38 protein-coding genes, 1 tRNA gene and 2 pseudogenes are annotated in these 43,736 nt (G+C 69.6%); 15 read left to right on the forward strand and 26 right to left on the reverse strand.

Annotated features, from left to right (window positions below):
- From ABD378_RS11745 to rsmI, 10 genes and pseudogenes are all read right to left on the reverse strand, one after another.
- A pseudogene (locus tag ABD378_RS11745) lies at positions 1–264 on the reverse strand (hypothetical protein); the annotation flags it as partial.
- Positions 265–331: 67 nt separating this feature from the next.
- Positions 332–2,170, reverse strand: coding sequence for an outer membrane protein assembly factor BamB family protein (locus ABD378_RS11750; RefSeq protein WP_344520570.1), 1,839 nt, complete (start codon positions 2,168–2,170; stop codon positions 332–334).
- A gap of 146 nt (positions 2,171–2,316) precedes the next feature.
- Entirely contained in the window at positions 2,317–4,152 is a 1,836-nt protein-coding gene (locus ABD378_RS11755) for an ABC-F family ATP-binding cassette domain-containing protein (RefSeq protein ID WP_344520571.1), read from the reverse strand.
- Positions 4,153–4,337: 185 nt separating this feature from the next.
- Entirely contained in the window at positions 4,338–5,702 is a 1,365-nt protein-coding gene (locus tag ABD378_RS11760) for an acyltransferase family protein (protein WP_344520573.1), read from the reverse strand.
- A gap of 85 nt (positions 5,703–5,787) precedes the next feature.
- Positions 5,788–6,675, reverse strand: a complete 888-nt coding sequence (locus ABD378_RS11765) for a 4-(cytidine 5'-diphospho)-2-C-methyl-D-erythritol kinase (protein ID WP_344520614.1) — start codon at positions 6,673–6,675, stop codon at positions 5,788–5,790.
- A gap of 2 nt (positions 6,676–6,677) precedes the next feature.
- On the reverse strand, positions 6,678–7,547 hold the full coding sequence (rsmA, locus tag ABD378_RS11770; protein ID WP_344520574.1) for a 16S rRNA (adenine(1518)-N(6)/adenine(1519)-N(6))-dimethyltransferase RsmA: 870 nt from the start codon (positions 7,545–7,547) through the stop codon (positions 6,678–6,680).
- Positions 7,548–7,856: 309 nt separating this feature from the next.
- Positions 7,857–9,143, reverse strand: a complete 1,287-nt coding sequence (locus ABD378_RS11775) for a resuscitation-promoting factor (protein ID WP_344520576.1) — start codon at positions 9,141–9,143, stop codon at positions 7,857–7,859.
- Positions 9,144–9,291: 148 nt separating this feature from the next.
- Complete coding sequence (locus ABD378_RS11780; RefSeq protein ID WP_344520577.1) at positions 9,292–10,182, reverse strand: TatD family hydrolase; 891 nt, start codon at positions 10,180–10,182, stop codon at positions 9,292–9,294.
- 23 nt (positions 10,183–10,205) lie between these two features.
- Positions 10,206–10,640, reverse strand: a complete 435-nt coding sequence (locus ABD378_RS11785; protein WP_344520579.1) for a hypothetical protein — start codon at positions 10,638–10,640, stop codon at positions 10,206–10,208.
- Between the two features lie 194 nt (positions 10,641–10,834).
- Positions 10,835–11,776, reverse strand: a complete 942-nt coding sequence (rsmI, locus tag ABD378_RS11790; RefSeq protein WP_344520580.1) for a 16S rRNA (cytidine(1402)-2'-O)-methyltransferase — start codon at positions 11,774–11,776, stop codon at positions 10,835–10,837.
- Between the two features lie 62 nt (positions 11,777–11,838).
- Here rsmI and ABD378_RS11795 point away from each other — a divergent pair, with 62 nt between their 5' ends.
- The 5 genes from ABD378_RS11795 (at position 11,839) to ABD378_RS11815 (ending at position 18,650) form a co-directional block, all read left to right on the forward strand.
- Positions 11,839–13,587, forward strand: coding sequence for a dolichyl-phosphate-mannose--protein mannosyltransferase (locus ABD378_RS11795; protein WP_344520581.1), 1,749 nt, complete (start codon positions 11,839–11,841; stop codon positions 13,585–13,587).
- Positions 13,588–13,721: 134 nt separating this feature from the next.
- The gene (locus tag ABD378_RS11800; protein WP_344520582.1) at positions 13,722–15,353 is read left to right on the forward strand and encodes a penicillin-binding transpeptidase domain-containing protein; all 1,632 of its coding nucleotides are present in this window, start codon (positions 13,722–13,724) and stop codon (positions 15,351–15,353) included.
- A 222-nt stretch (positions 15,354–15,575) separates the two neighbouring features.
- Positions 15,576–17,225, forward strand: coding sequence for a penicillin-binding transpeptidase domain-containing protein (locus ABD378_RS11805; protein WP_344520615.1), 1,650 nt, complete (start codon positions 15,576–15,578; stop codon positions 17,223–17,225).
- Between the two features lie 79 nt (positions 17,226–17,304).
- Positions 17,305–17,802: a YbaK/EbsC family protein gene (locus ABD378_RS11810; protein WP_344520583.1), complete on the forward strand. Its 498-nt coding sequence runs from the start codon at positions 17,305–17,307 to the stop codon at positions 17,800–17,802.
- Positions 17,799–18,650: an EamA family transporter gene (locus tag ABD378_RS11815; protein WP_344520584.1), complete on the forward strand. Its 852-nt coding sequence runs from the start codon at positions 17,799–17,801 to the stop codon at positions 18,648–18,650. The genes ABD378_RS11810 and ABD378_RS11815 overlap by 4 nt, the downstream gene beginning before the upstream one ends.
- A gap of 122 nt (positions 18,651–18,772) precedes the next feature.
- Here the strand turns inward: ABD378_RS11815 and ABD378_RS11820 are convergent, their stop codons facing one another.
- Positions 18,773–19,210: an ATP-binding protein gene (locus ABD378_RS11820; RefSeq protein WP_344520585.1), complete on the reverse strand. Its 438-nt coding sequence runs from the start codon at positions 19,208–19,210 to the stop codon at positions 18,773–18,775.
- Between the two features lie 17 nt (positions 19,211–19,227).
- Here ABD378_RS11820 and ABD378_RS11825 point away from each other — a divergent pair, with 17 nt between their 5' ends.
- The 3 genes from ABD378_RS11825 to ABD378_RS11835 all read left to right on the forward strand — a co-directional run bounded on the left by ABD378_RS11825 (position 19,228) and on the right by ABD378_RS11835 (position 20,829).
- Complete coding sequence (locus ABD378_RS11825; RefSeq protein ID WP_344520586.1) at positions 19,228–19,374, forward strand: hypothetical protein; 147 nt, start codon at positions 19,228–19,230, stop codon at positions 19,372–19,374.
- A 368-nt stretch (positions 19,375–19,742) separates the two neighbouring features.
- Positions 19,743–20,594 carry a helix-turn-helix domain-containing protein gene (locus tag ABD378_RS11830; RefSeq protein WP_344520587.1) on the forward strand — a complete coding sequence of 284 codons (852 nt, stop codon included), beginning with the start codon at positions 19,743–19,745 and terminating at the stop codon, positions 20,592–20,594.
- 25 nt (positions 20,595–20,619) lie between these two features.
- Positions 20,620–20,829, forward strand: a complete 210-nt coding sequence (locus tag ABD378_RS11835; protein ID WP_344520588.1) for a DUF397 domain-containing protein — start codon at positions 20,620–20,622, stop codon at positions 20,827–20,829.
- A gap of 7 nt (positions 20,830–20,836) precedes the next feature.
- Here ABD378_RS11835 and ABD378_RS11840 read toward each other — a convergent pair whose 3' ends face one another.
- Positions 20,837–22,132, reverse strand: a complete 1,296-nt coding sequence (locus ABD378_RS11840) for a helix-turn-helix domain-containing protein (protein ID WP_344520589.1) — start codon at positions 22,130–22,132, stop codon at positions 20,837–20,839.
- A gap of 228 nt (positions 22,133–22,360) precedes the next feature.
- On the opposite strand from ABD378_RS11840, the gene ABD378_RS11845 reads away from it, so the two are divergent.
- Both ABD378_RS11845 and ABD378_RS11850 read left to right on the forward strand, forming a co-directional pair.
- Positions 22,361–22,801: a glycine-rich domain-containing protein gene (locus tag ABD378_RS11845; protein ID WP_344520591.1), complete on the forward strand. Its 441-nt coding sequence runs from the start codon at positions 22,361–22,363 to the stop codon at positions 22,799–22,801.
- A 158-nt stretch (positions 22,802–22,959) separates the two neighbouring features.
- The gene (locus ABD378_RS11850) at positions 22,960–23,634 is read left to right on the forward strand and encodes a class I SAM-dependent methyltransferase (RefSeq protein ID WP_344520592.1); all 675 of its coding nucleotides are present in this window, start codon (positions 22,960–22,962) and stop codon (positions 23,632–23,634) included.
- 104 nt (positions 23,635–23,738) lie between these two features.
- Here ABD378_RS11850 and ABD378_RS44175 read toward each other — a convergent pair whose 3' ends face one another.
- The 5 genes from ABD378_RS44175 to ABD378_RS11875 all read right to left on the reverse strand — a co-directional run bounded on the left by ABD378_RS44175 (position 23,739) and on the right by ABD378_RS11875 (position 28,653).
- Complete coding sequence (locus ABD378_RS44175; protein WP_386544788.1) at positions 23,739–24,317, reverse strand: helix-turn-helix domain-containing protein; 579 nt, start codon at positions 24,315–24,317, stop codon at positions 23,739–23,741.
- A 521-nt stretch (positions 24,318–24,838) separates the two neighbouring features.
- Positions 24,839–26,011 carry a serine hydrolase domain-containing protein gene (locus tag ABD378_RS11860; protein WP_344520593.1) on the reverse strand — a complete coding sequence of 391 codons (1,173 nt, stop codon included), beginning with the start codon at positions 26,009–26,011 and terminating at the stop codon, positions 24,839–24,841.
- A gap of 35 nt (positions 26,012–26,046) precedes the next feature.
- Positions 26,047–26,811, reverse strand: a complete 765-nt coding sequence (locus tag ABD378_RS11865) for an energy-coupling factor ABC transporter ATP-binding protein (RefSeq protein ID WP_344520594.1) — start codon at positions 26,809–26,811, stop codon at positions 26,047–26,049.
- Positions 26,812–26,822: 11 nt separating this feature from the next.
- Entirely contained in the window at positions 26,823–27,584 is a 762-nt protein-coding gene (gene cbiQ / locus ABD378_RS11870; protein ID WP_344520595.1) for a cobalt ECF transporter T component CbiQ, read from the reverse strand.
- 1 nt (position 27,585) lies between these two features.
- Positions 27,586–28,653 (reverse strand): energy-coupling factor ABC transporter permease, encoded by a 1,068-nt coding sequence (locus tag ABD378_RS11875; protein ID WP_344520596.1) that lies wholly within the window; start codon positions 28,651–28,653, stop codon positions 27,586–27,588.
- Between the two features lie 192 nt (positions 28,654–28,845).
- Here ABD378_RS11875 and ABD378_RS11880 point away from each other — a divergent pair, with 192 nt between their 5' ends.
- Positions 28,846–29,187 (forward strand): SsgA family sporulation/cell division regulator, encoded by a 342-nt coding sequence (locus tag ABD378_RS11880; protein WP_344520597.1) that lies wholly within the window; start codon positions 28,846–28,848, stop codon positions 29,185–29,187.
- Positions 29,188–29,219: 32 nt separating this feature from the next.
- Here ABD378_RS11880 and ABD378_RS11885 read toward each other — a convergent pair whose 3' ends face one another.
- A complete protein-coding gene (locus ABD378_RS11885; RefSeq protein WP_344520598.1) occupies positions 29,220–31,472 on the reverse strand; it encodes an MMPL family transporter in 2,253 nt (750 codons plus the stop codon).
- Positions 31,473–31,580: 108 nt separating this feature from the next.
- Positions 31,581–32,171 carry a TetR/AcrR family transcriptional regulator gene (locus tag ABD378_RS11890; RefSeq protein ID WP_344520599.1) on the reverse strand — a complete coding sequence of 197 codons (591 nt, stop codon included), beginning with the start codon at positions 32,169–32,171 and terminating at the stop codon, positions 31,581–31,583.
- Between the two features lie 224 nt (positions 32,172–32,395).
- Between ABD378_RS11890 and ABD378_RS11895 the strand changes: the two genes are divergently transcribed.
- Both ABD378_RS11895 and ABD378_RS11900 read left to right on the forward strand, forming a co-directional pair.
- Positions 32,396–35,674 (forward strand): S41 family peptidase, encoded by a 3,279-nt coding sequence (locus ABD378_RS11895; protein WP_344520601.1) that lies wholly within the window; start codon positions 32,396–32,398, stop codon positions 35,672–35,674.
- Positions 35,675–35,832: 158 nt separating this feature from the next.
- Positions 35,833–36,072: a hypothetical protein gene (locus tag ABD378_RS11900; RefSeq protein ID WP_344520603.1), complete on the forward strand. Its 240-nt coding sequence runs from the start codon at positions 35,833–35,835 to the stop codon at positions 36,070–36,072.
- A gap of 112 nt (positions 36,073–36,184) precedes the next feature.
- On the opposite strand, the gene ABD378_RS11905 is transcribed toward ABD378_RS11900, so the two are convergent.
- The 3 genes from ABD378_RS11905 to ABD378_RS11915 are packed head-to-tail and all read right to left on the reverse strand — an operon-like array spanning position 36,185 to position 39,602.
- Positions 36,185–37,063, reverse strand: coding sequence for an SDR family oxidoreductase (locus tag ABD378_RS11905; protein WP_344520604.1), 879 nt, complete (start codon positions 37,061–37,063; stop codon positions 36,185–36,187).
- Entirely contained in the window at positions 37,060–38,013 is a 954-nt protein-coding gene (locus ABD378_RS11910) for an alpha/beta fold hydrolase (protein WP_344520605.1), read from the reverse strand. Before ABD378_RS11910 ends, ABD378_RS11905 begins: the two co-directional genes overlap by 4 nt.
- Positions 38,010–39,602: a flavin-containing monooxygenase gene (locus ABD378_RS11915; protein WP_344520606.1), complete on the reverse strand. Its 1,593-nt coding sequence runs from the start codon at positions 39,600–39,602 to the stop codon at positions 38,010–38,012. The genes ABD378_RS11910 and ABD378_RS11915 overlap by 4 nt, the downstream gene beginning before the upstream one ends.
- A gap of 186 nt (positions 39,603–39,788) precedes the next feature.
- On the opposite strand from ABD378_RS11915, the gene ABD378_RS11920 reads away from it, so the two are divergent.
- A complete protein-coding gene (locus tag ABD378_RS11920; RefSeq protein WP_344520617.1) occupies positions 39,789–40,433 on the forward strand; it encodes a MerR family transcriptional regulator in 645 nt (214 codons plus the stop codon).
- Positions 40,434–40,497: 64 nt separating this feature from the next.
- On the opposite strand, the gene ABD378_RS11925 is transcribed toward ABD378_RS11920, so the two are convergent.
- Positions 40,498–41,532 carry a DUF6528 family protein gene (locus tag ABD378_RS11925; RefSeq protein WP_344520607.1) on the reverse strand — a complete coding sequence of 345 codons (1,035 nt, stop codon included), beginning with the start codon at positions 41,530–41,532 and terminating at the stop codon, positions 40,498–40,500.
- Positions 41,533–41,608: 76 nt separating this feature from the next.
- A complete protein-coding gene (locus ABD378_RS11930; RefSeq protein ID WP_344520608.1) occupies positions 41,609–42,409 on the reverse strand; it encodes an exodeoxyribonuclease III in 801 nt (266 codons plus the stop codon).
- An 88-nt stretch (positions 42,410–42,497) separates the two neighbouring features.
- On the opposite strand from ABD378_RS11930, the gene ABD378_RS11935 reads away from it, so the two are divergent.
- Positions 42,498–43,010 (forward strand): GNAT family N-acetyltransferase, encoded by a 513-nt coding sequence (locus ABD378_RS11935; protein ID WP_344520609.1) that lies wholly within the window; start codon positions 42,498–42,500, stop codon positions 43,008–43,010.
- 95 nt (positions 43,011–43,105) lie between these two features.
- Here the strand turns inward: ABD378_RS11935 and ABD378_RS11940 are convergent.
- Positions 43,106–43,179 (reverse strand) — tRNA-Ala (locus ABD378_RS11940).
- 79 nt (positions 43,180–43,258) lie between these two features.
- A pseudogene (locus ABD378_RS11945) lies at positions 43,259–43,736 on the reverse strand (hypothetical protein); the annotation flags it as partial.

The raw sequence follows: 43,736 nt of genomic DNA on the forward strand, positions 1-43,736 counted from the left end.
CTGACCGGGCTGCGTGGGCTGGCCGTAAGGTCCGGGCTGGTTGTACGGTCCGGGCTGGCCGGGCTGCTGCGGGTAGCCGTAACCCGGCTGGGGCGCGGGCGGAGTCTGCGGGTAGCCGTACGACGGGTTGTTCGGCTCGGGTGCCTTGCCGAAGCCCACCGGCGGGGGGTCCTGGGGGGCGCCGAAACCACCCGGCGGGGGGTCCTGAGGGGCGCCGAACCCGCCCTGCGGGGGCTCGTTGGGCGGCTGGGGCGGCTGGGTCATGACGTCGATTCCTTGGGGACGAGAGGTGAACTAGGCGACAGGGGGGCGGCTTGCCCGACGGAGAAGGTCACTTGCCGTAGGCCAGCATCAGCTTCTCCTGGCCCTTCGCGCTGCCCGAGAGCCGCGTCGTGGAGATGTAGAAGCGACCGTCCACGTAGTCGACCGCCTTCGAGTAGAAGCCGCTCTCGATCTCCGAGGTCCCCTCGGGGTTCTTCAGGAGCGTCTTCGGCTTGTGCGAGCCCGAGATCGGGATCGAGACGACCTGGCCGCCGGAGTCGTACGAGGGGTTGACGTAGGCGATGACCGAACCGCCCTCGACCTTCATCGGCAGCATCGATTCCTCTAGCGGCGACTTCGTGCGCCAGGCTTCCTTGCCGGTGGCGAGGCTGATCGCCACGACCTCGTTGGCGCCGGACGTCGCCTCGGTCGGCAGGTAGAGGTTGTTGTCGTCGGTCGTCGCACCCAGGCAGCCCTGCAGACTGCCGCCGAGGAAGGTCGAGCCGTCGCACTCCGGCGCGAACTTCTCGTCGACGGCGACCTCAGAGCGCGTGGCGCTGCTGTTGGGCTTCAGCGTGGTGATGTTCCACTGCTTCTTGTCCTCGTTGGTGAGGTAGACGATCGTCGGGCTCTCGGAGTAGATCCGGCCGACCTTCCAGCCCTTGGGGAACTTCTTCGTCCACACGGCCTTGCCGGTCTTCGGGTCGAGCTGCTGCAGCTCGTCGTGCTCGGTGGGCGAGCTCGCCCCGCACGAGAGGGCGACGAGCATCTTCTTGCCACCGGCGAAGCCGCTGGGGAAGCAGGTGCCCTCGTCCTTCTTGCCGGCCACGAAGAGCTCCTTGCCGTCGCTCATCCGCAGTGCGGTGCCCGACTGGGAGCGGCCGACCATCAGGGTGTCGCCGGTGAGGGAGAGGTCGGCGTTGGTGGCGAAGTCGAAGAGACCTTCCTCCTTGACCGGCTTCGTCCAGCCCTTGCCGCCCGTCTTCAGGTCGACGACCTGGATCTGGCTGCACTTGGCGTTGTCCTTCTGGCCGTCCTTGTACGCGACGACGATCTTGTTGTCCTTCGTGATCTGCGGGGTCGTGCCACAGATCTTCTGCGGGAACTTGATCGTCGGCCAGGCCTCGTCGCCCGTCTTGACGTTGTAGGCGGTGATCTCCTTGTACGCGGCCTTGACGGCGACATCGCCCTGGACCCACATGCCCTTGGCGTCGGCGCCGGAACCGGGCACCTTGGGCGCCTCCTTGTACCAGAGCACCTTCGACTCGCCGGGCTGGCGGCCCGCGTTGAGGTCTTCCTGCTTCTCGCCGTCACCGGAGCCGTCGCCCGGGTTGACCGGCGCGGAACCGCTGGCCTTGGGGTCGCTGCTCTTCTCGGCGCTGGGCTTCTTCTTGCCGCCGTCGTCACCGCCGACGACAGCCCAGGCGACACCGCCGATGACGAGCGCCGCGGCCGCCACGGCCGCCACGATCAGGCCGGGCTTGCCCTTGAAGGGGTTCTTGCCGCCACCGCCGGGCGGGGTGCCGGGCACGCCGGGGCCGCCGGGGAACTGCTGCTGCGGGTACCCGTACTGGGGCTGCTGGGCGTAGGGGCCCGGCTGCGTGGGCTGGCCGTAGGGACCCGGCTGACCGGGCTGCGTGGGCTGGCCGTAAGGTCCGGGCTGGTTGTACGGTCCGGGCTGGCCGGGCTGCTGCGGGTAGCCGTAACCCGGCTGGGGCGCGGGCGGAGTCTGCGGGTAGCCGTAGCCGGGCTGCGGCGCGGGCGGGGTCTGCGGGGCCCCCGACGGCGGGGTCGGCGGCTGACCGGGCATCTGCGGTGGCTGGCCCGGTGGCTGCGGAGCGGCTCCCTGCTGCGGATCCTGCGGAGCTCCGAAACCGCCGGACGGCGGCTGGTTGGGCGGCTGAGTCATCAGCGCTTCCCCCTTCACTGATTTTTCGGCACGCCAAGTGGTGCTCAGGCCGACCTTTCTATCACCCTGAGGCACTAGCACAACTGACCGGTCCGTCCCCTGTACCCAAGGGAGGACCGGCCCGTGATGCGTCTGTTACGAGACCTCTACGCGCTCTCCGCGAGCTCCAGCCAGCGCATCTCCAACTCGTCGCGCTCACTGACGAGTTCACGCAACTCAGCGTCCAGTTTGGCCACCTTTTCGAAGTCGGTGGCGTTATCGGCGATTTGGGCGTGCAGCCACGTTTCCTTCGTGGACATCTTGTCCAGCTGCCGCTCGATCTTCTGGAGTTCCTTCTTCGCGGCGCGGGCGTCGGCGGAGGAGACGGCCTTCTGCGGGGCGGCCGGTGCGGCGGACCCGGAGGAGCCAGAGGTCGCGGCGAGGGGAGCCGCGGGGGCACCGGCGGCGGCCATCCGCTTGCGGCGCTCCAGGTACTCGTCGATGCCGCGCGGCAACATCCGCATCGTCGCGTCACCGAGCAGCGCGAAAACCTTGTCGGTGGTGCGCTCCAGGAAGAACCGGTCGTGGGAGATCACGACCATCGAACCGGGCCACCCGTCGAGCACGTCTTCGAGCTGCGTCAGCGTCTCGATGTCGAGGTCGTTGGTGGGCTCGTCGAGGAAGAGGACGTTCGGCTCGTCCATGAGCAGCCGGAGCAGCTGAAGCCGCCGCCGCTCACCACCGGACAGGTCACCGACGGGCGTCCACTGCTTCTCCTTGTTGAACCCGAACGTCTCGCAGAGCTGCCCCGCGGTCATCTCCCGGCCCTTGCCGAGGTCGACCCGCTCGCGCACCTGCTGCACCGCCTGCAACACCCGCAGCGTCGGGGAGAGTTCGGCGACTTCCTGGGACAGGTAGGCCAGCTTCACGGTCTTGCCGACGACCACGCGCCCCGCCTCGGGCTGTACGTCGCCGTCGGAGCGCTGCGCCTCGGCCATCGCCCGCAGGAGCGAGGTCTTGCCCGCGCCGTTGACACCCACGAGGCCGATGCGGTCACCGGGGCCGAGCTGCCAGGTCAGGTGCTTGAGGAGCAGCTTGGGTCCGGCCTGGACGGTCACGTCCTCAAGATCGAAGACGGTCTTGCCGAGCCGGCTCGTCGCGAACTTCATCAGCTCGCTGCTGTCGCGGGGCGGCGGCACGTCGGCGATGAGCTCGTTGGCGGCCTCGATGCGGTACCGGGGCTTGCTGGTGCGGGCGGGGGCGCCGCGCCGCAGCCAGGCCAGCTCCTTGCGCATCAGGTTCTTGCGCTTGGTCTCCTCGGTGGCCGCGATGCGCTCACGCTCGGCACGGGCGAAGACGTAGTCGGAGTACCCGCCCTCGTACTCGTAGACGGACCCGCTCTGTACGTCCCACATGCGCGTGCACACCTGGTCCAGGAACCAGCGGTCGTGCGTGACGCAGACGAGCGCCGAGCGCCGCGTGCGCAGGTGCTCGGCGAGCCAGGCGATGCCCTCGACGTCGAGGTGGTTGGTCGGCTCGTCGAGCACGATCAGGTCGGGCTCGCCGATGAGCAGCTGCGCGAGCGCGATACGGCGCCGCTCGCCACCGGAGAGCGGCCCGATGACGGTGTCGAGCCCCTGCGGGAAGCCCGGCATGTCAAGGCCGCCGAAGAGCCCGGTCAGCACGTCCCGGATCTTGGCGCTGCCCGCCCACTCATGGTCGGCGAGGTCACCGATGACCTCGTGCCGCACGGTGGCCTCGGGGTCGAGCGAGTCGTGCTGGGTCAGCACGCCGAGCTGAAGACCGCCGTTGTGCGTGACCCGCCCGGTGTCCGCGTCCTCCAGCTTGGCGAGCATCCGGATGAGGGTCGTCTTCCCGTCTCCGTTGCGCCCCACGACGCCGATCCGGTCCCCCTCGGACACGCCGAGGGAGACACCGTCGAGCAGGGCACGCGTGCCGTACACCTTGCTGACTGCCTCGACATTGACCAGGTTGACGGCCATTAACGCTCCAGGGAAGGGGATCGATCGACCTCCAGCGTAGTCGGAGACTGCGGCTACTGGCCCGGCGGCCATGGCGAGGTACCAGCAGGCCGGGGGCCCCGCCCCTGGACCCCGCCCCGGCCGCGTCCCTGCCCCGCCCCGGACCCCGCAAGGTGGCCTTTCGCCGACGGCCGACGGCCGACGGATCAGCCCGCCCGGCGTTCGGGGAAGGAGAAGCTGCCCGCCCGCTCCACAAGGAACCAGCCCACCAACGCCATCCCCACAGCCACCGGCGCCGTCACCCGCACAGCGATCAACATCGCCGTACGCCCCTCGAGCAGCCCTCCGAACCCGACCATGGAGAGCCCGAGCACCCCGAACAGACACAGCACGACCCCCACCGCGGCCGCAGGACCCGAGGCCGGTCCCGATGCGGGAGCCACCAACCCCCTCGGCGCCCCCGGCCGTTCGAAGCGGCGGAACGCGGCGACCAGTACGCCGGTGACCACCACCGCGGCCGCCATCCGCAGCGGAACCTGCGCCCACCACGCCCCGGTGGCGGGCTCCGGCAGCGGCACGTCCGCGGCGATCAGCACCCCGTACACCCCGAGCATCGCCGTCAGGTGCCACAGGAACGCCGTCATCGAGACCCCGTTCGCCGCCACCACGCCCCGCCACACCCGAGGCCGCGCGAGCCACCGCGCCGCGGGCCCCCGCAGCAGCTCCACCGCGCCCACCAGCCACATCCCGTGGCAGAGCAGGGCGAAGGTCGGCGGGGCCATGTTCGAGACACGCTCGCCGGGCATGCCGACCATGGAGAGGGGATACGGCCCGAAGGCCACCAGGGCCGAGGCCCCCGCGAGCCCCACCGCTGCCATGGCCGCAGGCACCCGCACCCGCAGCCTGCCGTCCGCCCGCAGGAACCCGAGCTGATGCACGGCGAGCCATACGAAGGCGAAGTTCAGGAACTCCACGTACGGCACGCCGAAGGCGAAGCGCGCCACGTCCACCGCCCCCGCGGCGAGCACGAGACCGCCGAACGCGCCCCACCCGTACCGCTCGTGCAGCCCGAGCAGCAGCGGCGTGAAGGCGACCATCGCCAGGTAGATGCCGATGAACCACAGCGGCTGGGCGACGAGCCGAAGCGTGACGTCGAGCAACGCACTGCCCTGGCCGAGCAGTTGAACCACCAGGGCGGCGAGGCCCCACACCCCGATGAAGACCATCGTCGGCCGCAGCAGCCGCTGGAGCCGTGCCCGCAGGAACGCCGAGTAGACGGCGGACCCCTCAGGGGCCTTCCGGCTCAGGGAGCGGTACGACAGCGCGTGCGAGAAGCCGCCGACGAAGAAGAACACCGGCATGATCTGCAACACCCAGGTGAGCAACTGCAGTTCGGGCACGACGGCGAGAAGATTGCCGACCTCGGTACGCCCGTCGTCGCCGACCGTCACCGCCGCCATCAGCCAGTGCCCGATGACGACCGTGCCGAGCGAGGCGACCCGCAACAGGTCGATGTACCGGTCACGCCCGGTGGGCGTCTTCTCGGCCAGTTCGCGAACGCTTGATCCCATGTACGTACGGTCGCGCGCACCGCATGCCTCGCATCAGCGCGTACGTACTCAGATCCAGGCCTGAGTACGTACACCCGCTGGGCCTCTAGAGCAGCGTCGCGCCGGGCGCCGGTGAGGCCGCCACCCGTGCCGTGCGGCAGGTGCCGGAGGCCGAAAGGGCGTCGGCGACCCGCCGCGCGGACTCGGCGTCCGCGGCCAGGAACGCCGTAGTCGGCCCGGATCCGGAGACCAGCGCGGCCAGGGCGCCCGCCTCGGTGCCGACGGCGAGGGTGCCGGCGAGCGAGGGGAAGAGAGACAGAGCCGCGGGCTGCAGATCATTGGCAACGGCTGCGGCGAGAGCTCCGGCATCTCCCTTGCGCAGGGCATCGAGGAGTGCCGGGGACGCCTCCGGAGCGGGGGCATCGGGGGTCAACCGGTCGAACTCTCGATAGACCGCGGGCGTGGAGAGCCCGCCGTCGGCCGTCGCGAACACCCAGTGGAAGTCCCCGCCGACCTCAAGGACCTCAAGCTTCTCGCCCCGCCCTGTGCCCAGCGCGGCCCCGCCCACCAGGCTGAACGGCACGTCGCTGCCCAACTCGGCGCAGATGTCGAGCAGTTCGTCCCGCGACGCCCCGGTCCCCCACAGCGCGTCGCAGGCCACGAGCGCGCCCGCGCCGTCCGCGCTGCCGCCCGCCATGCCACCCGCGACGGGGATGTCCTTGGCGATGTGGATGTGCACATCGGCCGTACGTCCATGGCGCGCGGCAAGCAGCTCCGCGGCTCTGGCGGCCAAGTTCGTACGATCCAGGGGTACTTGCGCGGCATCGGGCCCGGAACAGGTGACGCGCAGCTGCTCGGCGGGCGTCACGGTGACGTCGTCGTACAGCCCGACCGCGAGAAAGACATTGGCAAGATCATGGAACCCGTCCGCGCGCGCGGCGCCCACGGCGAGCTGGACGTTCACCTTGGCAGGAACCCGCACGGTCACGCTCAGGCTCACGCGCCCGCTCCCTTGTGCTCGGCGATCCGCGCGAACTCCTCCACCGTCAGCGCCTCGCCGCGCGCCTGCGGGGAGACTCCGGCGGCGACGAGCGCGGCCTCGGCGGCCGGCGCCGAGCCCGCCCATCCGGCGAGCGCGGCCCGCAGGGTCTTGCGGCGCTGGGCGAAGGCGGCGTCGACGACGGCGAAGACCTCACGCTTCGACGCGGTGGTCTTGACCGGCTCGGACCGCCGCACAAGCGACACCAGACCGGAGTCGACGTTCGGAGCAGGCCAGAACACATTGCGCCCGATGGAACCTGCGCGCTTCACGTCGGCGTACCAGTTCGCCTTCACCGAGGGCACGCCGTACACCTTCGAGCCCGGAGCGGCGGCGAGGCGGTCGGCGACCTCGGCCTGCACCATCACGAGCGTGCGCTCGATGCTGGGGAAGGTGTCGAGCATGTGCAACAGCACGGGCACGGCCACGTTGTACGGAAGGTTGGCGACCAGCGCGGTCGGGGCGGGGCCCGGCAGCTCGCGCACGAGCATGGCGTCGCTGTGCACGAGCGCGAAGGATCCGGCCTTCGCGGGGAGCCGCGCCTCGACGGTCGCCGGCAGCGCCCCCGCGAGGACATCATCGATCTCGACCGCGACGACGCGGTCCGCGGTGTCGAGCAGGGCGAGGGTCAGCGAGCCGAGCCCCGGCCCGACCTCGACGACCACGTCCTCGGGGCCGACTTCCGCGGTGCGGACGATGCGGCGGACGGTGTTGGCGTCGATGACGAAATTCTGGCCGCGCTGCTTCGTTGGGCGTACGCCCAAGGCAGCGGCCAGCTCGCGGATGTCGGCGGCACCAAGCAGGGCCCCGGGCTCACTGTTACTCACCCCCCCAGATTACGGCGCCCACCCCCTACCCCCCTACCAGCAGCCCACCCCGAACAGCCCCCTCCGGAGNNNACCCACCCGATTGCCCCGCGGCACCGCGCCGCAGCCACAGGCGCCCGGGACCCACGCACCCGCAGTCGGCAGCGCTCGTGAGGGGACGTGCCGGTATGTCCGCCCGGAGCACGGCTCCCGACACTCCGGACCCGAAGCACCAAAGCGGCCACCGGACGATAGCGAGGACGGACATACCGGCGCGGCCCCGCCCCCACAGACAGACCAGCCCCGCGGTCAGACGAACGAGGACCCGCCCTACAGCCGCCCCCCGCAGTGCGGCCAAGGACTGGCCCCCCGCTGTACGTACAGCTTTTTCGCGCGGAACGTCTGTTCCTCCGCCGGAGCGTCCTGGGGGCGGCCCGTCCCGCCCAGCCCCTGCCACGTCCGCGTATCGAACTGGTACAGCCCCCCGTACGTCCCCGACGCGTCCACCGCGTTCGGGCGGCCGCCCGACTCGCAGTGCGCCAGCGAGCCCCAGTTCAGGCCGTCCGCCCCCGCCACTGAATTCGGCAGCTGCTTCGTACCCACCTTCACGATCTGCGTCTGCGGCTCCCGTACCACCTCCGACCGCACCCGCCGCGGCTTCTGCTTGACGCCGTTCACCGTTCGCAGCGCGTACGTGACCCGCCGGGTCCCCTGGTGCCCCTGCCGCTCCACGACCTCCGTACCGGCGAACAGCGACGGATCGTCCGTCCGCCGCACATCGAACGGAATCGGCTCCTCCCGCACCTCCTTCCGCCCGGAGATCCGCATGACGGTGACCGTCTGCCCGTCGCGCGGAAAGCTGCCGGGCGCGACGGAGGTCGTGTCCTGGCCGTTCAGGGTGATCCCGGACTCCTCGACCGCTTCCCGCACCGTCGCCGCGTTCGTACGGATGGTCCGCTCACGCCCGTCCGCCATGATCGTCACGGTGCGCTCGGTCCGTACGTCCAGATCAAGGCCGTCCCGCTCGATCCGCTTGCTCCGCGAGGCCGACAGATAGGCACCCTCGGCCCGCACCCCGAGCTGCCGCAGCGCGCCGTCCACCGTGCGCGCCGTCGTCCACACCTCGCGCCGCTGCCCGTCGAGGGTGAGCTTGACCGGCCGGCCGTAGCGGACGGCGATCTCGTCACCGCTGGCCAGGGCAGTGCTCGCGGTCGGCGCCACGATGTCGTGCGTACCGAAGTCCACGCCCTCGTCCTCGAGCAGCTCGCCCACGTCGTCCGCGAAGGTGTGCAGGGTCCGCGACTCGCCGTCGACGCTCAGCCGCACGGCCTTGTCGTTGGCGACGAAGGCCGAGGTGCCGCCCGCGAGAAAGGCGACGACCAGCGCCTGCGGCAACAGCCGCCGCAACGACTCGGGCCGCTCCGACGAAGCCTTCGGCCACGGCTTCGGCTTTGCCCTCTTCCGCCGAGCGGCCCGCCGCGCCTCGGCCCGCCCCCCGTCAGGGACGCCCCCGGTGGCCTGCCGAGGGAAGAACTCTTGCGCAGGCCCAGGCTCCGGCTCCGGCTCATAGGTCGTGCCGCCCCCATAAGACGTCTCGTACTGCGGCGCATGACTCACGACGGCGCTCCAGCGTTCTCGTTCTCGTTCTGGTCCGGATCGGGCGAGGCGGACCAGAACCTAGCGGAGCGACCGTCACTCTCCAAAGCAGCACGACTACGCAGTGTCGTGGCACTGCCCTGAACCGCAGGGCCACAGGCGTTATCGGTCAGTAATCAAATGCGCGCGCCGTATTGACCGAGATCGCCTCGGCCATGGCGTCCTCGCCGATACCGCGCACCTCGGCCATGGCCCGCAATGTGACCGGAATGAGATACGGCGCGTTAGGCCGTCCGCGGTAGGGAGCGGGCGTGAGGAAGGGCGCGTCCGTCTCGACGAGCACCAGTTCAAGAGGGGCGACGGCCAGCGCGTCCCGCAGCCCCTGCGCGTTCTTGAACGTCATGTTGCCCGCGAAGGACATGAAGTACCCGTGCTCCGCGCACACTTGGGCCATCGCCGCGTCGCCCGAGTAGCAGTGGAAGACGGTGCGCTCCGGAGCCCCCTCCTCCTTCAGGACCCGCAGCACATCCTCGTGCGCCTCGCGATCGTGGATGACCAGGGCCTTGCCGTGCCGCTTGGCGATCTCGATGTGGGCGCGGAAGGACCGCTCCTGGGCGGCCTTGCCCTCGGGCCCGGTGCGGAAGTAGTCGAGCCCGGTCTCGCCCACGCCCTTGACGTGCGCCAGCGCCGCGAGCCGGTCGATCTCGGCGAGCGCGGCGTCGAGCGCACCCTCGCCGCCCGCCTCGCGCGCGCCCTGCCGGGACCAGCCGTCGGGATCGCCGAGCACGATGCGCGGCGCCTCGTTGGGATGCAGGGCGACGGTGGCGTGCACGCTCCCGTACGCGGCGGCCGTCTCCGCGGCCCAGCGCGAGCCCGCCACGTCACAGCCCACCTGGACGACCGTCGTCACGCCCACCGCCGCGGCCTTGGCGAGCCCCTCGTCCACCGTCCCCGACTGCATGTCGAGGTGGGTGTGGGAGTCGGCGACCGGAACCCGCAGGGGTTCGGGCAGCGGCGGCGCGGCGTTCTTGGCGTCGGCGTTATCGGAAGTGGAAGGCATGCCCCGATCCTACGAAGGGGACGTCATCCCGCCTTGCGGTGGTGGAAGGGATGGAGCAGCGCCGACAGGTGCCAGTGGTGATGCTTGGGCTCACGGGGCTGGGCCGCCTCCGCCCCGGAGTCCTCCGCTACCGCCGCCCGGGGCGCATGCCGCTGCATCAGATCGAGCACCGACGACACCTGCCCGGCCCGCATGATCCGTACGACATGTCCGCCGCAGTTCAGGCACGTCGGCCGGGTCAGGGGCGACGGCACATGCCGGCCGTCGGCCACGTACATCACGAATTCCTTGCCCTGGCCGTCCACGTGATGCTCGATCTCGTACGACTGTTCCCAGCCGTGTCCGCACCGCATACAGGCGAAGGCGTACGACTCGTGAACGGTGTTCGTCGCGGTGTTTGTCGCAGGTATCGCGTTGGACGCCGTGGTGTGGTGACCGGTGTCGGCGATCTCACTCATGCCAGCTCCTCTTGTCCGCTGGACAAGCGCTGCCGGACCGGGGTTTCCCTCCGGCCGGAAGCGTGGGGACGGGTGCGTCCCCTTTGACCAGTGGACGCCTTTCCCGAGGCGAAAGCATCAGACCTGTCGACTGTTGAAGGCGATTTGGTCTTTCCTTAGCCTTCAGGCCCGGTGCGCGGCCCGCACTTTGCTTTTCACGATAGTCCTTTGCCGTCCGATGGGGTGCCCCGAGCCGCATTCTTTGCCGCCACGACCGCATCGAACACGTCGCGCTTGGGCAGCCCCGCGTCGGCCGCGACGGCGGCGATCGCCTCCTTGCGCCGCTCCCCCGCCTCCTCGCGCACCCGCACCCTGCGCACCAGCTCCTCCGGGCCCAGGTCACCGGCGCTTTTCTCCGGTGCGCCCTCGACGACGACGGTGATCTCACCGCGTACGCCGTCGGCCGCCCACTCGGCGAGTTCCTTCAGCGAACCGCGCTTGACCTCTTCGTACGTCTTGGTCAGCTCGCGGCAGACAGCCGCCCTGCGCTCGTCGCCGAACGCCTCCGCCATCGCGACGAGGGTGTCGTCGATCCGGTGCGGTGCCTCGAAGTAGACGAGAGTGCGACGGTCATCGGCCACCTCGCGCAGCCGCGAGAGCCGCTCGCCCGCCTTGCGCGGCAGGAAGCCCTCGAAGCAGAAGCGGTCCACCGGAAGGCCCGACAGCGCGAGCGCGGTGAGCACGGCGGAAGGCCCCGGCACGGCGGTGACCCGGATGTCCTTCTCCACGGCCGCGGCGACGAGCCGGTACCCGGGGTCGGACACCGACGGCATCCCGGCATCCGTCACGAGCAGCACCCGCGCACCGCCGACAAGGGCCTCGACGAGATCGGGCGTACGCGCGCTCTCGTTGCCCTCGAAGTACGAGACGACCCGCCCACCCACCTGCACGCCGAGCGCCTGGGTGAGCCTGCGGAGCCGCCGGGTGTCCTCGGCGGCCACCACATCGGCGGACTCCAGCTCGGCGGCGAGTCGCGGCGGAGCGTCCGCGACATCGCCGATGGGCGTGCCCGCGAGGACGAGGGTTCCGGGGGACGGGTTTCCGGTGGACGGGTTTCCGGAGGGCTGGTTGTTGGGAGAATCTGCGCTTCCTGTCACGGTTCCATCCTCGCAGGGGCCGGGAGCGGGACTCACACAGTCGGGTTCCCTACGATGGCGCGGTGACCAGTACCGCGTCTTCCCCGGACACCCGCCAGGGCCAGGCACCCGAGGAGCAGCAGCCGTCGTGGCAGCACAGGCTGCGCCGCTTCGGCTACGTGGCGCGAACCACCGAGCCCGGCGCCGGTGTCCGGGCCCGGCTCGTGCCCGCGTACACCGAACCGAGCCCACGGCTGTGGGCGACGATCGGCATGCCGAAGCAGTACGCCGATCAACTGGTCCGGTGGTCGGGCTGGATCGGCCCGCTGCTGATCACGCTCGTCGCGGGGCTCACCCGGTTCTGGAATCTCGGCAGCCCGAAGGCCGTGATATTCGACGAGACGTACTACGCCAAGGACGCCTGGGCGCTGATCCACCGGGGCTTCGAGGTCAACTGGCCCGAGAAGGTCAACGACTCCGTCCTGGAGCAGGGGTCGAGCATCACGATCCCCACGGACGCCGCGTACGTCGTGCATCCGCCGGTCGGCAAGTACATCATCGGCATCGGCGAGTGGATCTTCGGCTTCGACCCCTTCGGCTGGCGCTTCATGACGGCGGTGCTCGGCACCCTGTCGGTCCTGATGCTGTGCCGGATCGGGCGGCGCCTCTTCCGCTCGACGTTCCTCGGCTGTCTGGCGGGCGGGCTGCTCGCGGTGGACGGGCTGCACTTCGTGATGAGCCGCACCGCGCTGCTCGACCAGGTCCTGATGTTCTTCGTGCTCGCCGCGTTCGGCTGCTTCCTGATCGACAGGGACAAGGCGCGGGAGAGGCTCGCGGCCGGGCTGCCGAAGGACGAGGACGGGATCGTGCGCCCTGACGCGTATGTCGCCGAGACCCTGCGCCTCGGCTGGCGGCCCTGGCGCTGGGCGGCCGGTCTCTGCCTGGGGCTCGCCTTCGGTACCAAGTGGAACGGCCTGTACATCATGGTCTTCTTCTGCTTGATGACCGTCCTGTGGGACGTGGGCAGCCGCCGCGTCGCCGGGGCCGAGCGCCCCTACCGCGCGGTCCTGAAGCGGGACGTGTTCCCGGCGTTCGTCTCGACGGTGCCGGTCGCGATCGGCACGTACGTCCTGTCCTGGCTCGGCTGGATCCTCTCCCCGACGGACGGCTCGGGCGGCTACTACCGCAACTGGGCCGCCACGGACGGCAAGGGCGGCTCCTGGACGTTCCTGCCGGACTGGCTGCGCAGCCTGTGGCACTACGAACACGCGGTCTACGACTTCCATGTGGGCCTCTCCTCGCCGCACACGTACCAGTCCAACCCATGGAGCTGGATCGTCGACGGCCGCCCGGTCTCGTACTTCTACGAGTCGCCGCTGCCCGGCAAGGACGGCTGCCCGTCGGGCACCGCCGAGAAGTGCGCCCGCGAGGTCCTCGCGCTCGGCACTCCGATGCTGTGGTGGGCGGGGGCGTTCGCCCTGCTGTACGTGCTGTGGCGGTGGGTCTTCCGCAGGGACTGGCGGGCGGGCGCGATCGTGTGCGGAATCGCGGCGGGTTATCTGCCGTGGTTCATGTACCAGGAGCGGACGATCTTCTTCTTCTACGCCGTCGTCTTCGTGCCGTTCCTGTGTCTGGCGGTGGCGATGATGATCGGCGCGATTCTCGGTCCGCCCGGGTCCAATGAGCGCCGGAGGGTCGTGGGGGCCGCGGCATCAGGCGTACTGGTGCTGCTGATCCTCTGGAACTTCATCTGGTTCTGGCCGATTTACACCGGGCAGGCCATTCCCATCGATTCCTGGCGGGCCCGAATGCTCCTCGACACCTGGGTCTAGAAACGTCCATGTAGTGAGCACCTTGGACACCTTCGGATAACAGCCCTCTCGTACGTCACCTCCTCCCCTTAGGGTTCTGGGCGAACCACCCTCCCGAACGCATTCGGGAGGGCTCCTGGGGAGGGGGCGCGGGTATGCGCAAAGGGGTAAAGGTCACTCTGGTCGGCGGGGTGTTCGCCGTCATGGTGGGGGGCGCGGGATACGGCGCGTACAACTTGGTGAACGGCGTGACCGGGGGCGGGGGTTCACCGGCAGCGGGCCCGGAGGCCATAAGGACAGGGCCGCCGACGAGCGGCGAGATCGGCGAGACGACTCAGAAGTTCTTCACCGCGTGGGCCGAGGGCGACGCCGAGCAGGCCGGGTCGTACACGAACAACGCGGAAGTGGCATCGAAGATCCTGACCGGCTACCGCGAGGACGCCCACCTGACGAAGGTGAAGCTCACGCCGGGCAAGGCCACCGGCACGATCGTGCCGTTCTCGGTCGAGGCCACGGTGTCGTACCAGGGGAAGTCCAAGCCCTTCGCGTACGACTCCGAACTGACCGTCGTCCGCGGTGAGACCACCGGCCGCGCGCTGGTCGACTGGGACCCCTCGGTCGTCCACCCGGACCTGAAGAGGGACGACACCCTGCGGACCGGCGAGGCCGCCGCACCCCCCATCCAGGCCGTCGACCGGCACGGCGAGGTCCTGGACAAGAAGGACCTCCCCTCGCTCGGCCCGGTCCTTGACCAGCTGCGCGCGAAGTACGGCGACAAGGCGGGAGGCACACCCGGCGTCGAGCTCTACGTCCAGCACGCGGACGAGAGCGCGGGCACCGAGACGCTCCTCACACTCGCCAAGGGCAAGGCGGGCCGGCTGAGGACGACGCTGAGCGCGCCGGCGCAGCGGGCCGCGGAGAAGGCGGTGGCGAAGTACGCGGACTCCTCCGTGGTCGCCGTGCAGCCGAGCTCCGGCGAGGTCCTCGCGGTGGCCAACCACCGCAAGGACGAGTTCAACGCGGCGTTCGAGGGCAAGCTGGCCCCCGGCTCGACGATGAAGATCGTCTCCGCGGCGATGCTCATCGACAAGGGCGTGACGAAGGCGAGCGGCCCCGCGCCCTGCCCGGCCACCGCGACCTGGCAGAGCAACACCATCAAGAACCTGCCCGGCCTCGCCCCGAACGAGAACGCGACCCTGGCGGACAGCTTCGCGCGCTCCTGCAACACCGCGTTCGTGAAGCTGGTCGACGAGGAGGGCGTCACGGACGAGTCCCTCACCGAGGAGGCGCGGAACCGGTTCGGTCTGGGGCTCGACTGGAAGGTGGGCATCACGACGACCGACGGCTCGGTCCCCGCGTCCGGTGGCCCCGACCGCGCGCAGAACATGATCGGCCAGGGCCAGGTGCAGCTGAACCCGCTCAACCTCGCGTCGGTCACGGCGACCGCGATGACGGGGGCCTTCCGGCAGCCGGTCGTCGTGGCACCGGGCATGGACGACCGCGAACTGGCGCGGGCCGACGGCCTGCCCGCGTCCACCGTCCAGCAGCTGCGCCAGATGATGAACCGCACGGCCGTCAGCGGCACCGGCAAGAACGCCATGTCCGGGCTCAGCGGCAGCATCGGCGCGAAGACGGGATCGGCGGAGGTCGACGGCCAGGCGACGCCCAACAGCTGGTTCGCGGGCTACCGAGAAGACGTGGCGGCCGCCGCGGTGGCCCAGGAGGGCGGCCACGGAGGCGATACCGCCGGTCCTATCGTGGCGGCGGTGCTTGCCGCAGGCAGTTGAGGCATGTGGTCGGGGGCTTCATAAAAGCCCCCTAGTGTGGGGCCTTCCGGTGCGGAGCTTGGGGGCTCTGGGATCTGCGGAGGGTCAGTGGGCAAGCGAGGGCGCGCCAGCGAGCGCAAGGGCATCAAGAACATCACGGGTAGACCGGGTACGCCTGGTACGCCGGGCACACCTGGTACGCCGGGCACACCGGGCGCGAAGAGCGCCAAGGTGCACCCCGGCGTGCTCGGGGGCGTGGCGGCCGTGGTCGTGTGCGGCGTGGGCATCGCCGCGTACAGCCTGATCGGCGGCTCGTCCGATGACGGCGAAGGCCCGACGGTCGACGAGAAGCCGGTGGCCGCGGGCCCGCCGACGGCCGCCGAGGTCCGCGCCACCACCCAGGACTTCCTCACCGCGTGGGAGAAGGGCGACGTGGCGAAGGCCGCGGCGTTCACGGACGACCGGACGGCGGCGAAGACCGCGCTCACCGCGTACGCCAAGGACTCCCACCTCACGCGGGTGAAGCTGGCGCCGGGCAAGCGGGCGGGAGCGAAGGTGCCGTTCTCGGTCACCTCCACGGTCTCGTACGAGGGAAAGAGCAAGCCCTTCGCCTACGAGTCCGAGCTCACCGTGGTGCGGAGGAAGCACGACGGCAAGACGCTGGTCGGCTGGCAGCCCTCGGTCGTCCACCCGGACCTGAAGGACGGTGACCGCCTGGTCACCGGCGAGGCCGGGGACCCGCCGATCAAGGCGGTGGACCGGGACGGCGGCGAGCTGACGAAGGCGAAGTACCCCTCGCTCGGCACGGTGCTCGACAGCCTGCGCGAGAAGTACGGCGACAAGGCCGGCGGCCAGGCGGGCGTGGAGCTGCGCGTCGTACGCAAGGACAGCGCGAAGGACGCCGAGAAGTCGGCGACGGCGAAGGACGACGCGAAGGCGACGCCCGACAAGACACTCCTCACGCTCTCCCCCGGCACTCCCGGCACCCTGAAGACCACCTTCGACGCCTCGCTCCAGGCGGCGGCGGAGAAGGAGACCGGCAAGCGCAAGCAGGCGGCGGTCGTGCTGGTGAAGCCGAGCACGGGCGAGATCCTGGCGGCGGCCAACTCGAAGCCGACCGGCTTCAACATCGCCTTCCAGGGCTCGCTGGCCCCCGGCTCGACGATGAAGGTCATCACGTCCTCGCTCCTGCTGGAGAAGAAGCTCGCGGGAGTCGACAAGAAGCACCCGTGCCCGAAGTACGTGACGTACGGCGGCTGGAAGTTCCAGAACGACGACAAGTTCGAGATCAAGGACGGCACGTTCCGGGCGAGCTTCGCCCGGTCCTGCAACACGGCCTTCATCAGCCAGGCCAAGAAGCTCCAGGACGACTCCCTCACCAAGCAGGCGCAGGAGGTCTTCGGCCTCGGCCGCGACAACTGGTCGATCGGTGTCCCGTCCTTCGACGCGGCGATCCCGGTGCAGAGCGACGCGCAGATGGGGGCGTCGCTGATCGGGCAGGGCGGGGTGCGGATGAACCCGCTGAACATGGCGTCGGTGGCGGCCACGGTGAAGTCGGGCGCGTTCAAGCAGCCGTATCTCGTCTCCCCGGACGTCGACAAGCGCACGCTCGCGACGGCTCCCCGCAAGATGTCGGGCGCGACGGCTTCGGCGCTGCGTGACCTGATGCACTACACGGCGGTGGCGGGCACGGCGGTCAAGCCGATGTCGGGCCTCGGCTCCGACATGGGCGCGAAGACGGGCTCCGCGGAGGTCGACGGCCAGAAGAAGCCCAACGGCTGGTTCACGGCGTACCGCGGTGATCTGGCCGCGGGAGCGGTGGTGCAGGAGGGCGGCCACGGCGGCGACTCGGCGGGACCGCTGGTCCGGGCGATGTTCCTGGCGGGGCAGTAGTCGCTCCCGCCGGGGCTTGCTGTCCGGTATGCGGATACACGGTCGCGTGCCCCGTACACAGACCGCTAGCGTGCCGGGCATGAGCGCTACGGATTCCCCCGCCCACCCCCGCTTCACCGCAGCTCTGGACGAGCTCGGCCTCGCCGACCTGATCGGCGAGGTCCGCCGCTTCCCGGAGGCGACGCGCACCGCACAGGAGGCCGCGGCGGCCATCGGCTGCGAGCTGAGCCAGATCTGCAAGTCGCTGATCTTCGCGGCGGACGGGGTGCCGGTCCTGGTCCTGATGGACGGGGCCTCGCGGGTCGATCTGGAGCTCGTACGGTGGGAACTGTGCGCGGCGAAGGTGACGCGCGCAAAGGCGGACGTCGTCCGGGAGACCACCGGTTACGCGATCGGCGGCGTACAGCCCTTCGGCCACGCGACGAAGACGCGGGTCCTGGCGGACCGCTCACTGCTGAACCACGAGGTGGTGTGGGCAGCGGCAGGCACTCCGCACGCGGTCTTCCCCATGACACCCAAGGACCTGATCAACCACGCGAACGGCACCCTGGTGGACGTGCGCGAGCTCGCCAAGTGACGCCGCTGGTCGCGTCGGCGGTCCTGCTGGCCGCCGTCACGCACGCGAGCTGGAACGCGATAGCGCACCACATCACGGACAAACTGGTCGGCTTCACTCTCATATCCGGCGGCGGCCTGCTGATCGGCGTACTCATCGCCCCGTTCGCGGCGATACCGGCGGCCGGCGCATGGCCGTACCTGGTGGTCTCCGCACTGATCCACATCGGCTACTACGCCCTGCTCATGAAGTCGTTCAAGCTCGGCGACTTCGGCCAGGCGTACCCGATCGCGCGGGGCACGGCGCCCCTGGTGGTCACCGTCCTGGCCGCGGTCTTCGCGGGCGAGGTGCCGGACGGCTGGCAGGCGGCGGGAGTGGCGGTCTCGTGCGCGGGCCTGACGGGGCTAGCCCTCTGGGGCATTCGCGGATCGGGACGGCGCCCCGACTGGGCGGCGATCGGCGCGGCGTTGGCGACAGGCGTCTCGATCGCGGCGTACACGGTGGTGGACGGCCTCGGCGTCCGCGCCTCCGGCTCCTCCATGGGCTACATCGCGTGGCTGATGATCCTGGAGGGCCTGGCCATCCCGCTGTACGCGGCATACCGCTGGCGGGGCGAACTGGTGGGCCGGTTGCGCCCGTTCGCCACGGCGGGCCTACTGGGCGCGGCCCTCTCGGTGGCCGCGTACGGCCTGGTCCTGTGGGCCCAGACGAAGGCGGACCTCGCCCCCATCTCGGCGCTCCGGGAGTCCTCGATCATTGTGGGGGCGGGCATCGGGGCGGTGTTCTTCAAGGAGAAGTTCGGGGCGCCGCGGCTTGTGGCGGCGGGGTTGATGGTGGCGGGGATCGGGTTGATGCTGCACGCGGGGTGAGGGGGCCGTTGAGGCTCCGGGGTGGGCGAGTTGCAGGGAAAGTCCTGCCACCACACCGTGGATCACGGCGGGTCGCCGGGACTTTCCCTGCATCGACCCCAGCGCGGCCGACCCCGTGCCGACTACGCCTCGGCGGCGGACCCTGGCACCGCGACCTCGGCCCACACCGCCTTCCCGGGCCCGGTCCGCTCAGTCACACCCCACCGGTCGGCGACGGCCTCGACGAGGAACAGCCCACGGCCTGAGCACATCTCGCCGCCCGGCAGAGCGAGGGGGCGCGGCAGCTCGCGGGCAGTGTCGTGCACCTCGATCCGCACCCCACAGGCCATCCGCAGATAACGCGTCTCGACCTCGCGCCCTCTGGGCACCTTCCCGTGCACGACGGCATTGCTGAGCAGTTCCGAGAGCACGAGCAGCGCGGCATCCTCGACACGGCTCAACTCCCATGCCGCCAGGACCTTCCGCAGGCCTTCCCGCGCCTGCCCCACCGAACGTGGCTGGCGGGGCCACCTCGACACAACGGCACCATCCGGCCATCCATCGCCCTCGACCTCGCCCATCACGCCACCTCCATTCCGTGGATGATCCGAGGCCCTACGTCAACCCCGTGCACGGCAAGCCACAGAGCGCGCCTCCGCTGCCGCTGAAGCCGCAGTTCGTCGGCTACGAGGTAGGGGCGGACGATCACGTTGCCCTCTCCGTCGAGTACATCGGTTACGGCTAACTCGATGTAGAACGCCGGTTGTTCACAGCGACTGCACGAAGCCGCCGACGCTCCCCGATGGCGCCCGGTCGCGGGGAGCAGGAAGCGTAAGAACGGTCCGAAGAGACGGGCGATAAGGTCTGTCATGTCAGCGCTCCTCCAAGCGTTGGCCATGCCCCCGGACGCCTGATCGCGTCGCGGGGGTCTTCTGCGTGCCGCGGCACACGACCACACAGCTGCCGCTCCGTGACAGCGACGTCACAGTGGGCAACTGGCATCAGGGTGCACCCGCATTGATTCGAACCGCAATCGAATCAGTTGGAAACAATTCCAACTCCCAACTCTGCACCTACTCTTGGGCTCGCAACGCACCACGCAAGGGGGCACGTATGACTCAGCCGCGACCCACCGTCCGCCGCCGACGTCTCGCATCACTACTGGTCGAACTCCGTGAAGCGGCCGACAAGTCGATGGAGGAGGCCGCAGACCGCATCGGCTGCCACAAGACGAAGATCAGTCGAATCGAGAACGCCCGACTCGGCATCTCCTTGGGCGAGTTGCGGGACCTACTCACGTTCTACGGGATCGATGACGCCTCGTACGTCGAGGAGTTGGCGAACCTGGCCCGGCGAGGCGGGGAACGCGGCTGGACCCGGCACCTCGGTGCGACCCTCCCGTCGTACGCAGATCACATCGACTATGAGCAGACGTCCAACTACATCCGTTCGTTTCAACCACTCTTGGTTTCCGGGCTTCTTCAGACACCCGACTACGCGCGAACGCTCTACCGAGCCAACCCTGAGACGTTCAGCCGCAAACAAGTGGACAAGTACGTCGACACACGGATGCAGCGCCAGGAAGTCCTGGAGACGGACGACGCTCCCCGGCTCGTCGTCATCGAAGGAGAGGCCGCACTCCGCAACGAGGTGGGCGGCCCGAAAGTGATGGCTCCGCAACTCGACCGCCTGCTTGAGAGTGCCGAGCACCCGAACATCGAGATTCAGGTGCTGCCGTTCAACGGCGGCGCGCACGTGGGGCTCATCGGAGCCTTCGTGATGTTCGGCTTCCCCACTCCGGCGTTCTCCGACGTCGTGTGCGTGGAGCACATCACGGGGACCCTGCATATGGAGACCCCGGACGAGATTCGCTCGTATACGCTCGCGTTCGACTCGCTGAGATCCCTGGCCCTAAGCCCTGCGGCCAGCCTTGACCTGATCCGGCAAGTCCGGAGTGAGCTGTAACGGACAGAAAGTCGAGGTAACCACCATGCTTGCCCCCGAACTTGGCGACTGCGCTTGGCGCAAGAGCAGCTACAGCGGCGGAGGTTCGGGTGGCGGTGACTGCATAGAGGTCGCCGACCTCCCCCACCGCACCGCCATCCGCGACAGCAAGAACCCAAGCGGTCCCGCCCTCGCCTTCACGTCCGCCGCGTGGGACGGCTTCGTCACGGGAATCAAGTCGACCCGCCCCAGATAGCCTGAATTCAGCCACGCACGTGTGTGGCCGCGACCAACTCACGAACACCACTCACCCGTGGGTGCCGCTCTGAGAGATCGTCGACGATTTTTCGAATGGCAGGGCGGTCAAGCACCTCGCCCCGAGAGACGCGCAGCGCTGACAACAGCTCGCGTGTGGTCTGCTCCGGCTTGCCCCACTGCCACCATGCGCGGCCAAGATCCGTATGCATGCGGCCCTTGCGCTCCGCCGTTGGGAACTGCTCCGCGCTCAGCGAGCGACCGGCCTGGAGTGCGGCGCCGGCATCACCGAGAGCCCAGTGAACGCCCACCTCATAGAGAACAACGGCGGCAGGCGTAATCGGAAACAGGCGCGATGACGGTGCCTGTTGGGGAAGGCGGCGCGCAGCTCTGGAGGCTTCGTGGATCATGGCTTGTGCCTGGTCCCGGTCTCCGGCCCGCGCCGCCGTATACGACGTGGTGCACAACATCTGCGCATACGCCGCCGCCTGCGCCGGGATCCTCAGCCCGGTGGCCTCGACCTGGCTTGCTGCATCGAGAATGAGACGCTGCGCGGTGTCGGCCTGGTCCTGGTGGCGCAGGACGATGCTCAGTTCCCGGGCCGCAGCCGCAGCCACCAGCGGCGAGCCTGAAAGATCGGCATAGACGGTGGCACGGTCCGCGGTGAGCCGTGCCCGCTCGTACCTTCCGATCTTGACCAGAACTTGCGAGGCCAGGCTGTAACAGGCCGAGAGGCGCGCCAGCGCGAGATCAGCACGGGGCCGGGCAGCGTGTTGCGCATCCGCAAGCAACCCCGGCAGCGCTGCCAACAGATCAGCGTGCCGTCCCGCGTCGAAGAGGGCGCGCGCCCGCGAGATACGGGCGTCGAGGGGGACGGTCGAGCCAGTCGGACCCGGGGTGATCGCCAGAGCGGCGTCCATTCCGACGAGTGCCTGGGCGGGGACGGCAAGGCCGGCGGCTGCGAGCAGTGTGCGGCGGTGCATTGGGTCCTCCTCGACGCAACGTGGACCGTCCGCCGCAACTCTAGTGGGCGGGAGTGCACCTAGCCCGAGCGCCGCACTCAGGACATTCGTCGGCACCCCCACCTTTCGGGCCGCCTCACGCAGGAGTTCCAAGTCAGCCGTACGGCCACCCCGCTGCTCCATTCGGGAAACGGTAGAGGCGGAGCACCTGAGCAGGACACCCAGATCAGCTTGCCGCCACCCCCGGCCGATACGCCCCAGTCGGACAAGCCCGCCGGGGTCGTGACGGTCGACGAGCTCGCGCACCTGGGCGGAACTCCACAGTGGGTCGATGGTCCGCATCGCGCTTCCTTCCCCGAGCTCTCAGCTCCGCTCGGCAGGGAAGGACCGTCGCCGGAGCCGGGCCTATTCACGGTAGCGACCGATCGACGCCGGAGCGACGGCATGTGCAGAGTCTGCAAACCGCTTGCGCAACAAGGCAGTTGACTTTCGGGGGTCGTGTCCCGGTGGTGTCGTTCAATCACGGGCCCGCTACCGGCGTCAGGCCCGTACGACACCACGGAGGACACCATGGCGACAGCAGTCGAAGCGTACGTCCGCGACCCGAAGGACTACGTGGAGCGAAAGGTGTGGGACCGCGAAATCCTGCTTCTCATGCGAGACCACCCCGTCGACGAGGTGATGGCCAACCGCCTCTTCGGCGCGGCCATCTCGTACCTCATCACGGCCATCGAGAACTGGGGCCAGGGTCTCGAAATGTGCTGCGGTCGCCTGGTCGACCTCGCAGTTCATGTCTTCATCCTGGACACCAAGAACTATCGGGAATTCTGCGCCCAGCACTTCGACGGGAACTTCCTGGAGCACATCCCGGAGATCGAGTTCAAGTACGACGGCTCGGTCGAGCGCACCGCCCAGATCATCGCCGAGGCGGGCTTCGACGTGGACTGGAAGCTCTGGGAACGCGACTACGGAAAGTGCGGCCCGTGCAGGCCAGGGGCCAACTGTCACTGAGCCGGAAGCAGTCGGAGCCGGAAGCGCCACGAGCGCTCCCGGCTCACTGCATGCCCACATCCGGGTGACGTTGTGTCGCTTGCCCGTGGGCGGGAGGTAGCGCCGATACGGTATCCAGCTCGAAGGACACCGGTCCCACCATCCTCCCGAGGAGCTTCATGCCCCACGAGCCCACGACACCGGCCGAGTACTGGGACAAGTACAAGCCCCACAAGGGGGAGGGCACCCAGCCGACACCGCAGATGGACCGGTTCAATTGGACCCAGTACTCCGATCACGGGCCCGGCGCCGAAATCCTCGGCCGACCCCGCCGCGCCCTTGAGCTGGGACCGGCCGAAGGCAAGGAAGCCGCCTGCCTGGCTCACCAGGGCGTGGACGTGACGGCGGTGGATTTCTCCTCGATCCAGGTCGCGCGGGCCCGAACCTTCTGGCAGGGGACCCCCGGGCTGGCCTTCGTCCACGAGGAAGCCTGCGCGTTTCTCGCCTCCGGCACCACGGCGTACGACGCGATCTACTCAGTATGGGGCGCCGTGTGGTTCACAGAACCCGAAGAACTGTTCCCTGCCGTCGCCAAGCGCCTCGCCCCCAGTGGCGTTTTCGCGTTCTCTCAAGCCGAGCCCGTCGCCGGGCTCTACGGGCCTCAGCAGATGCGGGGCAGGTGGCTCGAAGGCCGCGAGCACGAACTCACAGTACTTCGCTGGCAGTTCACTCCCGACATGTGGGCGGACGTCCTCAAGAGGCACGGCTTTACCGACATCGACGCTCACATTCTCAAGGCCCCTAACCCCAGGGACACAGGCACCCTCATGGTGCGCGCACAGGCACCCGAGTAAGGCTCGGCCGATCATTGCGCAGAGGCACAGGGACCAGTCCTTGGCGGACGTGGCGGCGCTCGCGGTGGTGCCAGCCCAGCGGACCATCAGTTGCCAGGCGACCCTTACGGCTCAACGGAACCGATTCCCAGGACGCGCTCCGCTCTCCACACTTCCCCCGCCGGAATGCGATACAACCGTCCCACTCGAATTGCGGCCAATTCTCCAGCGTGCACCATTCGATACACTGCCTGCTTTGGGACACCCAACAGAATGGCCGCCTCATCGACAGTGACGTAGATGGAGTTCACCAGGCTGGATTCCTGGGGACGCTGCATAGAGGATGCCCCAGCCTTTCCCTGCTGCGTCCGTAATTCACCTCGATCGACCTCATCGCTCAGCCACTGCGCAGCCCGTACCCACATGTCGTACACCAGACGTCGATTTACCTTCGCTCGTTTCGGGTTCGCCATCGGTGTCTTACCAGTCAAGTGATCCACGAGGGCCATGACTACGTCGAGCGCTGGAAGTCTCAGACTACTAAAAGCATCATGGATCGTGCTTCGCGATATCCCCGGCTGGCCGATCTCCTTCTCCAACTGACGACAGCTGGGATGCCCAGCCTTCAGATGGAGGGAGTGCAGCAGCGTGTTGAGCGATTTGTGAGCCCCCTCAGTGAGCGGTGGCTTGTTGAGCGCCGGCATACGGTCCCCCCTGCGTCCCACGGTGTCCGACACCGTCCGCACAGGGTTTCACCTAGTCCAACGACAGCGGAAGATGCTGCGTCTTGACCGGAGTTATCCATGGGGCTATTGAGCACCTCGACATCGGACGAGCATGAAGCTGCGTCGGGAAAACCTGATGCGTAAGCGATAGAGAGGCATGCTCGTGCTTCGTCGAGCCTCAAACCCACCGCCCGCCGCACGTCGGTCGGAGACCGATAACGCAACCCTTCCTCAGGGCCGATGCCTCTGCGGGCATCAGCGCAATCAATCAACCTCAACGCGACACCTGCAGCGAGCCGCCGCGGCAGGAGTATGCGGCGGGCTGGTGCGCGCTGCAGCCGTCTGGATCAGCGACTATCTTTCTTGGTAATACCGGTAGTTCGTTATGCCGGACAGTAGAAATCAAGGGACGGCCTGCGTTCGCAGGGTCGACTGGCTGAGCTACCGCACGCCGGAATCCCGTACAGGAGCAGACAGACTCCTGTACGGGCTTCTTGCTGTCACCGCCCCTGCAGCACTTCCCGCACCGCCCGCACCAACCCCTGAGCCCGCGGATCCGCCGTGACCCCCTTGTTCATCCCATTGGTCACGTAGCCGAAGGCGACCCCCGACTCCGGATCGGCGAAGCCCAGTGCGCCGCCGCGCCCGGGGTGGCCGAACGAGCCGGGTGACAGCAGCGGTGAAGCCACCCCGTGCAGCATGTAGCCGAGCCCGAAGCGCGTGTTCACGATGAGGACCCGGTCCGGCCCCGCGGACACCTCGCCCCGCGCCAGCGCGACCGTCGCGGGCGTGAACAGCCGCTCGCCGCCCTCCACTTCGCCGATCAGCGAGGCGTAGAACCGCGCCAGTGACGGCGCCGTCGCGATGCCGTTGGACGCGGGGAGGACGGCCGCCCGGTACGCCGGGTCGTTCTCGTCCGGTGACGGGGTGATCGCGCCGAAGGCCCGCTGGGTGAGGGAGTCGGGGTTCGCGTAGGCCTCGGCCACGTTCCGGCGGGGGCGGGTCTTGAGGCCGCCCGGGGCCGAGGGGGGCGAGATGCGGCCGATCCGCCCGACCCGGCCCGCCTCCTCGCGGGGGAGGCCGATCCACAGGTCGAGGTCGAGTGGGCCTGCGATCTCCCCGGCCACCCACTCCCCGATCGACCGCCCCGTCACCCGCCGTACCAGCTCACCGGTGAGCCAGCTGTAGGTCTGTGCGTGGTAGCCGTGGTCCTTGCCCGGCTCCCAGAACGGGGCCTGGGCCGCGATCATCCCGGCGGCGAGATCGGGGTCCGCTGCTTCCGCGGGCGTCAGTGGGCGGTCGAGGGCGGGCACTCCCGCCCGGTGCGCGAGCAGGTCACGGACCAGCGTCCGCTCCTTGCCCTCCGCCTTGAACTCCGGCCAGTACGAGCCGACGGGTGCGTCCAGGTCCAGCTCACCGCGCTGGTGCAGCAGGAGCAGGACGGAGGCGGCCACGCCCTTGGTGGCCGAGCGGACCACCTGCGCGGTCCCGCGCTCCCAGGCCCCGCCCCCGTCGACGTCCTTCGTGCCGCCCCACAGGTCCACCACCGGCCGCCCGTCGCGGTACACCACGACCGCCGCGCCCTGCTCGCCGAGAGCGGTGAAGTTTCGTACGAAAGCGTCTCGGACCGGCTCGAAGCCCTCTGCCACCGTGCCGCGTACATCAACGTCCATGACAGGGCCAACAGCCACCCGCGGCCATGGATTCCCTACCTGTTCACCTTCACCGTCTTCGGATCGAAGCCGAACGGCAGCTCAAGCCGGTGCGCGCCCATCAGGGGCTCGTTCGCGAGGAGTTCGCCCGTGGGGCCGTCCGCCGCGATCACGCCCTCGCTCAGGATCAGCGCCCGGGGGCACAGTTCGAGTGCGTAGGGGAGGTCGTGCGTGACCATCAGGACCGTTACGTCCAGCGAGCGCAGGATGTCGGCCAGTTCGCGGCGTGAGGCCGGGTCCAGGTTCGAGGAGGGCTCGTCGAGGACCAGGATCTCCGGCTCCATCGCCAGGACCGTCGCCACCGCGACCCGCCTGCGCTGCCCGAAGGAGAGGTGGTGCGGGGGGCGGTCCGCGAACTCCGCCATTCCCACCTGTGACAGCGCCTTCTCGACCCTGGCCTCCAGTTCGGGGCCGCGCATCCCGCTCGCCGCCGGGCCGAACGCCACGTCCTCCCGCACCGTCGGCATGAAGAGTTGGTCGTCGGGGTCCTGGAAGACGATGCCGACCCTTCGCCTGATCTCCGCCATGTGCTTCTTGCCGACCGGGAGGCCCGCGACGGTGACCGTGCCCGCGCCGCCCGTCAGGATGCCGTTCAGGTGCAGGACGAGCGTCGTCTTGCCCGCGCCGTTCGGGCCGAGCAGCGCGACCCGCTCGCCGCGGCCGATCGTCATGTCTACGCCGAAGAGCGCCTGATGCCCGTCGGGGTAGGCGAAGGCCAGACCGGCTACTTCGAGTGAGGGTGCTGAGGTCACAGGGTCCATCCCAACAGGCGTCACAGGGTCCATCCCAACAGGCAGACGACAAGAGCGGCACCCGGCAGGGCGAAGGCGTACGTCCACTGGGCACGCGAGGCCGTGACCTCGTCGATCACCGGCATCGAACCGGCGTAGCCCCGGCTGACCATGGCCAGGTGCACCCGCTCGCCCCTCTCGTACGAGCGGATGAAGAGCGCGCCCGCGGACTTCGCGAGGACGCCCCACTGCCGTACGCCCCGCGCCTCGAAGCCGCGCGACTCGCGCGCGATCTTCATGCGGCGCATCTCGTCCGTGATCACGTCGCCGTACCGGATCATGAACGAGGCGATCTGGACGAGCAGCGGCGGCAGCTTCAGCCGCTGGAGGCCGAGGAGCAGCGAGCGCAGTTCGGTCGTGGAAGCGAGGAGCACGGACGCGGCGACGCCCAGCGTGCCCTTGGCGAGGACGTTCCAGGCGCCCCAGAGGCCGTTCACGCTCAGGGACATGCCGAGTACGTCGACCCGCTCGCCCTCCGCGACGAACGGCATGAGCACGGCGAACGCCACGAAGGGGACCTCGATGAGCAGCCGCTTCAGGAGGAAGGGGAGCGGGACGCGGGAGGCGTAGGCCACCGCGCCGAGCAGCACTGCGTACAGACCGAACGCCCACATCGCCTCGCGCGGTGTGGAGACCACCACGACCACGAAGCAGAAGACCGCCGCCAGCTTGGTGTGCGGGGGCAGCGCGTGCACCGGTGAGTGGCCGTGCCGGTAGAGCCGGTGGGCGTGGCCCGCGCCCATGTCAGGCGTTCTCCGACATCGAAGTGGCGGAGGCCGTCGATGCCGGGTCCACGTCCGTCGTACGGCGACGGCGCAGCACCCAGAAGACGGCCGAGCCCGCCACGACGGTGACGCCGACGCCGATCACGCCCGCGAGGCCGCCGGAGAGGCGGGAGTCGGTGATGTCCTTGACGCCGTAGTCGGCGAGCGGGGAGTCCGAGGTCGCGTGCTCCTCGGCCTTCTTGTCGATGCCCTTGTCCGCCGCGACCTTCTCCAGGCCGTCGGGGTTCGCGGAGGCGTAGAAGCTGACGAAGCCGGCGAGGACGAGGGAGGTGACCAGGCCCGCGATCCACACCTTGCGGTGCGAGCGCGCGGCGAGCACGGGCTCCTCCGCGGCCGGGGCGTCGACCAGTTCGCCGCCGACGCGGAGCTTGAGCTTCTGGGTCAGGCCGCGGGCGCCGTGGACCAGGTCGGGGCGGACCGCGATGACGGCGCCGACGGTGAGCGCGGTGATCGCCGCCTCGCCGATGCCGATGAGGACGTGCACGCCGACCATGGCGGTGGCGACCTTGCCGATGGAGACGTCGGTGGTGCCGCCGAGCGCGTAGAGGAACGTGAAGGCGACCGCGGCGGCGGGCACGGAGATCAGCGCGGCGACGAAGGCCGATGCGGTGATGGAGCGGCGGGTGCGCGGGAGCACCTTCACCAGGCCGCGGAAGATGAGGTAGGCCACGACGGTCGTGACGATCGCCATGTCCGTGATGTTCACGCCGAGCGCGGTCAGGCCGCCGTCGGCGAAGAGAACGCCTTGCATGAGGAGTACGACGGACACGCACAGGACACCCGTGTAGGGGCCGACGAGTATCGCGGCGAGTGCCCCGCCGAGCAGGTGTCCGCTGGTGCCCGCGGCGACCGGGAAGTTCAGCATCTGCACGGCGAAGATGAACGCGGCCACGAGCCCGGCGAGCGGGGCCGTCCTCTCGTCCAGTTCGCGCCGCGCGCCACGGAGGCTGACGGCGACCGCTGCGGCGGCGATGACCCCGGTGGCGGCGGAGACGGGTGCGTTGATGAATCCGTCGGGGACATGCATGCGCGCGCTCCTGGGCAGGACAGGAAGAGGAAGGGCAGAGCGGATCGCTCGTGAACCGTTCAATGATAGTGCCTTGTTGCGAACGGTTCGCAAGAGCGCTGGCTACCCAGTTATCCCGGTCACACCTGGAGCGAGAATCCGAATATATGGGACATTAGAGGGCAGAAGGCACGTGATGGTGAGGAGTTCGCGATGTCCGCAGTAGAGCAGTTCACACGCGCCCACGTCGTCACGGACTCCCCTGACGACCAGCTCACCGTCCCCGCCGTCCTCCGGTACGACCCGGAGGCCGACCCGCAATCAGTGCGGATCGGCCTCCCTGGTTCCCACGAGTGGACCTTCGCGAGGCAGCTGCTCGAACAGGGCCTGCGAGCCCCTGCCACCAGCGGCGACGTACACATCTGGCCCTGTGGGCGGGTCCAGACCGTCATGGAGTTCCACTCCACGCAGGGGGTGGCGGTCGTGCAGTTCGACGCCCCGGCACTGATCCGCTTCCTACGCCGCACCTACGCGGCCACCCCCGTACCCCACTGAAGCCCAGGTCAGACCCCAGGTCAGCCCCAGACTCAGACCCGCACCGGCTCCCGGTCGGCGTCCGAGTCCTGACCGGCGACGTCCTTCTCGGCCGCCGTGCGCAGGCCCTCGCCCTCGACATCCACGTTCGGCAGCGCGCGGTCCAGCCACCTCGGCAGCCACCACGCCTTCTTGCCGAGCAGCGCGAGGACCGCCGGGACCAGAGCCATGCGCACGATGAACGCGTCGAAGAACACGGCGATCGCGAGCCCGAAGCCGATCATCTTCACCATCTGCTCGCTCGAGCCGATGAATCCAGCGAAGACCGCCATCATGATCACTGCCGCCGCCGAGACCACGCGTGCCCCGTGCCGGAAGCCGGTCACGATCGCCTGGCCGGGCCGCTCCCCGTGGACGTACGCCTCTCGCATGCGCGTCACGAGGAACACCTCGTAGTCCATCGCGAGGCCGAAGACGACGCCCACCATGAAGATCGGCATCATGCTCATGATCGGGCCGGTCTGCTCCACGCCGAAGAGTGAGCCGAGCCAGCCCCACTGGAAGACCGCGACGACCGCGCCCAGGGCCGCGAGGACCGAGAGCAGGAAGCCGAGGGCCGCCTTGAGCGGGACCAGGACGGAGCGGAAGACGACGATCAGGAGGAGGAAGGCGAGGCCGACGACCAGTGCCAGGTAGGGCAGCAGGGCGTCGTTCAGCTTCTCGGAGACGTCGATGTTCATGGCCGTCGTGCCGGTGACCATGACGCTCGCGCCGGTGTCGGACTTGATCTCGCCGCCCGCGTCACGGATCGAGTGCACGAGGTTCTCGGTCTCGATGCCGCTGGGCTTGGAGGACGGGACGACGCTGATGATCGCCGTGTCGCCCGCCTTGTTGATCATCGGCGGGGCGACCGAGAGTACGTCGTCGAGTCCGGAGATCGTCTTGGTGATCTCACCCGCCGCGGCCTTCGGGTCGTCGGTCCCCTCCAGGTCGGCGACCGTCATCAGCGGGCCGTTGAAGCCGGGCCCGAATCCGTCGGAGACCAGGTCGTACGCCTTGCGCTGAGTCGTGGACGTCGGCTGTGCGCCGTCGTCCGGGAGGCCCAGTTCCAGGGAGGAGACGGGCAGCGCCGCGGCGCCCAGGCCGATGACACCGATGAGCAGGACGGCAAGCGGGCGGCGGACGACGAAGCGCGCCCAGCGGGTGCCGAGGTTGTCCTTCGCCGCCTTCTCCCCGGCGGCACCCGCAGCGGCCGCCTTCTTCCTGCCTCCGCCGAGCACCTTGCTCTTCTCGCCCGTGGGCTTGACCTTCTTGCCCGCGTAACCGAGCAGCGCCGGGATCAGGGTGAGCGCGATGAGCACGGCGATGACCACCGTGCCGGCCGCCGCGAAGCCCATCTTGGTGAGCATCGGGATGTTCACCACGGCGAGGCCGACAAGCGCGATGACGACGGTGAGCCCGGCGAAGACCACGGCCGAACCGGCCGTCCCCACGGCGCGGCCCGCCGCGTCCTCGCGGTCCCGTCCGTCGGCGAGTTCGCCGCGGTAGCGGGAGACGATGAAGAGCGCGTAGTCGATGCCGACCGCGAGGCCGATCATCATGGCGAGCGTCGACGTCGTGGTCCCCAGGTCGAGCGCACTGGCGAGCGCGGTGATCGAGGAGACACCGATGCCCACGCCGATCAGCGCGGTCAGCAGGGGAAGACCCGCCGCGATCAGCGAGCCGAAGGTGATGACGAGGACGACGGCCGCGACCGCGATGCCGATGATCTCGGTGGCCCCGGTCTCGGGCATCGCCTGCAGCGCGTCGCCGCCGACCTCGACCGTGAGCCCGGACTCGCGCGCCTGGTCGGTCGTCTTCTCCAGCGCGTCACGGCTCTCGTCGGTCAGCTCCATCGAGGTGACCTTGTACGAGACCGACGCGTACGCCGTCGAGCCGTCCTTGCTGACCGTCTTGGCCTGGAAGGGGTTGTCCGCCCTCGCCACCTCGTCCGAACCGGACTTGAGCGCGGCGACGGTCTTCTGGATCTCGGCCTTGTTGGCCGGGTCCGTGACCTTCTCGCCGTCCGGCGCCTTGAAGACGACACGGGCACTCGCGCCGTCGGCACTGGCTTCGGGCACACGCTCTTCGAGCAGGTCGAAGGCCTTCTGGGCCTCCGTCCCCGGGATGGAGAAGGAGCTGGAGGCGGCGGTGGGCGCGGACGCGGCGCCGACTCCGGCGAGCGTCAGGAGCGCCACCCAGATCAGGGCGACGAAGTGCCGTCGCCTGAAGGCGAGTCGGCCTAGTTTGTAGAGGAAAGTTGCCACGAGGGCGTACTCCCGGTCAGGTCGTGGTGTCTACAGGGCAGGGGGGATCAGCCCGACGACGTGAGCGGTCGCGTCAGGTGGAACGTACGGGCTTGGTGAGGGAGTTGGTCAGACGCCGAGAGCGGGGAGGATCACGGCGTCGATGTAGGAACGGAGGAACTCACGGTCGACCGTGCGGTCCTCGATCAGGTCACGGGCGACGAAGGCGCCGACCATCATGTGGATGACGAAGTCCAACGCGGGGTTGTCCGCGGCCACTTCACCGCGGTCCACGGCCCTGCGCAGCAGTGCGTTCAGGCCGGTGATCTCCGGCTCGATGAGCAACTGCCGCAGCGCCTGGTGGAGTTCGGGGTTCTTGTGAATGGCGTGGAACAGGCTCCGCATCAGCGCGGCGTCCTGCTCCATCTGACAGTCGTCCGAACGGTTCGCGGTCTCAAGCAGATCGCCGCGCAGGGACCCCGTGTCGATGTCCTCGATGGACACCGGCTTGTTGTGCCGCAGCGCCCTGGCGATCAGCTCGGGCTTGTTCCCCCACTGGCGGTAGAGGGTGGCCTTGCTGGATTTCGTGCGGGCGGCGATGGCGTCCATCGTGAGCGCTTCGTAGCCGACCTCACGGAGCAGATCGAGCACGGCCGCATACAGCTCGGTCTCGCGCTCGGGCGTGATCCGGCTGCGCCGCACCGTTGCCGCCTCAGCCATGATCCCTCCGCTCCTCGTCATCCCTTGCCGAACCTTGTTGAACTTTGTCGGACCTTATCGAAACTGTTCCGTACGCCATGACTGTACCCGGGGCCTTAACGAAACGAAACCGTTTCGTACGTGTGCTGCGTCACGCGCTCCGTACCCCTTTCCACCCCCGCGAACGAGTCGCCGGGCCCTCTGTACGAGTTGCCGGGCCCTGCGCACCGGAAAAGCATGGTGAAGTGACCGACGCGCGCGATGAAGCCCATGCTGACCACGCCTACCTGCGATTTCCGCACCTCAGCGGCGACCGTCTCTGTTTCGCGGCCGAGGACGACCTCTGGGTGGCCCCGCTGAGCCCGGACGGCGCCCCGGCGGGCCGCGCCTGGCGGGTGACCGTCGACCGGACCAAGGTGAGCCACCCGCGCTTCTCACCGGACGGCCGCCACATCGCGTACACGACATGGCGCAGCCTCGACCCGGAGATCCATCTCGCCCCGGTGACCGGCGGACCCTCGCGCAGGCTCACCTACTGGGGGAGCACGGACACCCGGGTCTGCGGCTGGTCCCCCGACGGCGACATCCTCGCCGTCTCCTCGCACGGCCAGCCCTTCTCCTACTTCTGCTGGGCCTACAGCGTGCCGACCGACGGCTCACCCGGCGGCAAGCTGCCCTGGGGGCCGGTGTACGACATCGCGGTCCACGACGTCGACGGCGAACGCAAGACGCTCCTCCTGACCGGGAAGCCGCCGCACGAGCCCGCCGCCTGGAAGCGCTACCGGGGCGGGGCGACGGGCCGGCTGTGGATGCACGGCGAGCAGATCCTGCCCGACCTCGACGGGCACCTGGACGCCCCGATGTTCGTGGACGGCAGGATCGCCTTCCTCTCCGACCACGAGGGCGTCGGCAACCTCTACTCCTGTCTGCCGGACGGCTCAGACCTGCGGCGGCACACCGATCACGACGCGTTCTACGCCCGGCACGCGTCCAGCGACGGCACGCGCGTCGTCTACCAGTGCGCGGGCGACGTCTGGCTGGTGGACGACCTGTCCGCCGACTCCGAGCCGCGCCGCCTCGACGTACGCCTCGGCGGGCCGCGCACCGGACGGCGGATCTACCAGGTACCGGCCGCGCAGCACCTCGACTCGATCTCCGTGGACACGACGGGGCGGGCCAGCGCCGTCGTCGTACGCGGCAGCCTGTACTGGCTCACGCACCGGGACGGGCCCGCCCGCACCATCACGGACACCCCGGGCGTGCGCGTCCGGCTCCCGGAGATGCTCGGCACGGGCGGCCAGGTCGCCTATGTCACCGACGCGGAGGGCGAGGACGCCATCGAGATCGCCTATCTGCCGCGCGCCAGCGGTGAGCGCGAGCCGCGCAGGCTGGCGCAGGGGGAGCTCGGGCGGGTCCTCGAACTGCTCTCCGATCCGGACGGCGAGCGGCTCGCGATCGCGTCGAACGACGGCAGGCTCCTCCTGGTCGACGCGACCGAGGAGTCGAACGGCGAGGTGACGGAGCTGATCTGCTCCACCAACGGCCCGGTGCGGGACCTGGCGTTCTCCCCGGACGGGGCGTGGCTGACCTGGTCTCATCCGGGCATCGGCCGCTCCCTGCGGCAGATCAAGATGGCCCGCATCGAGGGGCCGGGCCGCCGCATCATCGTCGACGTCACCAACGGGCGCTTCGAGGACGAGAACCCGGTCTTCACCCGCGACGGCCGCTATCTGGCCTTCCTGTCCTGGCGCGGCTTCGACCCGGTCTACGACGTGCACACCGGCGACCTCTCCTTCCCGCTCGGCTGCCGCCCCTACCTGGTCCCCCTCTCATCGGCGACCCCCTCCCCCTTCGCCCTCTCCCCCGACGGCCGCCCGGCAGCGGGCGGTCTCGACCCCGCCGACGGCGGGTCGGAGGACGGCGCCGTCATCGTGGAGGTGGAGGGCCTGGAGAGCAGAGTGACGCCGTTCCCGGTCTCGGCCTCGAAGTACTCGGCCCTCCATCCCGTCAGCGGCGGCGGTCTGGTCTGGATGCGCTGGCCGATCTCGGGCGCCCTCGGCGAGACGTTCGCCAACCCGGCCGACACCTCGGGCCGCCCCACCCTGGAGTACTTCAACATCACCAAGGGCAAGAAGTCCGCACTGGTCGACCACCTCGACCAGTTCGCGCTCAGCGGCGACGGCTCACGGCTCGTGGTGGTCGACGACGGCGACCTGAGCGCGGTCCCCTCGACGGAGACCGGCGACGTCGACACGACCGTCTGGATCGACCTGCGCCGCATCCTGCACGAGGTCGACCCGGCGGCCGAATGGCGCCAGTCCTACGACGAGGCGGGCCGCCTCATCCGCGCCTACTTCTGGGAGCCGCACATGTGCGGCATCGACTGGCCCGCGATCCTGGACCAGTACCGGCCGCTGGTGGAGCGGGTCGCGTCCCCCGACGAGTTCGCGGACCTGCTCCGCGAGGTGCTCGGCGAGCTCGGCACTTCGCACGCGTACGTCTCCGCCGCTCGCCGCAACGAAGGACCACCCCACTATCAGCGGGCGATGGGCCTGCTCGGCGCCAACCTGGTCTGCCGGGACGGCAGTTGGATGATCAAGCGGATCCTGCCCGGCGACTCGTCCGACTCCAAGGCGCGCTCGCCGCTCGCGGGCGCGGGCATCCGCGAGGGCGCGGTCCTCACCCACATCGACGGCCGCCCGGTGGACCCCGTGACGGGCCCCTTCCCCCTGCTCGCGGCGGCCGGCGGCACGACCGTGGAGCTGACGTTCCAGCCGGCGGAGAGACAGGGCAGGGCGAGGAGGGTGGCGATCGTCCCCCTCATCAATGAACGCCCCCTGCGCTACCAGGACTGGGTGGCCAAACGGCGTGAGGTCGTACGGGAGTTGAGTGCGGGCAGGTGCGGCTATCTGCACATCCCCGACATGGGGGGCTCGGGCTGGGCCCAGTTCAACCGGGATCTGCGCCTGGAGGTCTCGCGCCCCGCCCTGATCGTGGACGTACGCGGCAACGCCGGCGGCCACATCAGCGAGCTGGTGGTGGAGAAGCTGACGCGGAAGATCCTTGGCTGGGACCTGACACGGAACGCCCAGCCGGTGTCGTACGCGTCGAACGCGCCCCGGGGCCCTGTGGTGGCCCTGGCCGACGAGGCGACGTCCTCGGACGGCGACATGATCACGGCGGTCTTCAAGCTGCTCGGCCTCGGCCCCGTGGTGGGCCAGCGCACGTGGGGCGGCGTGGTGGGGATGACCGGGCGGCACGTCCTGGGCGACGGGACGGTCATCACGGTGCCGATGAACGCGGGGTGGTTCGACGAGTACGGCTGGTCCGTGGAGAACCATGGCGTGACGCCGGACCTGGAGGTGCTCCGCACGCCCCTTGACTGGGCGGAGGGGCGCCATGCACAGCTGGACGACGCGGTGGGAGTGGCGCTGGACCTCCTGGAACGGCAGCCGGCCGCGACGCCGCCGGGCCTTGAGGACGTACCGGACAGACAGCGGCCGAAGCTTCCGCCGCGGGGTTAGCGAGGTTAGCGGGGCTGCCGGCCGGGCTTTTCGCGCACGCCTTTCGTGCACGCCTTTCGCGGTCCGTCACTGCCCGTTAATGATCGAAATGCGAGGAAAGTCACCCCATGTAAGTCTGGTCGAGGCCCTTCCAACCTCACCCTCTAGGAGTGAACCGCATGGGCATCAAGGACCAGTTCCAGGACAAGGCCAACGACCTCGCCGGCAAGGCGAAGGGCGCCATGGGCAGCGAGAAGGAAGAGGCGAGCGAGCGCGCCTCGCAGGCCCGTGACGACGCGCAGGAGCGCGGCTCGCAGGCCGAGGAGGAGTCGCGGGAGCGTTCCGCGAAGCCCCAGGACGAGACGCAGCGGGCGGCGCAGGAGCAGCAGGACAAGTTCAACCAGGACTACGACGCCTGACGCTGCGCTGAGCTTTGACCAGTGGGGCTCCCGGGACGCCGGGGGCCCCACCGCTGCGTGTGGCGCGGGGCGCCGCCCGCCCCACCCCCGGGGGTGGGGCCAGAGGGATCAACTACCGCCCCGCACGGCCCTGTTCATCGGCGGAGCCCCCCGCTCCCACGAGCCCCGTGGAGACCGACCCCAGCCGGGGTTCGAAGCGCCGCATCTCGCGCTGGCCGACCGAGCCGATGATCCCGGGAAGGTATCCCCGGATGCCCTGCATCCCCCGCAGCCACCACTGCGCGTAGACATGACTCGACCTGCGCTCGATGCCGGCGACGATCCGGTCCACCGCAGGACCCAGCGGGTACGTCTTGTTGGACGGCCACGGCAAGCGCTGCCGCAACTCCCGCATCACGTCGTCCTGGTCCGCGCCCCGCACCATGTCCGTGTCCGTCCAGGACAGGTAACCGACGCCCACCTTCACGCCCTTGTAGCCCACCTCGGCCCGCAGACAGTGCGCGTACGCCTCGACGCCCGACTTCGACGCGCAGTACGCCGTCATCATCGGCGCCGGAGTGATCGCGGCCAGCGAGGCGATCTGGAGGAGATAGCCCCGGCTCTCCACGAGGACGGGCAGGAACGCCCGCCCCGTCACCGCGCTGCCGATGAGGTTGACCTCGATCACCCGGCGCCACGCCTCGGGGTCGGACTCGACGAACGGCCCTCCGTTGGCGACGCCCGCGTTGGCGACGACGATGTCGACCTTGCCGAACCGCTCCTTGACCTCCTGGGCGACCCGGGCCATCGCGACGTGATCCGTCACGTCCGCGTGCCAGGCCTCGCTCTCCGTGTGCAGCCGCCCCGCCACCTGCTTCAACTCGTCCGGCTCCAGGCCCACGAGCGCGACCTTCGCACCCCGCGCCGACAGCTTCCTCGCGAGCAACTCACCCACGCCCCGCGCCGCCCCGGTGACGACCGCGACCTGACCCTCAAGGCTGACCTTGCTCATGCGCTGCTCCCTTCGAGCCCCTGCACCTGCTGATCGTCCACCCGTACGTACCGCGTCACCAGACCCCTGATCCCGTCCGTGACCGCTTCCGGCGCCTCGACCGGCGTCATGTGACCGAGCCCCGGCAGCTCGGTGAGGCCGAGGGATTCCGGCAGCATCGCGGCGAGGCGCCGCGCGTGCGTGACGGGCGTCATCCGGTCGGCCGTGCCCGCGATGACCGCGGTCGGCACCCTCAACTCCAGGACACCCGCGTCGAGTTCGATCTCGTCGAGCACGTGCGACCAGCGGTAGCGCACCACCCTCGGGCACCCGTGCACGATCCGCGCGCACACCTCCACCCGCTCCGGGGGCGAACCCGCGCCCATCGTCGCGTATTTGAGGACCTTGCGGGCCATGGGCGTCACGGGCCCCAGCGGCGCCTTCGCGCCGAGGACCGACCGGGTGATCCGTGTCCGCACCCGCCCGGCCCGCATCGGCACCACGAGCGACTCGGCGACCAGCCGCGCACTCCCCGTGCTGCACAGCAGCACCGCCGCCGCGTGCTCCCGGAACCCGGGCCGCGTGCTCGCGGCCATGATCGTCATGCCGCCCATGGAGTGCCCGGCGAGCACGGCCCGCTCCCCCGGCTCCAGCGTCGCCGCGAGCACCGCCTCCAGGTCGTCGGCGAGGGCGGTCGTGCTGTACCCCTCCGTCCCCGCCGGCGCGGCACTGCGCCCGTGTCCCCGCTGGTCGTACGCGATCACCCGGTGGTCGACCGCCAGGTCACGTATCTGCGCCGCCCAGAAGGCGGTCGAGCAGGTCCACCCGTGCGCGAGCACCACCGCGGGCGCACCCTCAGGACCGTGCACCTCGGCGTGCAGGCGCGCGCCGTCCGCCGACACGACGGTCAATTCCCGCGCGGCGGGAGGCGGCGCGAAAGGACCGCTCGTCACGTGTGTCAGCCTGCTCATGCCTTTGCCTCGACCTTCTTCGCTTTACGGGACTTCACCGGCGGCTCCGCATCCACCTTCGGCGGCCGCACCACCTCGTACTCGGCGAGGTCCACCCGCCGCGTGGCATTGCGGAACTCGGTCGTCGTGCCCGGCCAGATCGTCGTGTTCACGCCGTTCTCGTCGAGGTACCAGCTGTTGCAGCCGCCGGTGTTCCACACGGTGCGCTTCATGCGCTCCTGGACCTTGTCGTTCCAGGCGTGCACGGCGCTCGTCCGCACGGCGAGCGCGGCGCGGTCGCCCAGAACGTTCAACTGCCGCATGTAGTCGGCGAGATAGTTCAGCTGGGACTCGATCATCAGGATCATCGAGGAGTTGCCTAGACCGGTGTTCGGGCCGATGACCGTCATGAAGTTGGGGAAGCCTGCGGCAGTGGCGCCGCGCAGCGACTTCATCCCCTCCTTCCAGGACTCCATCAGCGTCCCGCCGTCGGCGCCCACCACGCGGTCGGCGATCGGCATGTCCGTCACATGGAACCCCGTACCGAAGATGATCACGTCGACCTCGGTCTCGGTGCCGTCCGCTGCGACGACGGTGTTCCCGCGCACCTCGCTGAGCCCGCTGGCGACGACGTCGACATTGGGCTGCGCGAGCGCCGGGTAGTAGGTGTTGGAGAGCAGGATCCGCTTGCAGCCGATGCGGTACGAAGGTGTCAGCTTGGCCCGGAGTGCCGGATCCTTGATGGCACGGGCGATGTTCCGCTTGGCGATCTGCTCGACCGCGCCGAGCTCGTTCGGCCGCTTGGTGAACGCCTGGACCTGCAACTCCCGTATGCCCCACAGGATTCCGCGCCGGGCGTGCGTGGTGAACGGCAGCTGGCGGTGCAGCCAGCGCTCGGCCTTGCTGATGGCGCGGTCCATGCGCGGCATCACCCAGGGCGGGGTGCGCTGGAAGAGGGTCAGCTTGCCGACCTCGCGCTGGATGGCGGGCACGATCTGGATGGCGGACGCACCGGTGCCGATCATCGCGACGCGCTTGCCGCGCAGGTCGTAGTCGTGGTCCCAGCGCGCGGAGTGGAAGACCTTGCCCTCGAAGGTATCCAGGCCCGGGATGTCGGGGAGCTTGGGGTCGGAGAGCGGTCCGGTGGCGGAGACGACGACGTCGGCGGTAAGGGTGCCGTTGGTGGTCTCGACCTCCCACCACAGGTTGTCCGCGTCCCAACGCAGCTGCGTCACCTCGGTGTTGAGGCGGATGTGCGAGCGGAGGCGGAAGGTGTCGGCGATCTGCTCCAGGTACTCCTGGATCTTCTCCTGGCCCGAGAAGGTGCGCGGCCAGTCGGGGTTGGGCGCGAAGGAGAACGAGTACAGATGCGAGGGCACGTCGCACGCGCAGCCCGGGTAGCTGTTGTCCCGCCAGGTGCCGCCCACCGCGCCGGCCCGCTCCAGGACGACGAAGTCGGTGACGCCTTCCCGGCGCAGCCGGACCGCGGCGCCGAGCCCGCCGAACCCTGACCCGATCACCGCCACCCGCACGTGCTCGCGTTCGCCGCCTTGCCCGCGCTCCTGCCCGCGCCCCTGCCCGCGCTCCTGCTGGCGCTCGTCCTCGGCCATGCCGCCGCCTCCCGAACTGCTTCACGACTCTGCCAGTGACCACTGGCGCAATGGGGAGCGTAGAACAGCTGCGTACTGATGGGTAGGGGTCTGGCGTCGCGAGTTACCGCCGGTACAACAGGTAGAACACCCGCACGATCCGGCAGCACATAGGCTGCTGCCGTGGCAGAGACACGCGAGTACCGCATGGAGGAGCTGGCCAAGGCGGCCGGCATCACGGTGCGCACCGTGCGCTTCTACCGTGAGCGCGGCCTGATCCCGCCGCCCCGCCGCGAGGGCCGCATCGCCTGGTACGACGACCACCACCTGGCCAGGCTGCGGACGATCGCCGCGCTCCTGGACCGCGGCCACACCCTGAGCGGCATCGCGGAACTCGCGGAGGCCTTCGAGAACGGCCGCGACGTCGGCGAACTCCTGGGCATCGGCGAACCCACCGAGGAGACCCCGGTCCGCCTCACCCCCGAGGAACTGGCCGACCACTTCGCGGGCGAGGTCACCCCCGAGAACCTCGCGGCGGCCCTGGACCTCGGCTACCTCGGCACGGACGGCGAGGAGATCGTCCACGTGAGCCGCCGCCTCCTGGACGTCTCATCGGCCCTGGTCCGCGAGGGCATCCCGCTCGCGGCGGTCCTGGAGGCGGGCCAGCGCGTGCGCGAACACGCGGACGCGCTCGCGGAGTTGTTCGTCACGATCATCCGCACGCACACGCCCGCCGATGCGGGCGACGTCGGCATCGAGCGCCTGCGCCCGCTGGCGAAGAGCGTGGTGGAGGCGGAACTGTCGATGGCACTGGACCGCCGCCTGGCATCGGAGAAGCCGAAGGATCATTAGCCCGGGCCCGTCCGGCGGTTGAGGACGAACTCGGCGAAGCCGGTGCCCCACCCCACCCCACCCCCTACCTCGGCAGGAACCACCGAGCCTTGTAAATCCCGCCGCCCACCAGCTCATACTCCCCCCGCGGCTGATGGACGCTCACCTTGGTCGTCCACCAGGTCTCCTCAAGGCCGCCCTCCGGCACGGTGCTGATGACCTGCCCCGTCCGCGGATCGTCGCCGACGCCCTTGACCGACTTCCGGGAGATCTCCCCGGCCCCGGCGAAGTCCTGCACGAAGGCCTCGCCCCCGATGTCGTACTGGAAGACGGACGCGTTCGTCGTCACCCAGAGCCGCCCACGACGCCCGGCCACAGGGAAGAGGTCATGCCCACCAGGGGTCTTGCCCGGCGTCCCGACCGGGAGCCCGACCGAGGACCGGCGCGTCAGCGTGGGCCGGGCCCGCGTGCCACCCACCGCGTACGTGACCAGCTCGTCGTCGCCGATGGCCCACAGCACCTCACGCCTGCCGTCCCAGTGCAGCCCGTGCGCGCCCTTGAGCTCCGCCTCCGCGTACCGCGAGGCATGCGGCCCCTGCGACGCCGCGTACAGCCTGACCAGCGCGCCGGTGCTGCACGCCACCGCGACGTTGCCGTCCGGCAGGATCTCCGCGCTGTGCGGATTGAAGAGGTCGTCGCCGGGGCCGATGGCCGTGCCCCAGTAGCGCCTGCCCGAGGGGTAGTCGACGACGGCGACGAAGCCGAAGGACGCGGTCGTCAGGACATACGTACGCCCTTTGAGTCTGCGCACCTTCGACTCGCTCGGATACACCCAGCTGTACTCGGGCCGAAGGTCCTCCCACCCCCCGTGTCTCATCGGCGAGAACGCCCACCGCACCACGGACGGATCGGCCTCCGTGTCCCAGACCCTGCGCCGCGGGTCGAGCACGAGGATCTGCTGGGTCGCCTGCTCAGTGAGGAGCACGGGCGGCGTCCCCCGCGGCACCCCACCGGAAGCGGCGGCGGACGACGCGGCAGCCAGCGGCAGCCCCGCCCCGATCCCGGCTCCCAGAGCCCCGAGCAGCACACCCCGACGAGACAGCGATGACATACCGGACATGAAGTCTCCCCCACACGGCTGACAGTTGAGTCATTGTCAGGTACGTGTCCGCAACATGCCATGGCGCCGCGCGGCCTCACATGTCGTAGACCACCGTGACGGGCGCATGGTCCGACCACCGCTGCTCATGACTGGCCGCCCGCTCCACGAAACCCTTGACCGCACGCTCCGCGAGCCCCGGCGTCGCCACGTGGTAATCGATCCGCCAGCCCGTGTCGTTGTCGAAGGCACGCCCCCGGTAGGACCACCAGGAGTAGGGCCCCTCGACGTCGGGATGCAGCGCCCGCACCACGTCGACGTAGCCGGCGTCCCCCTCGAAGACCTCACTGAGCCAGGCACGCTCCTCGGGCAGGAAGCCCGAGTTCTTCTTGTTGCCCTTCCAGTTCTTGAGGTCGGCCTCCTGGTGCGCGATGTTCCAGTCACCGCAGACCACGACCTGACGCCCCTCGGCGGCGGCCCGCTCCTTGAGCCCCTTCAGGTACGTGAGGAACTCCCCCATGAAGCGGATCTTCTCGTCCTGCCGCACCGTGCCGACCTCACCGGAGGGCAGATAGAGGCTCGCGACCGTGACCCCGGGCAGATCGGCCTCGACGTACCGCCCACTGCCGTCGAACTCCTGCGACCCGAACCCGACCTGCACCCGGTCCGGCTCACGGCGCGTATAGAGGGAGACGCCCGCGCGCCCCTTGGCGGCGGCCGGGGCGTGCACGACGTGCCAGCCCTCGGGCTCCCGCACCTCGTCCGGCAGCTGCTGCGGCTCGGCCCGCACCTCCTGGAGGCAGAGCACGTCGGCCGAGGTCTCGGCGAGCCACTCGACGAAGCCCTTCTTGGCGGCGGCGCGCAGCCCGTTCACATTCACAGAGGTCACAGTGAGCATCCGGGAACGATACCGGGAGCATCCGGGAGCGATACCGGCACACTTAATGGATACCCGCACTCCACCGCATAGAAGTACGATGATTCGCATGAGTATCCAGCCATCGCCGCAGCGGTCCGCCGTCGAGCTGCGCCCCACCCCCTTCGACCACCCCGACGCGGTCAAGCTCAACGACCGCGTCCAGCTCGAGTACGCGGAGCGGTACGGCGACGAGGGCGACGTCACACCCCTCGACCCGGCCATGTTCGCGGCACCGCACGGCGCGTACCTCATCGCGTACGACGAGAACGGCACCCCGCTGGCCACCGGCGGCTGGCGCGGTCACGAGGAGAACGACGAGGGCTACGCGCACGGCGACGCCGAGATCAAGCGCATGTACGTCACACCGGAGGCCCGCGGCCTCGGCCTGGCCCGCCGCATCCTGACGGCCCTGGAGGACGACGCGAGGGCGGCAGGCCGCACGCGCATGGTCCTGGAGACGGGCGCGAAGCAGCCGGAGGCCATAGCCCTCTACACCTCGACCGGCTACACCCCGGCCCCCACCAAGTTCGGCCACTACCGCTTCGAGGACCTGAGCCGCTGCTTCGCGAAGGCCCTGTAGTCCTCCGACGCTTCATTTTCTCTGGGGCACAGCTTCTCTGAGGCACAGCAAAGATCCCGCCCAGTTCGATGAACTGGACGGGATCTCATGTGCAGTGGACCTGTGGGGATTTGAACCCCAGACCCCCTCGATGCGAACGAGGTGCGCTACCAGACTGCGCCACAGGCCCTTGCAACGAGTGAAACTCTAGCATCCCGATCCGGGTGCTCGGAAATCCGTTCCTGGCTGGTCACCTGGCTGGTCAGGCCTCACTCGTTGGCGGCCCGCGGCCGCTCACCTTCCTCGTACTGATCGAAGAGCGGCGTGCGTCCGCGCTCGCGGGCACGGCGCGCGGCCGCGGCCCGCCGTGCGTCACTGCGGCCACCGACTCCGTCCACGCCGTCGACGCCGTCGACGCCTTCTGTGCCGTCGGCGTACTCGCCGTACTCGCTGTACTCGGCGTGCTCTGCGTACTCGCTCTCGTCCGGCTCATCGGCGGCGGGCTCCACGGAGCTCGACCGCGCCGAGCTCCAGGCATCGGGCGCGCCCAGGTCGACATCACCGGTGGCCCGCGGGGCGACCGGCGCGGTCACGTACGTCGGCAGGGGCACCGGCACCGGGTCCCAGCTGTCGCCGTGCCCCGGGCGGCGCTGCCGCTCGCGCTGCTGGTCGACCCACTCCGCGTGGTCGGTCTGCTCCACCAGGGCGCGGCGGTCGGCGGCGAGCGCGGAGAGTCCGGTCTCCGTC

It is taken from the genome of Streptomyces rectiviolaceus, from assembly GCF_039533825.1.
Classification (GTDB): Bacteria; Actinomycetota; Actinomycetes; order Streptomycetales; family Streptomycetaceae; genus Streptomyces; species Streptomyces rectiviolaceus.

Bases quoted from the DNA above. Each gene is read 5' to 3' on its own strand.
- ABD378_RS11750 (WP_344520570.1), bottom strand. From the start codon at position 2,170: ATGACTCAGCCGCCCAACCAGCCGCCGTCCGGCGGTTTCGGAGCTCCG.
- ABD378_RS11755 (WP_344520571.1), bottom strand. From the start codon at position 4,152: ATGGCCGTCAACCTGGTCAATGTCGAGGCAGTCAGCAAGGTGTACGGC.
- ABD378_RS11760 (WP_344520573.1), bottom strand. From the start codon at position 5,702: ATGGGATCAAGCGTTCGCGAACTGGCCGAGAAGACGCCCACCGGGCGT.
- ABD378_RS11780 (WP_344520577.1), bottom strand. From the start codon at position 10,182: ATGCCTTCCACTTCCGATAACGCCGACGCCAAGAACGCCGCGCCGCCG.
- ABD378_RS11785 (WP_344520579.1), bottom strand. From the start codon at position 10,640: ATGAGTGAGATCGCCGACACCGGTCACCACACCACGGCGTCCAACGCG.
- ABD378_RS11800 (WP_344520582.1), top strand. From the start codon at position 13,722: ATGCGCAAAGGGGTAAAGGTCACTCTGGTCGGCGGGGTGTTCGCCGTC.
- ABD378_RS11810 (WP_344520583.1), top strand. From the start codon at position 17,305: ATGAGCGCTACGGATTCCCCCGCCCACCCCCGCTTCACCGCAGCTCTG.
- ABD378_RS11820 (WP_344520585.1), bottom strand. From the start codon at position 19,210: ATGGGCGAGGTCGAGGGCGATGGATGGCCGGATGGTGCCGTTGTGTCG.
- ABD378_RS11830 (WP_344520587.1), top strand. From the start codon at position 19,743: ATGACTCAGCCGCGACCCACCGTCCGCCGCCGACGTCTCGCATCACTA.
- ABD378_RS11835 (WP_344520588.1), top strand. From the start codon at position 20,620: ATGCTTGCCCCCGAACTTGGCGACTGCGCTTGGCGCAAGAGCAGCTAC.
- ABD378_RS11840 (WP_344520589.1), bottom strand. From the start codon at position 22,132: ATGCGGACCATCGACCCACTGTGGAGTTCCGCCCAGGTGCGCGAGCTC.
- ABD378_RS11845 (WP_344520591.1), top strand. From the start codon at position 22,361: ATGGCGACAGCAGTCGAAGCGTACGTCCGCGACCCGAAGGACTACGTG.
- ABD378_RS11850 (WP_344520592.1), top strand. From the start codon at position 22,960: ATGCCCCACGAGCCCACGACACCGGCCGAGTACTGGGACAAGTACAAG.
- ABD378_RS44175 (WP_386544788.1), bottom strand. From the start codon at position 24,317: ATGCCGGCGCTCAACAAGCCACCGCTCACTGAGGGGGCTCACAAATCG.
- ABD378_RS11860 (WP_344520593.1), bottom strand. From the start codon at position 26,011: ATGGACGTTGATGTACGCGGCACGGTGGCAGAGGGCTTCGAGCCGGTC.
- ABD378_RS11865 (WP_344520594.1), bottom strand. From the start codon at position 26,811: ATGGACCCTGTGACCTCAGCACCCTCACTCGAAGTAGCCGGTCTGGCC.
- cbiQ (WP_344520595.1), bottom strand. From the start codon at position 27,584: ATGGGCGCGGGCCACGCCCACCGGCTCTACCGGCACGGCCACTCACCG.
- ABD378_RS11875 (WP_344520596.1), bottom strand. From the start codon at position 28,653: ATGCATGTCCCCGACGGATTCATCAACGCACCCGTCTCCGCCGCCACC.
- ABD378_RS11880 (WP_344520597.1), top strand. From the start codon at position 28,846: ATGTCCGCAGTAGAGCAGTTCACACGCGCCCACGTCGTCACGGACTCC.
- ABD378_RS11890 (WP_344520599.1), bottom strand. From the start codon at position 32,171: ATGGCTGAGGCGGCAACGGTGCGGCGCAGCCGGATCACGCCCGAGCGC.
- ABD378_RS11900 (WP_344520603.1), top strand. From the start codon at position 35,833: ATGGGCATCAAGGACCAGTTCCAGGACAAGGCCAACGACCTCGCCGGC.
- ABD378_RS11905 (WP_344520604.1), bottom strand. From the start codon at position 37,063: ATGAGCAAGGTCAGCCTTGAGGGTCAGGTCGCGGTCGTCACCGGGGCG.
- ABD378_RS11910 (WP_344520605.1), bottom strand. From the start codon at position 38,013: ATGAGCAGGCTGACACACGTGACGAGCGGTCCTTTCGCGCCGCCTCCC.
- ABD378_RS11915 (WP_344520606.1), bottom strand. From the start codon at position 39,602: ATGGCCGAGGACGAGCGCCAGCAGGAGCGCGGGCAGGGGCGCGGGCAG.
- ABD378_RS11920 (WP_344520617.1), top strand. From the start codon at position 39,789: ATGGAGGAGCTGGCCAAGGCGGCCGGCATCACGGTGCGCACCGTGCGC.
- ABD378_RS11925 (WP_344520607.1), bottom strand. From the start codon at position 41,532: ATGTCCGGTATGTCATCGCTGTCTCGTCGGGGTGTGCTGCTCGGGGCT.
- ABD378_RS11930 (WP_344520608.1), bottom strand. From the start codon at position 42,409: ATGCTCACTGTGACCTCTGTGAATGTGAACGGGCTGCGCGCCGCCGCC.
- ABD378_RS11935 (WP_344520609.1), top strand. From the start codon at position 42,498: ATGAGTATCCAGCCATCGCCGCAGCGGTCCGCCGTCGAGCTGCGCCCC.